The sequence below is a fragment of the Cellulomonas xiejunii genome (genome assembly GCF_024508315.1).
GTDB lineage: Bacteria > Actinomycetota > Actinomycetes > Actinomycetales > Cellulomonadaceae > Cellulomonas > Cellulomonas xiejunii.
This window is the reverse complement of sequence record NZ_CP101987.1, coordinates 3,600,014-3,656,891: the sequence shown is the minus strand read 5'-3', so window position 1 is coordinate 3,656,891 and position 56,878 is coordinate 3,600,014. Positions and strand designations below refer to the sequence as shown.

Genomic DNA, 56,878 nt, shown 5'->3' with positions numbered 1-56,878 from the left:
AGTGCACCGCACCCGCGACGTCCGACGGTGTCCCGGCACGACCGAGCAGCGTCTGGGCGACCAGCGCGTCGTGGCGCCGCGACCGGCCCTCGGTGCTGAAGAACTCCGTGTCCTGGACATACCCGGGGGAGACGGTGTTGACGGTGATGCCGTCCGGTCCGCCGCGGGCGGCGAGCTCCGCGCCCCACGCGACGAGGCCGGCCTTGGCCGCGCCGTACGCGCCGCCGCCGCCGCGCTGCGCAGCGATCGAGCTGATCGTGACCACGCGCCCGCCGGGCCGCGCGAGGGACGGCCACAGCGCCTCGGTGAGCAGCATCGCCGAGAGCAGGTTCTGGTCGACGGTCCGTCGGTAGCTCTCCAGCAGGCCGTGCAGGCCGGGTTCCGGGGCGCTGCCGACACCGCCGGCGTTGTTGACGAGCACGTCGACCGGGCGGCCGTCGAGGGCGTCGACGACGCGCAGCACCGCGTCGGGGTCCGTGAGGTCCGCCGGCACGACCTGGACCTCGGATGCCGGGTGGTCGTCGCGCAGCCGGTCGAGCGGCTCGGCACGCCGCCCGAGGGCGACGACCGTCGCACCGGCGGCGAGGAAGCGTTCGGCGACGGCGCGGCCCATGCCCGTCCCGGCGCCGGAGACGACGACGGTGCGGGGGGTCCGGGGAGCCTCGATGGGGGCGTGGTCGGGCAGGGTCACGGGGCACGTCCGATCGGCTGGGAGTGTGGACACGTGGCCGCGCCGGTGAGGGCGGAGTCCGAGCGCGCCATGATGCCGCGTGGGGCGCCGGTGCGCACGTGCATACCGGGTGGCCGTGTCAGTGGCCGGGGGGACGATGGCGGTACCGCCGTCGGCGCCGGTCCGACGGCACGATGGCAGGGGGTCGGCGATGGATTTCAGGCTGGAGCTGGTGATCCTCCCGGTGAGCGACGTGGACCGGGCGAAGGCGTTCTACGCGGAGCAGCTCGGGTTCGTGGTCGACCACGACCAGCGCGTCAGCGAGGACCTGCGGTTCGTGCAGCTCACGGCCCCGGGGTCGGCCTGCTCGATCGCGGTCGGTCAGGGCCTCACGGATGCCGCGCCCGGGTCGGTCCAGGGGCTGCAGGTCGTCGTCGACGACGCGGACGCCGCGCACGCGTTCCTCGTGGCGCACGGGGTCGACGCGCCCGCCGTGCAGGACCTGCCGTGGGGACGGTTCACGGGGTTCGCCGACCCTGACGGCAACCGGTGGGCGGTGCAGCAGCTGCCGCCGCGGGACTCCTGACGCGCCCGCGGCGTCAGAACAGCGTGAGGTCGGCCTCGGCCTCGTCCTCGCCGTCCACCGCGGCAGCGGTCACCGCGACGGGCGCCCGTGCGGGTTCCGGTGCCCGCGCGACGACCGCGCCGGGTGCGTCGGCGGCCGCGTCCTGCGTGGCGCCGGCCAGCACGCGCGCCGCCAGCCACTGCAGGGAGTGGAACTCGACCCGGGCCAGCGCCTCGTGCAGCGCCTGCGCGTCCAGCGGCAGCACCCCGGGTCCCGTGCCTGCGGCGAGGTCCATCTCGAGGTCGAGGTCCGTGCGCATCGTCATGAGCTCGACGTTCTCCCAGAACGCCGCCCGCCCGTCGGGGTCCGCGAGCTTCTTCACGCAGGCCTTGCCCAGCACCTCGGCGACGCGCGCGCCGCCGTTGGTGTCGACGTCCGCGAACGCGGCCTCCACGGACCCGAAGGCGTTGAGCAGGGCGACCCCCGTCTTCTCACCGATGCCGCGGATGCCTGTCAGGTTGTCCGACGCGTCCCCGCGCATGGCCGCGTACTGGCGGTACTGCCCGGGGTCGATGCCGAGCAGGATGCGCAGCCGTTCCGGCGTCAGCACGGGGGAGGCCTCGACGCCCCCGTTGATGATCCGCAGCACCGACGTCGTCTCGTCCACCAGGGCGAACGCGTCCCGGTCGGACGTGCAGACCACGGTGTGCCAGCCGGCCGCCGTCGCGGCGGAGGCGGCCGAGGCCAGGACGTCGTCGGCCTCCAGCCCGTCCGGGATGACGACGTGCAGGCCCGCGGACCAGAACACGTCCACCGCGAGCGAGAGCTGGGTGACCAGGTCGGCGGGCTTCTCGGTGCGGTGCGCCTTGTAGTGCGGGTGCGCGACCTTGCGGACGTTCCCGGCGGCGTCGTCGAACCCGATGACGACGGCGTCGGCGGCGACCCGGTCGACCGCCCCGAGGATCTGGGAGAGCGCACCCTTGACCGCCCACGTGGCCTGCCCGTCGCGGGTGCGCAGCTGCGAGCCGGCCAGCGCGTGGAACGAGCGGTGGAGCAGGGAGTTGCCGTCGACGGCCAGCAGGGTCTTCGTCATGGGGGGTCGGGCGGCCGGTGCCGCCCGGGTCCTTTCTCGGGTGCGCCCCAGGTTAGGCCGTCGACGGAGTGCTCCGCGTCCACGACCCGGGACACCCGCGCCGCGAGACCGGGCTCAGGTGGCGCACGGGTGCCCGTGCGCGACCCGAGCCCGGTCTCGCGACGGACGCATCTCGTCAGGTGGACGCCAGCAGCCTGCGGACGCCCAGCCGCGCCAGCAGCAGCACGAGGATCAGGGCGGCCCGGCGTGCGGTGGTGCGTGCCCGCTCATCGACCGGCGGTAGCGCGACAGGGCGCCGCGGACGTGTGCGCGTGCGCGAGGATGTGCCGGTGAGCCTCCGCCCCCGCCTCCGCGCCCGTCGCTCCGCATGAGGACCCCCACCTGGCTGCGGTGGCTCGACCCGCTCACAGCGATGATCCTCGGTGTCCTCGTCCTGGCGCTGCTCGTGCCCGTCCCCGACGGGGTCGGCGCGGGTCTGGACACCGTGCGGACGGGCGCGATCGTCCTGCTGTTCTTCCTGTACGGCGCGCGGATGCCGACCGGTGAGGTGCTCGACGGCCTCAAGCGGTTCCGCCTGCAGGGGTCGATGCTGGCGGCGACGTACGTGCTGTTCCCGCTGCTCGGCCTCGCGGTGCAGCTGCTGCCGGACGCGGTGCTCGACCCGGACCTGCGCCGCGGGCTCCTCTACCTGTCGGTGCTGCCGTCGACCGTCCAGTCGTCCGTGGTGATGACGTCGATCGCCCGCGGCAACATCGCGGGGGCCATCACCGGCGCGACGATCTCCAACGTCCTGGGCGTCCTGCTCACCCCGCTGCTGGTGGCGGTGCTGCTCGGCGCAACCGGTGCGGGGCTCGACGGCGGTGCGGTGAGCGGGATCCTGCTGCAGCTGCTGCTGCCGTTCGTCGTGGGGCAGCTGGTGCAGCCGTGGATCGGGGCGTGGCTGCGCCGGCACGGGGGCCTGCTGAAGGTGACGGACCGCGCGACGATCCTGCTGGTGGTGTTCACGTCCGTCAGCGAGGCGCAGACCGCCGGCGCGTGGGACGACCTGACGGTGACGGCGCTGCTGGTGCTGCTGGTGGTGTGCGCGGTCGTGCTGGCCGTGATGCTCGCGGCCACCTGGTTCGGTGGCGCGGCGCTCGGCCTGGACCGTGGCGACCGCATCGCGCTGCTCATGTGCGGGTCGAAGAAGTCGGCAGCGACCGGGCTGCCGATGGCGGCCGTGCTGTTCGCGCCCGCGGTGGCGGCGAGCGTCGCGCTGCCGGTGATCGCGTTCCACCAGCTGCAGATCGTCGTGACGGCGGTGCTGGCGCGGCGGCTGGCGAAGGCGGCGCCCGAGCCCGTCTGACGCCCTGGGGGCCAGAAGCCACGTCCCGGCGTCAGGGAGTCGTCAGAGCCCGGCGGCAGGCCGTATGGGTTCCGTGAGGACGGGCGCCCGGCGCCCGACGCGGGTGTTGCATCGTCGCCGGCGCCCCTGACGGGTGCCCGGCGCCCGCCACGACGGGGGCCGTCCTCCGGACCGTGGAGACCCGCGTGCTCGACATCGTCTACCTGCTCGTCGCGGCCGCCGTGCTCGGGCTGACCGCCTGCCTCGGCAAGGCGGTCGAGCGGCTGTGATCGTCCTCGAGCTGCTCGCCGCGGGGCTCGGCGTCGCCGCGGTCGTCTACCTGCTCGTCGCGCTCCTCCGACCGGAGCGCTTCTGATGACCGGGCTGCTGGCCGTCCTCACCCTCGGCGCGGTCCTGCTGCTCCTCGCGGCCGCGTACCGCCCGCTCGGTGACTACATGGCGCACGTCTACACCACCGGCACGGACTGGCGCGTCGAGCGTGCCGTCTACCGCGTGCTGGGCGTCGACCCGCGCTCGCAGCAGACGTGGCCCGTCTACCTGCGCAGCGTGCTGGCCGTCTCGTTCGTCGGCCTGGTCCTCGTCTACGCGCTGCAGCGCACGCAGCAGTGGCTGCCGCTGTCGCTGGGCCTCGGGGCGCCGTCGGAGCACCTGGCGTTCAACACCGCCGCGTCCTTCGTCGGCAACACCAACTGGCAGTCGTACTCCCCGGAGCTCACGCTCGGGCACACCGTGCAGGCCGCCGGTCTGGTGGTGCAGAACTTCGTGTCCGCAGCCGTCGGCATGGCCGTCGCCGTCGCACTCGTGCGCGGGTTCGCGGCGCGCCGCTCGGCGACGATCGGCAACTTCTGGGTCGACCTGCTGCGCGGCTGCCTGCGCATCCTGCTGCCCGCCGCGCTGCTCGCGGCCGTGCTGCTGGTGATCGGCGGGGTCGTGCAGAACCTCGCCGGCTTCACCGACGTGACCACGCTGGCCGGCGGGACGCAGCCGGTCCCCGGCGGGCCCGTCGCCTCGCAGGAGGCGATCAAGCTGCTCGGCACCAACGGCGGCGGGTTCTACAACGCCAACTCGGCGCACCCCTTCGAGAACCCCACGCAGTGGACCAACCTGCTCGAGATCGTCCTCATGCTCGTCATCCCGTTCAGCCTGCCGCGCACCTTCGGCCGCATGGTCGGCGACCACCGGCAGGGGTACGCGATCACCGGGGTCATGGCGGGGCTGTTCTCGGCGTCGTTCCTCGCGCTCGTCGCGCTGGAGTCCGCCGCCGGCGGTGCCGCCCCGGCGCTCGCGGGCGCCGCGACCGAGGGCAAGGAGGCGCGCTTCGGGATCGTCTGGTCGGCGCTGTTCGCGACGACGAGCATGGGCACCTCGACGGGCGCGGTGAACTCGATGCACGACTCGTACACGGCGCTCGGCGGCATGCTGCCGATGCTCAACATGATGCTCGGCGAGGTCGCGCCCGGCGGTGTCGGGTCCGGCCTGTACGGGATGCTCGTGCTGGCCGTCGTGGCGGTCTTCGTCGCCGGCCTGCTGGTGGGCCGCACTCCGGAGTACCTGGGCAAGAAGATCGGCCCGCGCGAGATCAAGCTCGCGAGCCTGTACATCCTCGTGACGCCGACCCTCGTGCTCGCGGGCACGGCCCTGAGCTTCGGGGTGCCGGCGCTGCGGGACAGCGTCGAGGGGACGTCCATCTGGAACCCCGGCGTGCACGGCCTGTCCGAGGTGCTGTACGCGTTCACGTCGGCCGCGAACAACAACGGCTCGGCGTTCGCCGGCCTCACCGCGAACACGCCGTGGCTCAACACGGCCCTCGGCGTGGCGATCCTGCTCGGCCGCTTCGTGCCCATGGTCCTGGTCCTGGCGCTGGCCGGGTCCCTGGCCGCGCAGGGCGCGGTCCCCTCGACCGTCGGCACCCTGCCCACCCACCGCCCGCAGTTCGTCGGGCTGCTCGCCGGCGTGGTCGTCGTCCTCACCGCACTCACGTACTTCCCCGTTCTCGCGCTGGGTCCCCTGGCGGAAGGGCTGATCTGATGTCCACCACGCTCGAACGCACCGACGCCCCTCCCGCGCCCGCCCCGGCGCCCACCCCCGCCGGCGCCTTCACGTGGGCGCAGGTCCGCGACGCGCTGCCCGGTGCGGTCCGCAAGCTCGACCCGCGGCACATGTGGCGCAACCCCGTGATGTTCGTGGTCTGGGTCGGTGCGGCGCTCACCACCGTGCTGGCCGTCGCGGAGCCCTTCCTCGGCGGGCCCGCCGAGTCGGGCGGCACCACCGTGCCCGCGTCGTTCACCGGCGTCATCGCGGCGGTCCTGTGGGTCACGGCCCTGTTCGCGAACCTCGCGGAGTCCGTCGCCGAGGGGCGCGGCAAGGCGCAGGCGGACTCCCTGCGACGCACCCGCACGGCGACGGCGGCCCACAAGGTCGCGGCCTACGACGAGGCCGGCGACCCGGGCGCGACCCGTGCTCCGCTGGTCGAGGTGTCGTCGGCGGACCTGCGGCTCGGTGACGTCGTCGTCATCAGCGCGGGGGAGCTCGTGCCCGGGGACGGAGAGATCGTCCACGGCATCGCGTCGGTCGACGAGTCGGCGATCACCGGGGAGTCCGCGCCGGTCATCCGCGAGTCCGGGGGTGACCGCTCGGCCGTCACGGGCGGGACGCGCGTGCTGTCCGACCGGGTCGTCGTGCGCATCACCTCGAAGCCGGGGGAGACGTTCGTCGACCGGATGATCGCGCTGGTGGAGGGGGCGAGCCGGCAGAAGACCCCCAACGAGATCGCGCTGTCGATCCTGCTGGCGGCGCTGTCGGTCGTGTTCGTCGTCGTCGCGCTCACGCTGAACCCGATCGCGTCGTACGCGGCGGAGCCCGTGAGCGTCGCCGTCCTCGTCGCGCTGCTGGTCTGCCTGATCCCGACGACGATCGGCGCGCTGCTGTCCGCCATCGGCATCGCCGGCATGGACCGGCTGGTGCAGCACAACGTGCTCGCCATGTCCGGGCGGGCCGTCGAGGCCGCGGGCGACGTGACGACGCTGCTGCTCGACAAGACCGGCACGATCACCTACGGCAACCGGCAGGCGGTGTCGTTCGTCGCGCTGGGCGACGTCCCGCAGGCGGAGCTCGTGCGGGCCGCGGCGCTCGCGTCGCTGGCCGACCCGACGCCCGAGGGCACGTCGGTCGTCGACCTGGCGCGCCGCAGCGGCGCCGACGTGGGCACGGTCGTGCCCGGGGAGGTCGTGCCGTTCACCGCGCAGACCCGCATGTCCGGGCTCGACGAGCCCGACGGCACGCGGATCCGCAAGGGGGCCGGTTCGGCGGTCGTCGCGTGGCTCGAGACGGAGGGGACGCCCGTGGCGCCCGACGTCCGGGCCGAGCTGGACGCCGCCGTCGAGCACGTCGCACGGTCCGGCGGCACGCCGCTGGTCGTCGCGGTCGCGGGACCCGGCCGCGCGGGCCGCGTGCTCGGCGTCGTGCACCTCAAGGACGTCGTCAAGGAAGGGCTCGCCCAGCGGTTCGCCGAGCTGCGCGCCATGGGCATCCGCACGGTCATGGTCACGGGCGACAACCCCGTGACCGCCCACGCCATCGCGGCCGAGGCGGGCGTCGACGACGTCCTGGCCGAGGCGACGCCGGAGGACAAGCTCGCGCTGATCCGTCGCGAGCAGGCCGGGGGCCACCTCGTCGCAATGACGGGCGACGGCACCAACGACGCCCCGGCGCTCGCGCAGGCCGACGTCGGGATGGCGATGAACACCGGCACGTCGGCCGCGAAGGAGGCCGGCAACATGGTCGACCTCGACTCGGACCCGACCAAGCTCATCGACGTCGTGCGGATCGGCAAGCAGCTGCTCATCACGCGCGGCGCGCTGACGACGTTCTCGATCGCCAACGACGTCGCCAAGTACTTCGCGATCATCCCCGCGATGTTCATGGGCGTGTTCCCGGGGCTCGCGGTGCTGAACGTCATGGGCCTGCACTCGCCGTCGTCCGCGGTGCTGTCCGCGGTCGTGTTCAACGCGCTCGTCATCGTCGCGCTCATCCCGCTCGCGCTGCGCGGCGTGCGGTACCGGCCTCTCGACGCCTCCGCCGTCCTCGGGCGCAACCTCCTGGTCTACGGGCTCGGCGGCGTCGTCGTGCCGTTCGTCGGCATCTGGCTCATCGACCTCGTCGTCCGCCTCCTGCCCGGCTACTGACGCCCCCGTCCCGTCCCGCACGAGGAGAACCCGCATGCCCCTCGCCACCCGCACCGCCGCCCGCACCCTGGGCGTCGCCGTCCGCGCCATGGTCGTCCTCACCCTGCTGCTCGGCGTCGGCTACACCGCCGTCGTCACGGGCGTCGCGCAGCTGGTCGCCCCCGCGCAGGCGCGCGGCTCGCTCCTCACCGGCCCCGACGGCACCGTCGTCGGGTCCGCGCTGATCGGGCAGTCGTTCACCGACGCGGACGGCGAGCCGCTGGCCCGGTACTTCCAGTCCCGGCCCTCGGCCGCGGGCGACGGGTACGACGCGGGGGCGTCGTCCGGCTCCAACCTGGGGCCGGAGAACCCGGACCTGGTCGCCGCGATCGAGGACCGGCGCGCGCAGGTCGCGGCCCTGGAGGGGGTCGATCCGGCCGACGTGCCCGCCGACGCCGTCACCGCGTCCGCGTCCGGCCTGGACCCGCACGTCAGCCCCGCGTACGCGGCGCTGCAGGTGCCGCGCGTCGCCGCCGCACGCGGGATGTCGGAGCGGGACGTCGCCGACCTCGTGGCGCGGCACACTGGGGGACGCGGCCTGGGGTTCGTGGGCGAGCCGACCGTGAACGTGCTGCGGCTCAACCTCGCCCTCGACGACCGGGAGGGCTGAGCATGGCGCGTGGGCGGCTCCGCGTCCTCCTCGGTGCGGCACCGGGCGTGGGCAAGACCTACGCGATGCTCGAGGAGGGCCGCCGCCTGCGTGACGAGGGGCGTGACGTCGTGGTCGCGGTCGTGGAGACCCACGGCCGCGCCCACACGGCCGCGATGGTCGAGGGCCTGGAGGTGGTGCCGCGCCGCACGGTCCGGCACCGGGAGGTCGAGCTCACCGAGCTCGACGTCGACGCCGTGCTGGCCCGCCGCCCGGACGTCGCACTGGTCGACGAGCTCGCGCACACCAACGCCCCCGGCCTGGCACGCACCAAGCGCTGGCAGGACGTCGACGCGCTGCTCGACGCCGGGATCGACGTGCTCTCGACGGTGAACATCCAGCACATCGAGTCCCTCAACGACGTCGTGGAGAAGATCACCGGCGTCGTCCAGCGCGAGACGGTCCCCGACGCCGTGCTGCGGGCCGCCGACCAGGTCGAGGTGGTCGACCTCGCGCCGCAGGCGCTGCGCGACCGGCTCGCCGGCGGGTACGTGTACCCGGCCGAGCGCGTCGACGCCGCCCTGTCGAACTACTTCCGCCTCGGCAACCTCACGGCGCTGCGCGAGCTCGCGCTGCTGTGGCTGGCCGACGAGGTCGACGCCGCGCTGCGCCTGTACCGCACCGAGCACGGCATCGACAGCCCGTGGGAGGCGCGCGAGCGGGTCGTCGTCACGCTCACGGGCGGCCCGGAGGGGGAGACGCTGATCCGGCGCGGTGCGCGCATCGCCGCGCGCTCGGCGGGCGGGCAGCTGCTGGCCGTGCACGTGACGCGCCAGGACGGCCTGCGCGGTGCGGCGCCCGGCGCGCTCGCGCACCAGCGGGCGCTCGTCGAGCAGCTGGGCGGCACGTACCACCAGGTCGTCGGCGACGACGTGCCGCGCGCGCTCGTCGAGTTCGCCACCGCGGTGGACGCGACGCAGCTCGTCATCGGCGTGTCCCGCCGCGGCTGGCTCGCCACCGCGCTCAGCGGCCCGGGCATCGGCGCCACCGTGACCCGCGAGGCGGGCAAGATCGACGTGCACGTCGTCAACCACGCCGCCGCCGGCGCGCGGCCGACGCTGCCGCGCATCGGCGGTGCGCTGACGCTACGGCGCCGCGTGGCCGGGTTCGCGCTCGCGGTCGTCGGCGGGCCGCTGCTGACCTGGCTGCTCGTCGCGACGCGCGGCGAGGGCACCGCGAGCACCGACGTGCTGGCCTACCAGCTGCTCGTCGTGCTGGTCGCGCTCGTCGGCGGTGCGTGGCCCGCGGTGTACGCCGCGGTGCTGTCGGGCCTGACCATCGACTTCTTCTTCGTCGAGCCGTACCGGACCGTCACCGTGGCGGACCCGGTGCAGCTGATGACGCTCGTCCTGTACGTCGTCATCGCCGTGCTCGTCAGCGTCGTGGTGGACCGCGCCGCCCGGACCACGCAGGCCGCGCACCGCGCCGCCGCAGAGTCCGAGCTGCTGGCCACGGTCGCCGGCAGCGTGCTGCGCGGGCAGGACGCCGTCGCGGCACTCGTCGGCCGTGCCCGCGAGGCGTTCGGCATGACGGCGGCGCGCCTCGTCGTGGGCGCCGGCCCGGCCGGCACGGTGCTCGCGTCGGACGGCGAGGTCCCGTCGGGCGACCCGTCCACGACCGTGACCGTCGACGAGCGCGCGGCGCTCGAGCTGTACGGCCCGCCGCTGGCGGCCTCCGAGCGGCGGCTGCTCAACGTCATCGCGGTGCAGCTGCGCGCGGCGCTCGAGCACAGCGACCTCGCGTCGGCGGCCAGCGAGGTCGACCACCTCACCGAGTCCGACCGCGTGCGCAGCGCGCTGCTCTCGGCCCTCAGCCACGACCTGCGCCGCCCGCTGAGCGCCGCGACGGCGGCGGTCGGCGGTCTGCGCACGGGCGGCGCACGGCTCAGCGCCGCCGACCACGCCGAGCTGCTCGACACCGCCGACGAGAGCCTGCGCGCCCTGGCGACCCTCATGACGGACCTCCTCGACGTCAGCCGGCTCGACGCGGGCGTGCTCGCGTTCGCGCGGGCGCACGTCGACACCGCCGACGTCGTCCTGGTGGCGCTCGACGAGCTGGGCCTCGGCCCGGACGAGGTCGGGCTCGACCTCGACCTCGACGTGCCGCCCGTCGTCGGGGACCCCGTGCTGCTGCAACGCGTCGTGGTGAACCTGCTCGCCAACGCGACGCGCCACGCGCCACCCGGCACGCGGGTGCACGTCGCGACCAGCGCGTTCGCCGGCACCGTGCAGATCCGCGTCGTCGACCACGGTCCCGGCATCCCGCGCGAGCGGCGCGACGACGTGTTCGTGCCGTTCCAGCGGCTCGGGGACACCGACAACTCGACCGGCCTGGGGCTTGGGCTCGCGCTGTCCAAGGGGTTCGTCACCGGCATGGGCGGCACGCTCACCCCCGAGGACACGCCGGGTGGCGGCCTGACGATGGTGGTGGCGCTGCCCGCGGTCGCGGCGGACGGCACGGACGGGACGGACGGCACGGACGGCACGGACGGCACGGAGGGGGCGGCATGAGGATCCTCGTCGCGGACGACGACCCGCAGATCCTGCGGGCGCTGCGGATCACGCTCGCGGTGCAGGGGTACGACGTCGTGACCGCCACGTCGGGCCCGCAGGCCATCACGGCGGCGATCGACCACCGGCCCGACGTCCTCATGCTCGACCTCGGCATGCCCGGCCTCGACGGCGTCGACGTCATCCACGCCGTGCGGGGCTGGTCCGAGGCGCCGATCCTCGTCGTGTCGGGACGCACGGGCGCGGCGGACAAGGTCGAGGCGCTCGACGCCGGCGCCGACGACTACGTGACCAAGCCGTTCTCGATCGAGGAGGTCCTGGCACGCATCCGCGCGCTCACCCGGCGGGCGACGCACGAGGACAGCACCGCCGCGCCCGTCGTGCGGTTCGGTGACGTGACCGTCGACCTGTCGGCCCGGACCGTGCTGCGCGACGGTGCGCACGTGCGCCTGACCCCGACCGAGTGGCAGGTGCTCGAGCGGCTGGTGCGCAACCCCGGCCGGCTCGTGACGCGCCAGACCCTGCTGACCGAGATTTGGGGTTCGCAGCACGTCACGGACACCGGCTACCTGCGGCTGTACGTCGCGCAGCTGCGCAAGAAGCTCGAGCCCGTGCCGGCGCACCCCCGCCACCTGCTGACGGAGGCGGGGATGGGCTACCGCTTCGAGCCCGACGGTGCGGTCGGCACGGCGGGGTGACGCGGTGCCTCAGTCGCGCTCGGTGGTCGCGGGTGCGGGTCGCAGGTGCGCGGTCCAGCGCTCCTCGACGCGCCCGAAGCGCCACACCGCGAGCGAGACGGCCCACGTCCCGACGAACAGCCCGACCACGAGGAAGCCCACGTAGCCGAGGTCGAGACCACCGACCCACGCGACGGGACCGGACTCCAGGCCCAGCTTCTCGGTGAGGACGGACATCACCTCGATGCCCCCGATGAGCAGCGCGACGGCGACCGACAGCCCCGTGACGGTGAGGTTGTAGTAGACCTTGCGCACGGGCTGCGAGAACGCCCACCCGTAGGCGAAGTTCATGAAGCAGCCGTCGATCGAGTCGAGCAGGGTCATCCCCGCGGCGAACAGCACGGGCAGTGTGAGGATCGCGTACCAGGGCAGCTCGAACGCCGCGGCGCCGCCCGCGAGCACGAGCAGCGAGACCTCGGTGGCGGTGTCGAACCCCAGGCCGAAGAGCAGGCCCACGGGGTACATGTGCCACGGCTTGCGGACGGCCTTGGTCGCGCCGGACAGGATGCGGTTCATCAGGCCGCGGTTGGCCAGGTGCTGCTCGAGCGTCGCCTCGTCGTACGCGCCGCCGCGCATGTCGCGGAACACCCGCAGGATCTGGCGGAGCACGACGAGGTTGACGACGCCGATGACGAGCAGGAACACCGCGGACACCGAGATGCCGATCATCCCGGTGGTCTGCTGCAGCGTCGACGACTCGTCCTCGACCTGCCCGGCCAGCGCGCGCACGCCGAACGCCAGCAGGATGCACAGCAGGAACACGATGCTCGAGTGCCCGAGCGAGAACCAGAACCCGACGGACACGGGCCGCTGCCCGTCGGCCATGAGCTTGCGCGTGGTGTTGTCGATCGCGGCGATGTGGTCGGCGTCGAAGGCGTGCCGCATGCCGAGGGTGTAGGCGGTCAGCCCCAGCCCGACGCCGAAGACCGTCGTCGAGTCGACCTGGTAGTGCGCGGGCGCGACGACCAGGACGAGCACGCCCCAGCCGACGACCGTGAGCGCGAGCACGACCGCCCCCATCACGGAGATCGACGCCCACTCGCCCCTGGTCAGGCGGCCCCGGCCGCGGACGGTCCCTGTGCGCGTGCCCGACGTCGCTGTCATGGCGCTCCCCCCGGATGCGTGGCGCCCGACGGCATCGCGTGCGTGCGCCGTCTGCCACGCTACTGCGACACGGTCGTGACTGCACCAGAACGGGTGACACCGGGCAGACCGCCCGTCCTAGAGTGGACCACCGTGAACCGGACGGGCGGGCGTCCGTCGTCGGGAGGGGCGGGGGCGATGACGAGCGAGGTCGTCCGGCGGCCGGCAGGGGACGGGGTCGCAGGCGCGGTGGCCGTGGACCCGGCGACCACGATCGAGCGCGTCGGGGCGCTCCTGCGGGCGCGCGGCGAGCGCATGACGCGCGCGCGGCGCGCGGTGCTGACGGTCCTGGCGTGCCACGGCGAGCACCTCGGCGCGGAGGAGATCGTCGGCCGGGTGGCGGCCCTCGACGCGGGGGTGCACCGCGCCACGGTCTACCGGACGCTCGACGCGCTCGCGGACCTCGGGGTCGTCCAGCACGTGCACGTGCGGCGCACCGGCACGGCGTACCACCTGGCGCACGGGGGGCGCGAGCACCTGCACGCCGAGTGCCGCCGGTGCGGTGCGGTCCAGGACCTGCCGGGCGACCTCCTCGACGACGTCGCCCGCACGGTGCTGGAGCGCGACGGGTTCACGGTCGAGCCGACGCACGTCGCGCTGTCGGGGCTGTGCGCGGCGTGCACGACGGTCGACCCGCCGGGCGGTCACGCGCGCTGAGCGGCGGGCCGTCCGGCGGCTGCCGGGTGCGTCAGGCGGTCACCGTCTCCAGCGTGACGGGCACGTTCCCGCGCGTCGCGTTCGAGTACGGGCACACCTGGTGCGCGGCCTCGACGAGGCGCTCGGCCGTCGCCTGGTCGACGCCGCCGAGCTCGACGCGCAGCGTGATCTCGAGCCCGAAGCCACCGCCGTCCGTGGGGCCGATGTCGACCTCGGCGGTGACCGCGGAGTCGGTGAAGGTCACCGTGTCGCGCCGGGCCACGGACTTCAGCGCGCTGTGGAAGCAGGCGGCGTACCCGGCGGCGAACAGCTGCTCGGGGTTGGTGGCGCCGCCGGGGCCGCCCATCTCGCGCGGGACGGCGAGGTCGACGTCGACGAGCCCGTCGGAGCTGCGGGTGTGGCCCTCGCGGCCCTCGCCCGTGGCGGTGGCGACGGCGGTGTACAGAGCGGGCATGGGATAGCCTCCTAGACAGAACGTTCGTTCTCTTTACCGCTCCACCTCACCTCCGGGAGGCCGGGATGTCAACCGCAGACGGTCGGGGCACCGGTGCGACGCCGGACCCCGTCGGGGCGCGCGGGCCGTCCGCCGCCCGCGCGCGGCTGCTGCGCACCGCGTCCGAGCTCTTCTACGCCGACGGCGTCCGGGCCGTCGGCGTCGACCGCGTCATCGCCGAGGCCGGCGTCACGCGCGCGACCTTCTACCGGCACTTCCCCGGCAAGGAGGCGCTGGTCGTCGCGTACCTCGACGCGACCGACCGTGCCGTGCGCGAGGCCGTCGGCGACGTGCCGCAGGACCCCGCCGCGGCGGCGCGGTGGCTCACGGGCATGACGCTGCGCGTCGCCGACGAGCTGTGCCGGCCCGGCTTCCGCGGCTGCCCGTTCATCAACGCCGCCGCGGAGTTCCCCGACCCCGGCAGCCCTGTGCGGCGCGTCGTGCGCGCGCACCGGGACTGGCTCCAGGACGCGGCCACGCGCGCCCTGCGCGTCGGCGGCCACCCCGACCCGCAGGAGGGCGGGCGCCGCTGGACGGCGCTGCGCGACGGGGCCATGGTCGCGGGCTACCTCGACGACGCCGACGCCGCCCGGGCGACGCTGCGCGACGCCGTGGAGGACCTGGTCCGCAGCCGCTGAGGGCCGCGCATCATGGGTCCATGCCACCCGACCCGCACCCGGTGACGTCGACGCTCTCCGTCGCCCCGATGCGCCCCGCGCACGCGTCCGCGGTCCTGGACGTCCTCGCCGCGGGCATCGCCACCGGCCTCGCGACGTTCGAGCCGCAGCCGCCGACCTGGGACGAGTTCGACGCCGGGCACCTGCCCGAGCACCGCTTCGTCGCGCTGGACGACGGCGACGTCGTCGGATGGGTCGCCGTCTCGCCGGTGTCGCGCCGCCGCGTCTACGCGGGGGTCGTGGAGCACTCCGTCTACGTCGCGCCCGCCGCCCGCGGCCGTGGTGTCGGGCGCGCCTTGCTCGAGCGGTTGCTCGCCTCCGCACGCGACGGCGGCATCTGGACGGTGCAGGGCGGCGTCTTCCCGCAGAACGCCGCGAGCCTGGCGCTGCACGCGGCCGCCGGCTTCCGGGTCGTCGGCACGCGCGAGCGGCTGGGGCTCATGGCGCACGGCCCGCTCGCCGGCACGTGGCTCGACGTCCTCCTGCTGGAGAAGCGGCTGTGACGAAGCGGCACTGACGCGGGCCCGGCGCGGGTCCGGCGCGGGCGTCAGCGGGCGAGCAGGTCCGCCGTGGTCGTGCCCGGCACCGAGACCGTGACCTGGGTGTCCCACGGGTCGCGCAGCGTGATCGCGCGGCCGTCGTCGGCGAAGGCCAGGCCGCGCGTACGCAGGCGGGCCGCGAGCGCGTCGAGGTCCTCGCGTCCCGGGACCGTCACCGCGACGTCCCCGAGGCCGAGCGTCGAGGCGCGCGGGCCCGCGCCCTTGCTGTTCCACGTGTTCATCGCGACGTGGTGGTGGTAGCCGCCCGCCGACGCGAACAGCGCACCGGGGTAGCCGCGCACGGTGGCCTCGAAGCCCAGGGCGTCGAGGTAGAACGACTCCGCCGCCGCGATGTCACCGACCTGCAGGTGCACGTGGCCGACCCGCCCGGCGAGCGCGGGCCCGGCGTCGACGGCCTCCTGCGACAGGTGCTCGCGCAGGTACGCGTTCGGGTCGAGGTGCTCGGTGGCCATGACGACGTTGCCGTCGCGATGCAGCCACAGGTCGCGGTCCCGGTCGGTGTACAGCTCGATGCCGTTGCCCTCGGGGTCGGTGAAGTAGAACGCCTCGGAGACGAGGTGGTCGCTCGACCCGACGAACCGGCTGCGCGGGTCCTGCGCGGCGCGGTAGACGGTCGCGGACAGGCTCGCGGCGTCGTCGAAGAGGAACGCGGTGTGGAACAGGCCGGCCTGACGGGGGTCGACCGCCGGCAGGTCGGGGGTGTGGACGAGGCGCAGCATGGGCGTGGTGCCGCGGCCGAGCACGCGGTGGACCTGACGGCCGCGTGCGCGCTCCTCGAGCGGCTCGAGCGCGATGGCGTTCGCGTAGTAGGTCGACATCCCCTCGAGGTCGCCGACGTGCAGCGTGACGGCGTCCATCGAGGTGGTGGGGGCGAGGACGGCCTCGTCGGTGGGGCGTGCGGTCGGCGTGGTCATCGTCGTCTCCGGACCTGTAGTTGTCGTGACAACCACAGGCTACGGGGAATTACTTGCACCGTCAACCAACGCGCCGCGGGCGCGGGTCACCACTCCGGCTGCTCCCCGGGCAGGTGCTCGGGGCCGGCCTCGGGCGGACGCGGCTCGTCCTGCGGGAAGGCACGCACGGCCAGCATCGCCACGTCGTCGTCGTGCGACGGCGCGAGCTCGGCCACCACCGCGTCGCAGAACTCCTCCAGCGGCAGGTTCGCCAGGCGCTCGCAGCACGTGCGCAGCCGCTCCAGGCTGACGTGGAGGCGCTCGCCACGACGCTCGACGAGGCCGTCCGTGTACAGCAGGATCGTCGCGCCGGGCTCGACGACCACGGTGTGGTCGTGCCGCTCGGTGTGCTTGCGCAGGCCCAGCAGCAGGTCGCTCGGGCGGCGCAGCAGCTCCGCGCGGCCGTCGGGCTGCACCAGCAGCGGCGGCAGGTGGCCCGCGTTCGACCACCGCAGGACGCGGCTGCCCTGCGCGACCAGCTCCGGGGGCTGCTCGAGTCGCGCGAGGACCGCCGTGCTGAACCCCCCGATCGCCAGGTCCTGCGCCGCCCAGTCGAAGGCCGACAGGATCGCCGCGGGCGGCTGCACGACGGCGTGCGCACCACCGCGCAGGACGTTGCGGATCTGCGCCATCTTCACCGCGGCCTGCAGGTCGTGGCCCGTGACGTCCCCGATCACCAGGCACGTGCAGCCGTCACGCAGCAGGAACGCGTCGTACCAGTCACCGCCGATCTGCGTGCCGGTCGACGCGGGCACGTAGCGCGCCACGAGCTGGAGGTGGTCCGGCTCCGGCAGCTCGGTGAGCAGGCTGCGCTGCAGCTCCTCGGCGAGGTCGCGCCGGGCGGTGTGCAGGTGGGCGTTGTCGAGCGCGAGACCCATCTGGGCCGTCACGTCGCGCAGCGCGGTCACGTCGTCGTCCGTGAAGCCCTCGCGGTCGGCGCCGCGTGCCAGCGTGACGACGCCGCGGGTGTGCCCCCGCCCGCGCAGCGGCAGGACCATGAGCGTCTCGGGTGCCAGCCGGCCCAGCAGGTCGCGCACCGGGCCGGGGTGCACGATGTCCTCCAGCGACGGCGCGCCATAGCGCATCGCGGGGTGCGACGTCGTGAGCACCTCGGCGACCAGGGACGTGCGGGACAGCGCCGGCACGCGCAGGGCCCGGTACTCGTCCAGCACCGGCTGCTGGTCCGGGTCCGCGTGCCGGGCGGCCACGTCGTGCAGGCGGCTGCGCCACGGACCCGGCCCCTCCTCCAGGAGACTCGCGATGGCGAAGTCGGCGACCTCCGGGACCAGGTGCGGCAGGACGGCGTCCAGTGCCTGGACCGGCTCGACGGCGTCGGCCAGCACACCGGCGACCCGCGCGAGGAGGTCCGAGCGCGCGCGTCCCCGCTCCGCATGCTCGAGAGCCCGGTGCCGCTCGGTGACGTCGGTGAAGTACACGGCGACGCCGCCGCGTTCGGGGTCGGCCCGGACCTCGTACCAGGCGTCGAGCGGGGCGGGGTAGTAGGCGTCGAACACCCGCGGCTCCCCGGTGCGCGCGGCACCGCGGTAGTGCTCCTCGAACGGGGTGCCGACCGCGGCGGGGAACAGGTCCCAGATCACACCGCCCAGCAGGTCCGCGCGGGTGCTCGCCAGGATGAGCTCGGCCTCCGCGTTGACGTACCCGAACCGCCAGTCCGCGTCGAGCCAGAAGTAGCCGGTCGACATGTCCTCGAGGATCTGCTGGACCTGCAGGTCCCGCTCCCGCAGCACCGTGGTGTCGGTCGTGACGCCGATGAGGTGGGCCGCCTGCCCGGACGGCCCCGCCAGCGCCCGCCCGCGCGCCGCGAGCCAGCGCACCGTGCCGTCGGGCTGCAGCACGCGGAACTCGGCCTGGTACACGCCGCACGCGGAGATGGCGGACTCGAGCGCGGCGGACACCGACGCGACGTCCCCGGGGTGCAGCCGGGCGTCGAAGGCCCCGATCGTGCCGCTGAACGACTCCTCGTCGTAGCCGAAGGCCTCCAGCAGGGTCGCGTCCCACTGCAGGGAGCCCGTGGCCAGGTCCCACCGGAAGGTGCCGAGCCCGGCCGCCTGCGCCGCCGAGTCGAGCAGGGACAGGCGTGCTGCGTGCGTGTCGAGGGGCCCCTGCTCGTCGATCGTGTCGTCCGTCGGTCCGTGCACGTGCTCTCCTCACGCCGGGGCGTCCGTCCAGGAGCGTGCCACGCACCAGGGCGGGCGGCGAGGCGAGGCGGCGCGCAGGAGCCGGGTGCGCAGCCGGTCAGGAACGAGGAAGCCGGGCGTCGGAGGCCGGTCCTACGCTGGGCAGCGCCCGCTCCCGCCCTGGAGGACTGATGAGCCCGACGCCCGACGTCCCCGCCGACAGCCACGACCTCCTCCGCGTCCACGGAGCGCGGGAGAACAACCTGCGCGACATCAGCATCGACCTGCCGAAACGGCGGCTCACGGTGTTCACGGGCGTGTCCGGGTCCGGCAAGAGCTCGCTGGTGTTCGGCACCATCGCGGCGGAGTCGCAGCGGCTCATCAACGAGACCTACAGCGCGTTCGTCCAGGGCTTCATGCCGACGCTCGCGCGCCCCGACGTGGACGTGCTCGAGGGCCTGACGACCGCGATCATCGTCGACCAGGAGCGCATGGGCGCCAACTCGCGCTCGACGGTCGGCACCGTGACGGACGCCAACGCGATGCTGCGGATCCTGTTCAGCCGGCTGGGGGACCCGCACATCGGCTCACCGCAGGCGTACTCGTTCAACGTGCCGACCGTCCGCGCCAGCGGGGCGATCTCGGTCGACCGCGGGCACAAGCGCGCCGAGAAGGTGTCGTTCGAGCAGATCGGGGGCATGTGCCCGCGCTGCGAGGGCATGGGCAAGGTCAACGACTTCGACCTCACCGCCCTGTACGACGACTCCCGGTCGCTCGAGGAGGGCGCGCTGACCGTGCCCGGCTACACGATGGACGGCTGGTACGGGCGCATCTTCCGCGGCTCGGGATTCTTCGACGCGAGCAAGCCGATCCGTGAGTTCACGGAGAAGGAGCTGCACGCGCTGCTCTACAGGGAGCCCACGAGGATCAAGGTCGACGGCATCAACGTCACCTACGAAGGGCTGATCCCGAAGATCCAGAAGTCCTTCCTCGCCAAGGACGTCGACGCGATGCAGCCGCACATCCGCGCCTTCGTCGAGCGCGCCATCACGTTCCAGACGTGCCCGGAGTGCGGCGGCACGCGCCTGAACGAGGGGGCGCGCGCCTCGCGCATCGGCGGGCTGAACATCGCGGACGTCTGCGCGATGCAGATCACGGACCTCGCGGACTGGGTGCGGGGGCTCCGCGAGCCGTCCGTCGCACCGCTGCTGACGGTGCTGCGCGAGACGCTCGACTCGTTCGTCGAGATCGGTCTGGGGTACCTGTCGCTCGACCGGCCGTCCGGCACGCTGTCCGGCGGCGAGGCGCAGCGGACCAAGATGATCCGGCACCTCGGGTCGTCCCTCACGGACATCACGTACGTCTTCGACGAGCCGACCGTCGGTCTGCACCCGCACGACATCGCGCGCATGAACGACCTCCTGCTGCGGCTGCGGGACAAGGGCAACACCGTGCTCGTCGTCGAGCACAAGCCCGAGGCCATCGCCATCGCCGACCACGTGGTCGACCTGGGCCCGGGGGCGGGGACCGCCGGTGGCGAGGTCGTGTACGAGGGGACCGTCGACGGGCTGCGGGCCAGCGGCACCCTGACCGGCCGTCACCTCGACGACCGCGCCTCGCTCAAGCCCGAGGTCCGCACCCCGACGGGTGCGATCGAGATCCGCGGCGCCACCACGCACAACCTGCAGGACGTCGACGTCGACGTGCCCCTCGGCGTGCTGGTGGTCGTCACGGGCGTGGCCGGGTCGGGCAAGAGCTCGCTGATCCACGGCTCGCTGGCCCCGCGCGACGGGGTCGTGACCATCGACCAGGGCGCCATCAAGGGGTCGCGGCGGTCCAACCCGGCGACGTACACGGGTCTGCTCGAGCCGATCCGCAAGGCGTTCGCCAAGGCCAACGGCGTGAAGCCCGCGCTGTTCAGCGCCAACTCCGAGGGCGCGTGCCCCGTCTGCAACGGCGCGGGCGTCGTCTACACCGACCTCGGGATGATGGCCGGGGTCTCGACGACCTGCGAGGTCTGCGAGGGTCGCCGCTTCATGGCCGAGGTGCTGGAGTACCGCCTGGGCGGGCGGGACATCAGCGAGGTGCTCGCGATGCCCGCGACCGTGGCCGAGGAGTTCTTCTCCGCCGGGGAGTCGCGCATCCCCGCGGCGCACGCGATCCTGCAGCGCCTCGTCGACGTCGGGCTGGGGTACGTCACGCTCGGCCAGCCGCTCACGACGCTGTCCGGCGGCGAGCGCCAGCGTCTGAAGCTGGCCACGCACCTGGGCGACAAGGGCGGCGTCTACGTGCTGGACGAGCCGACCACGGGCCTGCACCTGGCGGACGTCGAGAACCTCCTCGGGCTGCTCGACCGACTCGTCGACGCGGGCAAGTCCGTCGTCGTGATCGAGCACCACCAGGCCGTCATGGCGCACGCCGACTGGATCATCGACCTCGGGCCCGGCGCCGGGCACGACGGCGGGCGCGTGGTCTTCGAGGGCACGCCTGGCGCCCTGGTCGCGGACCGCTCCACGCTCACGGGGCAGCACCTGGCGAAGTACGTCGGCACCTGACGCCGCCCCGGCGGACGGGCTCGATCAGGTCACTCGTCCAGGTGAGTCTGTGGCCGAATCGCCGTCAGGGGGTGCGCTCCGGTGGGCGAGATGTCTAGTTTGCGCAGATGGCGACCATCGTCGATCGCCGCGGACAGGGTCGTCCCCGGCGTGCGACCGCGCACCACGCGCGTGACCCCGAGTGGGTGCGCCCACCGCAGCACACCCGCTCGGGCGGCGCCGCGTCCGCGGCACGGCACGGCACGGTCCGCCGCGGGCACGTCGTCCGGGACATGGCGCTCGCGCTCCTGACGACGTCCGCCGCCGCCGGTGTCGTCGCCGGACTGCTGCACGTGGACCCGGCCGCGCAGGCGGCGGTGGTGGAGCTGCTGCACGGTGCCGAGCAGGCCGCGCGGACCTGGTTCGCCGACCTGCCGCGGCCGGGCACCTGACCGGGCCGGTCAGGGTCACGACCGCAGCTCGAGCCCGATCTGCACGGCGTCGAGCTCCGCCAGCGCACGTCGCAGCGCCGCCGACGGGTACGTGCCGAGCTCGCGCTGGTGCAGCAGCTCGGCCCGCTGCGCCTGCAGGACGAGCCCTTGCAGCCGCAGGTCGGTGGCCCGGTCCCGCGCGGCCAGCTCGGCGTCCTCCTCGGCCGCGGCGTCGAGGGCGATCATGCGATCGCGGACCTGCTCGATCGCGGACGGCGGGTAGGGCGTGCCGTCGGCCTGCCGCAGGCGCGGGTCGTCGAGGCGTTCGACGGCGGCCCGGCGCAGCTCGGCGTGCAGCGCGGCGAGTGCCTCGCGGTCGTCCTCCTCGCGGCCCGTCAGGTCCAGGCGCCGCACGACCCACGGCAGCGTGGCGCCTTGGACGAGCAGCGTGCCGGCCGCGACGACGAACGCCACCAGGACCAGCAGCGACCTCTGCGGTGTGTCGGACGGCAGGGACTGTGCCGCCGCCAGCGTCACGACGCCACGCATGCCTGCCCAGACCAGGACGACCCCCTCACGCGGCCCGAACCGCTCGGCCGTCAGGTAGTCGATGTCGGCGATGCGCCGGCGCACGCGCCTGCGGGCCTCGGCGCCCTGCGCGGGGGTGCGGCCGCGGCGGCCGCGCACCCTGCCGGGCGGCGGTGCGACCGGCTCGCCCGCGTCGAGGCGCGCCTGGGCGTGCGTCAGCCAGTCCCGCACCTGCGGGTTGCGGTCGGCCCGACGCGACAGCTCCCACACGGACCACGCGACGAACACGGACCGCAGCGCGACGACGAGCGTCGCGGTGACCGCGCCGAGCCCGAGGGCCGTCCACACGCTGCCGTGCACCTGCTCCACGTCCTCCACCAGGGCGAACACCTCGAGGCCCATGACGAGGAACACCGCACCCTCGAGCAGCAGCTCGATCGTGCGCCACACCGCGTGCTCGGTGACACGGTCCCGGGCCCGCAGCGCCCGCGGCGCGGCACGCCCGGTGACCAGTCCCGCGGTGACCGCCGCGACGAGCCCCGAGGCGCCCAGGTGCTCCGCAGGCAGGAACGCCACGAACGGCACGACGAACGACAGCGCGACGTTCGACGTCGTCTGGCTCAGGTGACCGCGGGCCCAGACGTGCAGGCGTCCCACGACGTACCCGACGACGACCGCCACGACCGCGGCGTACACGAAGTCCGCGGCGACGCCCCACAGCGACACGGTCCCGGCCGTCGCGACGATGGCGGAGCGCAGCAGCACCAGCGCGGACGCGTCGTTGAGCAGCGACTCGCCCTCCAGGACGGTGACGATGCGCGGTGAGACGCCGGCCTTGCGGACGACCGACGTCGCGACCGCGTCGGTGGGGCTGACGACGGCGCCGACCGCGATGCCGGTGGCCAGACCCATCCCCGGCACGAGCCGGTCCAGGACGAACCCGACGACGACTGCGGAGACCACCACCAGCACGACGGAGAACGCGGAGATCGTCCGGAAGTCCCGCCGGAAGTCCATGGTCGGAATGTTGGTGGCCGACGAGTACAGCAGGGGCGGCAGCACGACGGCGAGGATCAGCTCGGGCTCGACCTCGATCGCCGGCACGAACGGCAGCAGGCTCACACCCATCCCGATGAGTACGAGCAGCAGCGGCGCGGCGACCCCGACGCGGGGGGCGAACGACGTCACGGCCACGATCACCAGGACGGCGAGGACGGCGAGCGCGACCGGGTCGTCCATGCGTCACCTCACGGCAGGGCCCTGCTCAGGGCGTGTCGGTCGTGGCGGAGGCGTCGACCGCCTCCGCCTGCCGGGCGGGCCTGACGAACAGCCGGTTGACGACGTACAGCACGACGCCGATGCCGAGCAGCAGCCCGGCGCGCGCGTACACGTCGATCGAGCGTCCCGTCAGCGGGGACGCGAGGACGAGCGAGACGATCGCCCCCAGGACGGGCGCCCACGTGGGGGCCCGGAAGCCGCGCGGCCCGTCGCCGTCGATCCGGGCGTCGCGGTCCTCGGGTCGTCGCCGCAGCACGAGCACCGAGACGTTGACCACGGCGAAGACGAGCAGCAGGAGCAGCACGGTGGTGTCCGCCAGGCCCGACAGGTCGCCCGTGCTGACGAGGGTGAGCGAGATGACGGTCGTGAAGGCGATCGCGACCCACGGTGTCCGGCGGCGCCGGTCCACACGGCCCAGCCACCCCGGCACGATGCCCTCGCGTGACATCCCGTAGACCACGCGGGACGCCATGATCATGTTGATGAGCGCGGTGTTCGACACCGCGACGAGCGCGATGATCGCGAACAGCCACGGTGGGAACACCAGGCCCGCGACCCGCACCACCTCCAGCAGCGGCCCGGTGGACTCGGCGAGCGTCGCGGTGTCGACGAGCATCGACGTCGTGAACGCGACCGCGAGGTAGACCACGCCGGCGACGAGGATCCCGCCGAACAGCGCGCGCGGGAAGTCGCTGCGCGGGTGCTGGCACTCCTCCGCCAGGTTGACGGAGTCCTCGAAGCCGAGCAGCGCGTAGAAGGCCAGGGCGGTGCCGCCCAGCACGGCCATCCACACCGGCCCGTCGCTGCTGAGCGTCATGGCCCGGCCCGGGTCGCCCTCGCCGGACAGGAACGCGCGGGCGCCGATGACGAGGATCACCGCGAGCCCCGTGACCTCGATCGCGGTGAGGACGAGGTTCACGCGGACGGACTCCGAGACGCCGACGGCGTTGACGACCGCGATGACCAGCACGAACACCCATGCGGCGACGAGCGTCGGGACGGTGACGAGCTCGGCCAGGTAGTCGCCGCCGAAGGCCCGCGCCGCCGCGCTGGCGCTCGTGATGCCACTCATGAGCACGGCGAACGCCACGAGGAACGTCACGAACGGCCGCCCGAACGCGCGCTGCGCGTACACCGCGGCCCCGGCCGCGCGAGGGTAGCGGCCGACGAGCTCGGCGTACGCGGTGGCTGTCAGGGCCGCGAGCCCGAACGCGAGCACGAACGGGATCCAGATGGCCCCGCCGACCTGTCCGGCGACCTTGCCGGTGAGGGCGTAGATACCGGCGCCGAGGATGTCGCCGATGACGAAGACCAGCAGCATCCGGCGGCCGACCGAGCGCTTGAGCGCCGGGGTCCGGGCGGGCGAGGTGGCGACCATGGCAGCCTCCGGGTCAGCCGGCCGGACGGCCGGTCTGCTCGTCAGTCTCGCGCCGCCGCGCGGAAGCCGCGCGTCGAGCCCGGCGGCGTCGACGACCACGGCGCTCACCGCGCGGGCGGGCCGCCGCGGCCCTACGCTCGGTGCCTCCGGCGACGTGGCCCGGTGGGCGACGACTCGTCGCCCACCGGTCCGCCCGCCCGCCCTCGTACGACCACACGACCACCGGTCCGCAGCGGCCGGTGCGAAGGAGGACACCCATGAAGGGCAAGCTCACGTTCGTGCTCGGCGCCGGGGTCGGCTACCTGATGGGTACCCGTGCCGGCCGTCAGCAGTTCGAGAAGATCAAGACCTGGGCGTCGGACACGTGGAACGACCCCCGCCTCCAGGGCTACGTCCACGACGCCGAGCACGCGGCGACAGAGTTCGCCAAGACGCAGGGCGGCGCACTGAAGGACAAGGCGGTGTCGACCGCGAAGTCGAGGTTCTCCGGCTCGTCGGACGAGTCGGACGGCGAGCGGTCGTTCGACACGTCGTCGTGGGAGCCGACCGACGGCCCGCTGGTCGACGCCGACGACGCCAACCCCGAGACGCGGCACGCCTGAGGCACCCGCCGACCGGGACCCGGCGCCTACGCGCCCGGGCCCGGTCGGCTCGGGGTGCGGGCTCGGCCCGGGGTGCGGGCGTGGCAGGGTAGGCGCGTGGACGTCGAGCACGTGGTGGTCATGGGTGTGTCCGGTACCGGCAAGTCGACCGTGGGTCAGGCGGTGGCCGAGCAGCTCGCCCGCCCGTTCCTCGAGGGTGACGACCTGCACCCGGACGTCAACGTGGCCAAGATGACCGCCGGGACCCCGCTGGACGACGACGACCGGTGGCCCTGGCTGCAGACCGTGCGCGACGCCATGAGCGCCCACGCGGCGGCCGGCACCTCCACGGTGGTCGCGTGCTCCGCGCTTCGTCGCGCCTACCGCGACGTGCTGAGCCAGGCGCACGGCCGCGTGCGCTTCGTGCTGCTCGACGTGCCCGCCGACGCCCTGCGCGAGCGGGTTGCGCTCCGCAGCGGTCACTGGATGCCCCCGAGCCTGCTGGAGTCGCAGCTCGCGACGCTCGAGCCCCTCGGTCCGGACGAGGACGGCGTGGTCGTCCACGTGGCAGGGCCGGCCGACCGTGTCGTCGCGGACGCGGTGACCGCGCTCGGCTGACGGCCCCGACCGGCTGACGGCCCCGACCGGCCCCGGTCTGGAGACTGTTCCCGCCTCAGGGCGGTTGCCTGGAGCAACGTAGGGTGCTGCGGTGCGTTCGCTGCTCGTCGACCTGACCCCGGTGCGGGTCAGCCCCGCGTTCCGCCGCCTGTGGCTGGGCCTGTCGGTCGCGAACCTGGGGTCGCAGCTGACCGTCGTCGCGGTGGGGCTGCAGGTCTACGCGCTGACCGCGTCCACGCTGGCCGTCGGCGTGCTCGGCATCTGCGCGCTCGTCCCGCTGATCGTGTTCGGCCTGTACGGCGGCGCGCTCGTCGACCACTACGACCGTCGGACGGTCGCCGTCGTCGCGTCCGTCGTGTCCTGGGTGGCCGTGCTGGCGCTCGTCGCGCAGGCCGCGGTCGGCAACGAGCACGTCGGCGTGCTGTACGGGCTGGTCGCCGTGCAGTCGGCGGCGGGCGCCGTGAACTCGCCCGCGCGGTCGGCGATCATCCCGCGGCTGCTCGAGCCACGTCTCATGCCCGCGGCCAACGCGCTGCAGACGATGGGCTGGAACGTCGCGCTGACGGTGGGCCCGCTGACCGGGGCCGCCCTCGTCGCGGGCATCGGGTACGTGTGGGCGTACGCCGTGGACGCCGTGCTGTTCACGTTCGCGCTCGCGGCGCTGCTGCAGCTCCCGCCCGTCCCTCCCGAGCGGTCCGACGACCGCCGCCGACGCCTCGGCGTGGGGTCCGTCGTCGACGGCCTGCGCTACCTCGGCACGCAGCCCAACGTGCGGATGACGTTCCTCGTGGACGTCGTCGCGATGGTGACCGCCATGCCGCGCGTCCTGTTCCCCGCCGTGGGCGTGCTCTACCTCGGCGGGGGCGAGACGACCACGGGCGTGCTGACCGCGGCGATCGCCGCCGGCGGCATCCTCGCGGGCCTGTTCTCCGGCGGTCTGGCGCGCGTGCGCTGGCAGGGACGCGTCATCGCCGGCGCCATCACCGCGTGGGGCCTGTCGATCGTCGCCTTCGGAACCGTCCTCGTCACGGCCGGGCGCACGACGCCCGACGGCGTGCTGCCCGTCGCGCTGGCGCTCGCGGTGGTGACGCTCGCCCTGGCCGGCGCGTCGGACGCGGTGTCCTCGGTGTTCCGGCAGACCATCCTGCAGACCGCGACCCCCGACCACATGCGCGGGCGCCTGCAGGGCGTGTTCGTCGTCGTCGTCGCGGGCGGACCGCGCCTGGGCGAGCTGGTGCTCGGTGCGCTGTCGACGCGCGTGGGCGAGGGCGGGGCCGCGGTGATCGGCGGCGTGACGTGCGTCGTCCTGCTGTGGGTGCTCGTCCGCGCGCAGCGCACGTTCTGGGACTACGACGCGCGGGACCCGACGCCCTGAGGTGCCACGTCGTTCCGCGGCGTCAGCCGGAGCTCTCGCCGCGGGAGCCGGTGGTGCGGTCGGTCGCGAGCTCGCACGCCGCGACGGCGGCGCCCGCGGTGGCGCTGGGCGGCTCGTCCTCGAGCGAGCGGGCGTCACGGGCCGCGGCCTGCGACGTGGCGGGCGCGTCAGCCCGTCGAGTCGCGTGGCTGCGCAGCGCGGGCAGCGCGGCGAGCGTCGCGACCATCGCGGCGGCACCGGACACGACCACGACGAGGAACCCCGCGTGCGACCCGGCGGCGTCGATGCGGCTGCCCGCGACGGACGACCCGGCGGCGACGCCGATGCTCAGGCCGGTCCCGACCCAGGTGAGGCCCTCGGTGAGCCGGCCGGGCGGCACGACCTCGGCGACGAGCGCGTTGCCGTTGATGATGGACGGCGCGATCGCGAACCCGACGACGAACATCGCCGCGGCAAGCACCCACAGGGACTGCGCGAGGAAGAAGACGCAGACCCCCAGGGCGAGCGCGACGACGCCGATCGCGAACCGGCGGTGCAGCGGCGAGACCCAGTGCCGCGCGCCGTAGAGCAGCCCGGAGATGAGCGACCCGAGCGCGAAGACCGCGAGGATCACCCCGGCGAGCTCCTTGCGTCCCGACTCCTCGGCGAACGCGACGGTCGCGACGTCGGTGGCCCCGAAGATCGCCCCGATGGCGACGAAGACCAGGACGATGGCGACCATCGCGGGCCGGCGCAGGACGCTGCCCCGCGGGCGCGGCTCGTCCGCGGGCGCCGTGGGCGGCTCGGTGTCGCGCAGGGAGAGGAACGCGAGCCCTCCGACGACCATCGCGACGACCGGCACGATCAGCCCGGCGACGGGTGACACGCTCGTGGCCAGCACCGTCGCGGCGACGGGACCGACGACGAACACGAGCTCGTCGGCCGCGGACTCCAACGAGTACGCGGTGTGCACGCGTCGGGGGTCGTCGCCGAGCGCGTGGTTCCACCGCGCGCGCACGAGCGACCCGAACGAGCCGATGGTCGCCCCGACGAGCATCGCGGTGATGTAGAGCCAGACGGTCGGGCCCCGCAGCGACGCGGCGACGACGAGGGCGACCAGGCTCACGGCGGACACGACGATCGCGGGACGCATCACCCGCGCCTGGCCGTGCCGGTCGACGAGCCGCGCGAGCTGGGGCGCGCCGACGGCCTGGGCGATCACGACGGCCGCGGACACGCGCCCGGCCAGTCCGTACGAGTCGTACAGCGCCGAGACCATGAGGACGATGCCGATGCCGACCATCGACATGGGCAACCGGGCGACCAGGCCGGTGGCCGAGAAAGCGAGTGCGCCAGGGCGTGCGAGGACGTCCCGGTAGGGCTGGAGCATGGCTCCACTGTCGCATCCGCGACGGACATCGTCCGCCCCCGGTGCGCACCCGGCACCGCCCCCACCCACCCCCCCGGGGTCGTGAGAGTGCAATCCAGTCCGCACCCCACCTCCCCGGGGTCGTGAGAGTGCAATCCAGTCCGCACCCCACCCCCCGGGGTCGTGAGAGTGCAATCCAGTCACCTACTCCGTGGCCGTGATAGTGACTGGATTGCACTCTCACCGCTGGGGGTGGCTGGATTGCGCTCTCACCACTGGGGTGGGTGGCTGGATTGCGCTCTCACGAGGGGATGGGTCAGGGCTGGAGGGCCTGGGAGACGACGTCCTTGGCCGCCTCCTGGACCTGGGCCAGGTGCTCGGGGGAGATGAAGGACTCGGCGTAGATCTTGTAGACGTCCTCGGTGCCTGACGGGCGCGCCGCGAACCACGCGTTCTCGGTGGTCACCTTGAGCCCGCCGATCGACGCGTCGTTGCCGGGCGCGCGCGTCAGCTTGGCGGTGATGGGCTCCCCGGCCAGCTCGGTCGCCGTGACCTGCTCCGGCGACAGCGCCGCGAGGGTCGCCTTCTGCTCGCGCGTGGCGGCCGCGTCGACGCGGGCGTAGAACGACTCACCGAACCGGTCGACGAGCTCCGCGTGGTGCTGCGACGGGCTCTTCCCGGTGGTCGCCAGGATCTCGGAGGCGAGCAGCGCGGGCAGGATCCCGTCCTTGTCGGTGGTCCACACCGTGCCGTCGGTGCGCAGGAACGACGCCCCGGCGGACTCCTCGCCGCCGAACCCGACGGATCCGTCGATGAGCCCGGGCACGAACCACTTGAAGCCGACCGGCACCTCCAGCAGCCGGCGGTCCAGGGCCGCCGCGACCCGGTCGATCAGCGATGACGACACGAGCGTCTTGCCGATCGCCGTGCCCGCGGGCCAGCCCGGGCGCGCCCCGCCGTACAGGTACGCGATCGCCACCGCGAGGTAGTGGTTGGGGTTCATCAGCCCTGCGTCGGGGGTGACGATGCCGTGGCGGTCCGCGTCGGCGTCGTTGCCCGTCGCGATGTCGAACGGTGCGCGCCCGTCCGGGCCGGGCTGCATGCGCTCCAGGAGCGACGCCATCGCGTACGGCGAGGAGCAGTCCATGCGGATCTTGCCGTCCCAGTCGAGCGTCATGAACGCCCAGCGCGGGTCGACGTGCGGGTTCACGACCGTCAGGTCGAGCCCGTAGCGCTCGCCGATCGCACCCCAGTACTCGACCGACGCACCACCGAGCGGGTCCGCGCCGATGCGCACGCCCGCCGAGCGGATCGCGTCGAGGTCCACGACGTTCGCCAGGTCGTCGACGTACGACGTCAGGTAGTCGTGCCGGCGGGTCGTGTCCGCCGCGAGGGCCTGCTGGATGCTCACCCGCGGCACGTTGCGCCACCCGGTCCGCAGGATCTCGTTGGCGCGGTCGGCGATCCAGCCCGTCGCGTCCGATCCCGCGGGGCCGCCGTGCGGCGGGTTGTACTTGAAGCCGCCGTCCCGCGGCGGGTTGTGCGACGGGGTCACGACGATCCCGTCGGCCAGGCCGGGGCCCTGCGTCCGGACGCCCGCACCCGTCGCCGCGCCGTTGTGCGTGAGGATCGCGAGCGACACCGCGGGCGTCGGCGTCCAGGAGTCGCGGGCGTCGACGTGCACCTCGACCCCGGCGGCCGCCAGGACCTCCAGCGCCGTGGTGAAGGACGGCTCGGACAGCGCGTGCGTGTCGCGGCCGATGAACAGCGGGCCGTCCGTCCCCTGCCCCCGCCGGTACTCCACGATCGCGGCGGTGATCGCGACGATGTGCGCCTCGTTGAAGGCGCCGTCGAGCGAGGAGCCGCGGTGGCCCGACGTGCCGAACACGACCCGCTGCCCAGGGTCGTCGAGGTCGGGCTCCCGGTCGTGGTACGCGGAGAGCAGGGCGTCGAGGTCGACGAGGTCGGAAGGCTGGGCGAGGGTGCCGGCGCGCGGATCCATACGGGTGATCCTCCCGCAGTCGACCCCCGCGGCGCACGTGCTCGGCCGGACGTCTCGCGGGTCGGTAGGGTGCACGCATGGCCAAGAACACGCCCGACTTCGTGCTGCGCCCGTTCGAGGGGCTCCCCGGTGAGCCCGACTGGGTCGCGCTGCGCGAGCTGGTGCCCGCGGCGACCGCGACCGCCCGCACCACCGCCGAGCACGGCGCACGCGACGTCGTCGTCACCACCGTGCTGCCGAACAGCTGGGCGGCGCTGCACCGCACCGACGGCGTCGTGCTCGTCGCGCTGCAGACCGGCACCAGCTCCGGCGACGCGAGCCGCGACGTCGCCACCGCGCTGCTGCTCGCGCTGGACGCCGAGCCGGGCACCGCGATCGAGACCATCGGCCTGCCCACGCCGGGTCCGCGCCTGCAGGACGTCCTCGACCTGGCCGTGCCGTTCGACGTGACGGTCCAGGAGAGCTTCGCCTACTGGCTCGACCCGAGCACCGACGTCACCCCCGACCTGCAGGCCGCACTCGAGGAGGCCGACGCCGGCATCATCGACACGCGTCGCCTGGCCGCGGCCGAGGCCGCGTACTGGTGCCGCATGGGTGCCCGTGAGTACCTGCGCTGGGCGCAGCCGGCCGACGAGCAGGTCGTCCTCGACGGCCTGGCGCGCCTGCACGCGAAGCGCGAGTCCGGCTTCGACGACGCCAAGTTCATCGGCTACTTCCGTGCCGCGGGCATCGTCGTGCCCGTGTGGGAGCTGGCGCGCGGCACCGAGGCCGACGACATCGAGAAGGCCCTCGCCGACTTCGTCCCGCGCTTCGAGGCCGCGATGGCCGACGAGACGCCCCTCGACGCGAACGCCCGGCGCGCCCGCGCCGGTCTCGTGGCGCGGCAGGTCACGCTGCGCTAGTCGCCGGACCCCCCGACCGTCGGTGCGCCCAGCGCCCCGACGGGACGTGTGACATCCGTCTCACTGCGGCCCGTGCGGCCGGCGTCCTCCACCACGTTCGACAGCGTGGCCCACGCGAGCGCGCCGATGACGAACGCCGCGACGACCAGCGCCAGGCTCGCCAACCGCAGCAGCAAGGCACCGGCACGAAGGTCTCTGCCGCCTGGTGCTCGTGATGATGTCGCGCTCCGGTCCTTCGCAGCGACTGCGGGGGAAACGTACCGAAGGCGCGTACCTGGATGCGGCGGTTTGAGCAGGGACTTCTCCCGGTGCTGCCCGTCGGCGGACGCGCCGCGCGGCGTGCGGTCGTGAAGCGATCCGCCCCGGACGGTCGGTAGGGTGGGCACTGTGACACGCACGGGGAGCGAGGCCGTCGAGCAGGTGGCGGACGCCACCCTGGACGCAGGCACCTCGAGCGCGTCGGTCGCGACGGACGACCGTGCCGAGCGCGCGGCCCGTAGCCACAAGCAGCGTCAGCGCGTCGCGGTGATCATCCCGGCCAAGGACGAGTCCCGCCGGATCGCCGCCACCGTGCGCTCGGCGCGCGCCATCCCGCACGTGGACCTCGTGCTCGTCGTCGACGACGGGTCGGAGGACAGCACGCAGCACGTCGCACGCGAGGCGGGCGCCGTCGTCGTCCGGCACTCGCACAACCGTGGCAAGGCCGCGGCGATGGAGACGGGTGCCGCCGTCGTCGCGATGCGCGACGCACCGGACCGGCCGCCGCGCCACCTGCTGTTCATCGACGGCGACCTGGCCGACACGGCCGTCAACACCGCGCCGCTCGTGCCGCCCGTCATGGACGGCATCGCGGACCTGACGATCGCCCTGCTGCCGCCCCAGCCGGGCGCCGGTGGGCGGGGCATCGTCGTCGGTGCCGCGCGTCGCGCGATCGCGTCGTTGACGGGGTGGACGCCCACGCAGCCGCTGTCCGGCATGCGCTGCCTCACGCGGGAGGCGTTCGAGGCCGCGACGCCCCTGGCCCGCGGCTGGGGCGTCGAGGCGGGCATGACGATCGACCTGCTGCGTCTGGGGTTCCGGGTCCTGGAGGTGCCGTGCGAGCTGCGGCACCGGCCGTCGGGCACGGACCTCAAGGGCCAGCTGCACCGGGCCGCGCAGTACCGCGACGTGCAGCTCGCGGTGAACGCGCGTCGCGCGCGTGCCGCAGCCTCGAGCGTCAGGCAGACGATGACGTCGACGGAGCAGCGCCCCGGTCGCTGACGTCCGTGCCGGGGCCGCCCTCGGGGGGACCGTCGGCGTCGGGCGCGCCCCCACCCGCGTCGTCGGCGCGCGCGCCCAGCCGCCACTGCGCGGACGCGGCGACCAGGCACGGCACGGCGAGTGCGATGCCGGTGGCCGGGACGACGATCCCCGAGTCGTTCATGAGGAAGCCGACCGCGAGCGCGGCGCCCGTCGCAGCGACGGCGGGCCGCAGCAGCGGGACCTCGCGCTGCAGGCCGGCGAGCGGTGAACCCGCACCGAGCAGCCCGCCGCGGTGCGCGCGCGGCCCCGCGAGCACGAGCCACGTCAACGCGACGCCGCCGATCGCGAGGACCAGGTAGCGCCACGACGTCAGCACGCGCAGGTTCACCGAGAGCTTGCGCCACACGACGTCCCACAGGCCGCCGTCGAGGACGGTGTCGAGGAAACGGCCGAGGTGCGTGCGGTCCGCGGCGGGACGCATCCAGTCGAGCAGGGCGAACCCCAGGACGACGGCCACGCCGACGGCTCCGACGACGAGCACGAGCCGCCACGACACCCGCCGTCCGCTGACGGCGACCGCGAGCATGGCGAACGCCAGGATGATCGCGGGCGGACCGCCGAAGTCCGCACCCCACGCGGGCGCCCCGTCGACCACGACGAGCGCGACGCCGATGGCGACGACCGACGCGACGGCGAGCCGACGCCGTCCCGCGCGCAGCAACGTGTCGGCGACCACGACGGCGAGCAGCACGCCCCCGGCCGTGATCAGCGCGAACGCCTGGTTGCTCATGCCGTAGAACCGGGCGGCGAGGATCCGGTGGGCACCCATGGGGGAGTCGATGACGAGGGTCGAGCCGGTCACGGCGTCGAGGGCCAGGGTGAGGACCGTGACGCCCGCGACGACGCCTGCCGGCCCGAGCACGTGGCGGCGCCACGGACCCGCGATCGCCGCGCCGGTGATGACGGCGATCCAGGCGAGGAGCACGGCCCAGAACGCGGCGACCTGGCGGTCCGCGCGCCACCACGGCACGAGGCCGGTGAGGAACGACGCCACGGGCGCGGACGCCAGCGCGAGCGCCGAGATCTTCAGGACGCGCAGCGCGGGACGCAGGGGGGCGCGGTCGGCGCGGCCGCGCGCGACCAGGATGATGGCCGCGGCGACGAACAGCGCGGCCTGCGCGAGGACGAGCCGTGCCGAGAACGAGCCGAAGACCAGCCCGATCGCGCTCGCCTCCCGCTGCACGTCGCGCAGCAGGGCGACGCGCGCGCCGCCCGTCGCAGGCCCGGGGACCGGCACGATCTGCGCGCCGGGCAGCGCGGGTGCCTCGTCCTCGAGCAGCAGCAGCGACAGCAGCGTCGGGGTGACGTCGGTGACCTGGACGACGCCCGGCTGCCGCGTCGACCCGGAGGTCAGCAGGCTCTCGGCGAACTGCGGTCCGAGCGGTCGCGGGCCGGTGGCGACCGCGACCTGCAGGGCGGAGCGGCCGGAGTCGGCCAGCGAGACGACGAGGACCGTGGCGTCGCGACGTGCCAGGCCTTCCAGCACCGCGTCGATGCGGGCGTCGACGTTGACCGCCTGCTGCGCGCGGGTCGGCTCGACGATGGCCGCGGAGCCGGGCAGGTCGTCGTCGGCCCCTCCCAGGCCGGGGGGTGCGTCGTCGGGGTCGGGGACGTTGGTCGGCGTCGTGGACGGCAGGCGGGGGACGGTCGCGTGACCGGGGTCGCGGATCACGCCGGCGTCCACCACGAGGAGCTCGGAGCTCTCGGCGGCGGCACGCACGGCCTGCGCGAGCCCGCGCTGCTCGGAGGGGACGCGCAGGTGCTCGCCGACGGGTACGCCGTCGGACCCCGCGAGCGCGACGGCGGCGCCCGGTCCGATGCCGGTCACGGTGGTGCCGGTGCGCGCCAGCAGGTCGCCCAGCATGCCGGGCCGTGCGCCGTACGACTCGGACCGCGCCGCCGCGAGGTAGTCGTCCCAGCCGGGGACCTCGCCCGACTCGCCCGGGTCGCGCAGCAGGCGGCACTTGTTGTCGTCCGCGAGGAGGTCGGCGGCACGGTTGCCGGCGGAGACGGCGAGCCACCCGTCGGCGGGGCAGTTCCGCGCGCGCACGGAGCGGGTGGCGACGGCGCCCACCGAGCCCTCGCGCGACAGCCCCCACAGCGCGGGCGTCGTGAGCGAGCCGACGTCGTCCCACCGCAGGCCCGTGACGCCGATGAGCACCACGGGTCCGGGGACGGGCTCGGGGACGGCGGGGTCGAGTGCCTGCGCCGGCGTCCCCAGCAGGACCGCGAGAGCGGCGAGCAGGGCAGCGGCGAGCGCGCGCAGGGACCGGGGCACCCACCCAGGGTAGAGGGCGCCGACTAGGCTCGGCGGAGCCGCGCGCGCGGTCGCACCGCGTCCCTGGACCTGTCCGGGTGCCGCGCGGGGCAGGAGACGACGGGCCGTCGCGCCCGCGGGTGGGAGGGTCGATCGCCGTGCTGCGCTACGCGTACCTGGGGCCTGCGGGCACGTTCACGGAGGCGGCGCTGCGTCAGGTCGCGGCGCCCGACGAGGCCGTGTACCTGCCGCAGACGGACGTGGGTTCCGCGATCGCGGCCGTCCGGGCGGGCGCGGCCGACCGTGCGGTCGTCGCGATCGAGTCGACCGTCGAGGGCGGGGTGACCGCGACGCTCGACTCGCTGGCGGCGGGGTCACCGCTGGTCATCGTCGGCGAGGTCCTCGTGCCGGTGCAGTTCACGCTCGTCGCCCCTGCCGGTGTGGGCCTCGCGGACGTCCGGCGGATCGCGGCGCACCCGCACGCGTGGGTGCAGTGCCGCCGCTGGCTCGCGGCGCACCTGCCGGACGTCGTGCACGTCCCGGCGACGAGCAACACCGCACCTGCCGCTCTGCTCGCGGAGGCGTCGGGCGACCCGGCGGCGGTGCGGGCGCTCGCGTTCGACGCCGCGCTCGTCCCGCCCGCGGCCGTGGCGACCTACGGGCTCGAGCCGCTGGCCGAGCGGGTCGCGGACAACCCGTCGGCGCTGACGCGGTTCGTCGTCGTCGGCCCGCCGGGGCCGGTGCCCGCCGCGACGGGCGCCGACAAGACGACGCTCGTCGTGCACCTGCCGGACAACGAGGCCGGGGCGCTGCTCGCGATGCTCGAGCAGTTCGCGGTGCGGGGCGTGAACCTCTCCCGCATCGAGTCGCGTCCCATCGGCGACGCGCTGGGCCGCTACTCGTTCTCCATCGACGCCGAGGGGCACGTCACCGACGAGCGCGTGGGTGAGGTGCTCATGGGCTTGCACCGCCGGTGCCCGTACGTGCGGTTCCTCGGGTCGTACCCGCGGGCCGACGCGGTCGCGCCGCTGGTCCACGTGGGGACGTCGGACCAGGACTTCGTCGAGGCGCGGGCGTGGCTCGACCGGCTGCGCGGCGGCGACCCGGCCTGACGCGGGCCGAGGACCCGGGGCGCAGCCCAGGACGGGCAGGTCCGGGGCGCCGGGTCAGCGCGCGACGCGCACGACCAGCGCGCCGGGGTCCACGCGGGCCGTGATCACGCTCGCGCGACCCACGATGTCGCCGTCGACCTGCACGTGCTCGCCGCCGGCCACCTCGATGCGTGCCGAGCGGGCGCGCGTGTGGTCGATGCGTCCGATCTTGCCGGGGGCCTCGTTGCGGACGCCGACGCCCTGCAGCACGACCTCGCCGAACAGCTGCGCCCAGCCCGCGATCCCGCCGCGCGTGTCGATCGAGGCGATGTCGAGCACGCCGTCGTCGAGGACGGCGTCGGGCAGCAGCGTGATGCCGCCGGGCAGCTTGCCGCAGTTGCCGACGAGCAGGCTGCGGGCACGCAGCTGCTGGACGGGCTTGTCGTCCAGCGTCAGGCGGACCCGCAGGCGTCGGCCGTGCAGGTGACGCACGCCGGCCATGAAGTACGCGATCCAGCCCACCTTGGCCTTGAGGCCGTCGTCCGTGTCGGCCACCATCGCGGCGTCGAACCCGAGGCCGGCGATGACGAGGAAGATGTGGTCGCGCGGCTTGTCGGTGTCGTCCGGCAGGTCGTCGGCGGCCTCGGCGATGTCGTCGTCCATCTGCGACTCCCACCGCTCGACGCGCAGCCAGCCGACGTCGATGGGCTTGTCGGTGCCGTCGAGCGCGAGCTGGAGCGCCGCGAGCGGGTCGCTGATCGGCACGTCGAGGTTGCGGGCCAGGAGGTTGCCCGTCCCCAGCGGCATGAGGCCCATCGGCACGCCCGTCCCGGCGAGCGCCTCGGCGACCGCGCGCACGGTGCCGTCACCGCCGACGGCGACCACCAGGTCGGCCCCGGACTCCACGGCCGACCGCGCCTGGCCGACACCCGGGTCCTCGACGGTCGTCTCGAGCCACATCGGCTCCGGCAGGTACTGCTCGGAGGCGGCCTTGCGGACGGCCGCGCGCAGCTCGACGACGTCGGGCTTGGACGGGTTGGCGACGAAGGCCACGAGCTGGCCGGCGGGTCGGCCCGTGTCCGCCGGCGGCGCGGGTGCGGGCCCCGCGAGGCGTGCGCCGAGCCTGCGCTGCTGACGCCAGACCCACAGGCCCAGCCCGACGGCGACGAGCGCCAGCGCACCGGCGACCACCGCGACCCACTCGACCCATGACATGCGGCGCAATCTACGGGGGAGCAGCCCCTCGCGCAGGTCGGGCGGGGCACTCGGTGCTCGGCGGTGGCCACGGCGACGTCGGGGGAATGCGCTGGGCCGGGTCGGTAGGCTCGGGGGGGTGATCGATCTGCAGCTCCTGCGCCAGGAACCCGACGTCGTCCGTGCCAGCCAGGTGGCGCGCGGCGAGGACCCCCACCTCGTCGACGAGGTGCTCGACGCCGACGCGCTGCGGCGCTCCGCGCTGACGGAGTACGAGACGCTGCGCGCCGAGCAGAAGGCCCTCGGCAAGCAGGTCGCTCAGGCGTCCGGGGACGAGAAGCAGGCGCTGCTGGCGCACACCAAGGAGCTCGCCGCACGCGTCAAGGCCCTGCAGGGCGACGCCGAGCAGGCCGAGGCCCGTGCCACCGAGCTGTCGCGCCGCATCGGCAACGTCATCGAGGACGGCGTCCCCAGCGGCGGCGAGGACGACTACGTGGTGCTCGAGCACGTCGGCACCCCCCGCGACCTCGCGGCCGAGTACGGGTCGGACTTCGTCGTCAAGGACCACCTGGAGCTGGGCGAGGGCCTGCGCGCGATCGACACCCCGCGCGGCGCCAAGGTCTCCGGCGCACGGTTCTACTTCCTCACGGGCATCGGCGCGCGCCTCGAGCTCGCGCTCCTCAACGCCGCGATGGACCTCGCGCTGCGCAACGGCTTCACGCCGACGATCACCCCGACGCTCGTGAAGCCGGAGATCATGGCAGGCACCGGGTTCCTGGGCGCGCACGCCGACGAGATCTACCGGCTCGAGGCGGACGACCTGTACCTCGTCGGGACCAGCGAGGTCGCGCTCGCCGGGTACCACTCGGGGGAGATCCTCGACCTGTCGGACGGCCCGCTGCGGTACGCGGGCTGGAGCGCCTGCTACCGGCGCGAGGCGGGGTCGTACGGCAAGGACACCCGCGGCATCATCCGCGTCCACCAGTTCCACAAGGTCGAGGCCTTCGTCTGGACGCGGCCCGAGGACGCGTACGACGAGCACCGGCGGATCCTGGCGTGGGAGAAGGAGATGCTCGCGCTGGCCGAGCTGCCGTACCGCGTCATCGACACCGCTGCGGGTGACCTGGGGTCGAGCGCCGCGCGCAAGTTCGACTGCGAGGCGTGGCTGCCCAGCCAGGAGCGCTGGCTGGAGCTCACGTCGACCTCCAACTGCACGACGTTCCAGGCCCGTCGCCTCGGGGTGCGTGAGCGCACCGCCGACGGGATGCGGACCGTCGCCACCCTCAACGGCACGCTCGCCACGACGCGCTGGATCGTCGCGCTGCTGGAGAACCACCAGCAGGCCGACGGCTCCGTGCGCGTCCCGGAGGGCCTGCGGCCCTACCTGGGCGGGCTCGAGGTGCTGGAGCCGGTCCGGTGAGCCGCACGCGGCTCGTCGCCCTGGACGTCGACGGCACGCTGATGTCGTACGACGGCGTCATCAGCACCGACGTGCGCACCGCGGTGACGGCACTCGTCGACGCGGGTGTCCACGTCGTGCTGGCCACCGGTCGGTCGGTGCACTCGGCCGTCGTCGTGGCGCACGACCTGGGCCTGACGCACGGCTGGGCCGTGTGCTCCAACGGTGCGGTGACGGCGCGGCTGGACCCCGAGGTCGAGGGCGGGTGGGCCGTCGCGCGGTCCGTGACGTTCGACGCCGGTCCTGCGCTGCGGGCGATCGCCATGGAGATCCCGGACGCGCTGTTCGCGGTCGAGGACCTGGGCGTGGGCTTCCTCGTGTCGGCGCACTTCCCGCCGGGGGAGATGTCCGGCCGGGTGACGGTCGTCCCGTTCGACGAGCTCACGTCCGCACCGGCGACCCGTGTCGTGATCCGGGCGCCGCAGAGCACGCCCGAGGAGTTCCACGAGATCGTCGAGCGCGTCGGGCTGCACGAGGTCTCGTACGCCGTCGGCTGGAGCGCGTGGCTGGACCTGACCCCCGGCGGCGTCTCCAAGGCGTCCGCGCTGGAGGAGGTGCGCCGCGACGTGGGCGTCGAGCCGTACGAGACGCTCGCGGTGGGCGACGGGGAGAACGACGTCGAGATGCTCCGCTGGGCGGCCTGCGGGGTGGCGATGGGGCACGCCACGGACGTCGTGCGTGCGGCCGCCGACGAGGTCACGGGCGCGATCGAGGACGACGGCGTGGTCGAGGTGCTGCGCCGCGTGCTGCGGTAGGGCGCGGCAAACGTCCCGCCCGCCCGACGTTGGGCGCGTGACCGAATCGTGACCGGATCGTCCGGTGATTGGGCTTGCAACGCCGTCCGGGACGGCGTTGGGTCAGGTTTGCCGGTATCCGAGACGAAGACGTTGGGGGATCGATGAGGCACATGCGCAAGAGCGCTGGCGTGCTGGCGGCCGGGGCCGTGGCAGCGCTCGCGCTGACGGCCTGCACCACGGGCGACGGCGAGACACCGGGAGGCACCGCGGACGCCACGGTCGACGAGGTCGAGGTCGACTGCGCCGACTTCGAGCAGTACGGCGACCTCGAGGGCAAGACGATCACCATCTACGCGGGGATCGTGGCGCCGGAGGACACGCCGTACATGACCTCGTTCGAGCCCTTCGAGGAGTGCACGGGCGCCACGGTCGACTACCAGGCCGACAAGCAGTTCGAGCAGCAGATCCTCGTGCGCGCGCAGGCCGGCAACACGCCGGACATCGCCATCGTCCCGCAGCCGGGCCTGCTGGCCCAGCTCGTGGCGACGGGCACGGTCCAGCCCGCCCCCGAGGGCGTGGCGGCGAACGTCGACGAGTTCTTCGGCGACGCGTGGAAGGACCTGGGGACGGTCGACGGCACGTTCTACGCCGCGCCGTCGGGTGCGAGCGTCAAGTCGCTGGTCTGGTACTCGCCGGCGCAGTTCGAGGAGAACGGGTACGAGGTCCCCGAGACGCTGGACGACCTCATGGCCCTCACCGAGCAGATCGCGGCCGACGGCAACAACAAGCCGTGGTGCGCGGGCATCGCGTCGGGCGAGGCGACCGGCTGGCCGCTGACCGACTGGGTCGAGGACTTCGTGCTCCGCGTGGGCGGGCCCGAGGTGTACGACCAGTGGGTGGCGCACGAGATCCCGTTCAACTCCGAGGTCCCGACCCAGGCGCTCGACGCCGTGGGCGAGTACCTGAAGAACCCGGACTTCGTGAACGGCGGCATCGGGGACGTGTCGACCATCGCGACGACCGCGTTCCAGGACGCCGGCCTGCCGATCGTCAACGGGCAGTGCTCGCTGCACCGCATGGCCTCGTTCTACGCCGCGAACTTCCCCGAGGGCACCGACGTGGCGGAGGACGGTGACGTCTTCGCCTTCTACCTGCCGTCGGAGGACACCTCGACCAAGCCGGTGCTCGGCGCCGGTGAGTTCGTCGTCTCCTTCGCGGACCGTCCCGAGGTGCAGGCGCTGCTCGAGTTCTGGTCGACGGACACGTGGGCCAACCTCAAGGCGGCGGCGTCGTCCGAGGAGACCGGCGGTGGCTGGATCACCGCGAACAGCGGCCTGGACACCGACAACCTGGTGAACCCGATCGACCTGCTCTCGGCCGAGATCCTGCTGGACCCGGCGTCCGAGTTCCGGTTCGACGGCTCCGACCAGATGCCCGCCGCCGTCGGCACGGGCGCGTTCTGGCGCGAGTCGACCGCGTGGATCACGGGCCAGTCCACGGAGGAGACGCTCAGCAAGATCGAGGCCGCCTGGCCGTGACAGCCGCCTGACCGGATCGCCGTGCCGCACCCGCCACGGGCGCGGCACGGCGATCCGGTCGGTGCTGCTCCCGTTCTGCCCGTCCTGACCCGCGTAGGTGCCCGGGAGGTGCGATGAACGTCGCGGACAAGCTCGTCGCGATGGTGCTGGCGCTGGCGGCGTTCGCCGTCGTGATCGGTCTGATCCTGTTCGTCGTCTCGTTGCTCGAGCGGCGCGGTGCCCGCCGCGTCGCCTGGTTCTTCGTCGGCCCGACGGTGCTGCTGCTCATCGTCGGTCTGCTCTACCCCGCGGGCCGCACCGTCGTGCGCTCGCTGTTCGACGCAGCCGGCTCGTCGTTCATCGGCATCGCGAACTACACGGCCATCTTCAGCTCACCCGACCAGCTGGTCGTCCTGCGCAACACCGTGCTGTGGGTGCTGGTCACGCCGTTCGTCGCGACGATCGTCGGGCTGCTGTACGCGATCTGGGTGAACGGTGCCCGCGGCGAGGCGGTCGCCAAGGCGCTGATCTTCCTGCCGATGGCGATCTCGTTCGTCGGCGCGTCGATCATCTGGAAGTTCGTCTACGAGTACCGGTTCTACGACCCGGACGTCCGGGTGAACCCCGAGCAGATCGGGCTGCTGAACCAGCTCCTGGTGTGGCTGGGGCTGCAACCCCAGCAGTTCCTGCTCAACCAGCCGTGGAACAACCTGTTCCTCATCGTCGTGATGATCTGGATCCAGGCCGGCTTCGCGATGACGATCCTGTCCGCGGCCATCAAGGCCATCCCGATGGAGATCACGGAGGCTGCGACGCTCGACGGCGTGTCGTCCACCCAGCTGTTCCGGTACGTCACCGTCCCGGCCATCCGCCCGACGCTCGTCGTCGTGCTCACGACGATCGCGATCGGCTGCCTCAAGGTGTTCGACATCGTGCGCACCATGACCGGCGGGCTGTACGGGACCAGCGTCGTGGCCAACGAGTTCTACACGCAGAGCTTCACGGCGGGGAACCAGGGGCTGGGTGCCGCGCTCGCGGTCCTGCTGTTCGTCCTGGTGATCCCGATCATCGTCTACAACGTCCGGCAGCTGCGACAGGCGGAGGCACGATGACCACGACACCGCCCCCCATCCAGGTCGTCCTGCCGCCCGCGAACGGCACGGGCGACGTCACCTCGACGCTGCGCGCGACGAAGCGGCGCCTGACGTCCCCGTGGGCCACGGTCGCGGCGATCGTGCTCGCGACGGTGTGGACGATCCCCACCTTCGGCCTGCTGGTCACGTCGTTCCGGCCCGCGGCCGACATCAACTCCACCGGCTGGTGGACGGTCCTGACCAACCCGAACTTCACGCTCGAGAACTACGAGGTGGTGCTGGCCACCGACTCCTCGCAGTCGCTGCTGCCGTTCATCATCAACTCGGTCGTCATCACGATCCCGTCGGTCGTGCTGCCGATCTTCCTGGCGACGCTCGCGGCGTACTCGTTCGCGTGGATGCAGTTCCGGGGCCGTGACGCGCTGTTCGTCGCGGTGTTCGCGCTGCAGGTCGTGCCCATCCAGGTCACGCTCATCCCGTTGCTGACGATCTACGCCGACATCGGGGTGGCCGGCACGTTCTGGGCGGTGTGGATCTCGCACACCATGTTCGGGCTGCCGCTGGCCGTCTTCCTGCTGCACAACTTCATGCGCGAGATCCCGGGCGAGCTCGTCGAGGCGGCGCGCGTCGACGGGGCCGCGCACGTGACCGTCTTCTTCCGCCTCATGCTGCCGCTGCTCAAGCCCGCCCTCGCCGCGTTCGGCATCTACCAGTTCCTGTGGGTGTGGAACGACCTGCTGGTCGCCCTGACGTTCGCCGGGTCGTCCAACCAGGTCGCACCCATGACGGTCGCGCTGTTCAACCTGACCGGCACGCGCGGGTCGCAGTGGTTCCTGCTGTCGGCGGGCGCGTTCGTCTCGATCATCGTGCCCGCGGCGGTGTTCCTGGCGCTGCAGCGCTACTTCGTCCGCGGTCTGCTCGCGGGGTCCGTCAAGGGCTGACCCACACCTCCGCGCGCGAGGTCGATCCGGTCCGTCCGGATCGGCCTCTCGCGCGTCGGGGGGGTGCGCTGGGGGTGCGCTGTGCGGTGCCGGATCGACCTGTCACGACAGGGTGGGACGGGCGTGGTCGTAGCCTGACGCGGTGCCCGCTCCGCTGCTCTTCGTCCTGTCGGGCCTGACGCAGTACGTCGGGGCGGCGCTCGCGGTCGGGCTGTTCGCGGTCCTGCCGGCGGGGACGGTCGCGTGGCTGCGTGTCGCGGTGGCGGCGGTGCTCCTGCTCGCCTGGCGCAGGCCGTGGCGGGTGCGCGACCTGTGGGAGCCGCGGCGGCTGCGCGTCACCGTGCTGTTCGGTGTCGTGCTCGCGACCATGAACGTCACCTTCTACATCGCGATCGAGCACCTGCCACTGGGGACCGCGGTGGCGCTGGAGTTCCTGGGCCCCGTCGTGGTCGCCGCCGTCACCGGGTCCGGGTGGCGCGACCGCGTCGCGATCGGGATCGCGGCCCTGGGCGTCGTGCTCCTCGCCGGTGTCAGCCTCGACACCGGCCCCGACGCCGTCACGGGGCTCGTCGCGATCGGGGCGGCCGCAGCGTGCTGGGGCGCGTACATCGTGCTGGGCCGGCGGGTCGCGCGCTCCGGCGCGCCGGCGGCCTCGGGCCTGGCCGTCGCGATGGCCGCGGGAGCCGTGGTCCTGGCTCCGCTGCTCGTGGGTGGCGCGGGCCCGGTGCTGCACGACGCGCGGCTCGCGCTCGTCGTCGTGGCGATCGCGGTGTGCTCGTCGCTGGTCCCGTACGTGATGGAGCAGGTCGTGATGCGGCGCGTCAGCACCGCGACGTTCGCGATCCTGCTCGCGCTGCTGCCCGCCACCGCGGCCGTCGTCGGTGCCGTGCTCCTGCGGCAGTGGCCGCACGGCCTCGAGCTCGTCGGGATCGTGCTGGTGTCCGGGGCGATCGCCCTGACGGCGCGCGGCGACGAGGGCGACGCCCCGGCCCCGCCGCCGGCGTCGAGCTAGAGGTGTCGAGCTAGAGGTACTGCCCCGTCGACGGGCGCAGGTCGTCCGGCCCGTGGTCCGCGGCCACCGGCACGCCCACGCGGCCGGGACCGGCCACGTGCCCCGGCGGCAGCGCGCGGCGCATCTGCGTGAGCTGGGCCTGCGCAGCCATCTGCTGCGCGACGAGCGCGGTCTGGATGCCGTGGAACAGCCCTTCGAGCCAGCCCACCAGCTGTGCCTGCGCGATCCGCAGCTCGGCGTCCGACGGCGCCTGGTCCTCGGTGAACGGCAGGGTGATGCGGTGCAGCTCGGCCAGCAGCTCGGGGGACAGGCCCTCCTCGAGCTCGTGCAGGGACCGCTCGTGGATCTCCGCGAGGCGCGCGCGGGCGGCGTCGTCGAGGGGCGCCGAACGGACCTCGTCGAGCAGCTGCTTGATCATCGTGCCGATCCGCATGACCTTGGCCGGCTGCTCGACCATGCCGGCCAGGTTCTCGTCGCGGTCGGGCTGCGCGTCACCGGACTGCGCGTCACCGCCCGGCAGGTCGGGTGGGACGACGACGACGCGCGGCCCCCGCGCCGCGTCGCCGGGAGCGGCGCCCGCCGGGGCGCCGTGCGTCGTGTGCTCGTCGCGCTGCTCGTCGTGGTCCACCTGGCCATCATCGTCCAGACCGCCCCGACGCGCAGCGCTCGCGGTGCCACCGCTGGCTAGGGTGGCCCGATGGCGTGGCTCAGCACCCCGGCGCACGGTCGCTGGCTCGAGGCGGAGACGGACCGGCTGTGGGAGTTCGGGCGCGCGTCCCGGCTCGCGAGCGGGGGGTTCGCCCGGCTCGACGACGCGGGGCGTCCGCTGCCCGGCCCCGTCGAGCTGTGGATCACGTGCCGCATGACGCACGTGTACGCGCTCGCGCACCTCGCGGGCAGGCCGGGCTCGGCCGCGCTCGTCGACCACGGGCTCGCCGCGCTCACCGGCCTGCTCCACGACGACGAGCACGGCGGCTGGTTCGCCGAGGTCGAGGTCGACGGGACGCCACGCGACACCACCAAGGCGGCGTACCCGCACGCGTTCGTCGTGCTGGCGGCGGCGAGCGCGACGGCGGCCGGGCGTGCCGGGGCCCGCACGCTGCTCGACGAGGCGCTCGCGGCCCAGGAGCGCTGGTTCTGGGACGAGCGCGCGGGCATGGTCGTCGAGGAGTGGGACCGCACCTTCACGCACCTCGACCCCTACCGCGGCGTCAACGCCGCCATGCACACGGTCGAGGCCTACCTCGCGGCGGCCGACGTCACCGGGGACCGCCGGTGGCTCGACCGCGCCCTGCGGATGGTCGGGCGGGTGGTGCACGACCTCGCGCGCGGCAGCTCCTGGCGCATCCCCGAGCACTTCGACGCGTCCTGGCGGGCTGACCTCGAGTACAACGCGGACACCCCGGCGCACCCCTTCCGGCCGTACGGCGCCACCGTGGGCCACGGGTTCGAGTGGGCTCGCCTCACGCTGCACACGCGTGCCGCCCTCCTGGCCCGCGGCGACGTGACGCCCGTGTGGCTCCTCGACGACGCCGTCGCGCTGTTCGACGGCTCGGCACGTGACGGCTGGGCCGTCGACGGGGCCCCCGGGTTCGTCTACACGGTCGACTGGCAGGGGCGTCCGGTCGTCCGCGAACGCATGCACTGGGTCGCCGCCGAGGCGGTCGCCGCGGCCGCCGTGCTGCACGCCGTGACGGGCGACGCGCGCTACGACGACCTCTACGCGACGTGGTGGGACTACGTCGCCGAGCATGTCCTGGACCGGGTCGGCGGGTCGTGGTGGCACGAGCTCGGTCCCGACAACCGCGTCTCGCGGACCGTGTGGGCCGGCAAGGCGGACATCTACCACGCGGTGCAGGCCACGCTCGTCCCGCGGCTCCCGCCCACCCCTGCCCTGGCACCGGCGCTCGCGGCCGGCCTGCTCGGCTGACGGCGGCGCCCGCGGGGTCAGGGCAGCAGCAGGACCTTGCCGAACACCTCGCCGGACTCGAGCATCTCGTGCGCGCGCGGTGCCTGCGCCAGCGGGACGCGCGCGTGGACGACCGGACGCACCCGGCCGTCGAGCACCAGCGGCCACACGTGGGCCCGCACGTCGGCCATGATCGCCGCCTTCTGCTCGGCCGGACGGTCCCGCAGGGTCGTCGCGATCACCGAGCCACGACGGGCCATGAGCGCCGGCAGGTCGAGCTCGCCGCGCCGCCCCTGCTGCAGCCCGATGACGACGAGCCGACCGCCCTCGGCCAGCAGCCGCACGTTGGCGCCCAGCGCGCGCCCGCCCAGCACGTCCAGGACGACGTCGACGCCACGCCCCTCGGTCGCGTCGAGCACGGCCGCGGTCACGTCCTGCGCCCGGTGGTCGACGACGACGTCCGCCCCGAGCTCCCGCACGCGCGCGCAGCGCTCCGCACCGCCGGCGGTGGCGAGGACGCGGTGGCCGAGCGCGTGCGCGAGCTGCACCGCGACCGACCCGACGCCGCCCGACCCGCCGTGCACCAGGAGCGTCTGGCCGGGCCCGAGGGCTGCCGCGCGCAGGTTCGACCAGACGGTCGCGAGGGCCTCGGGGAGTGCCGCGGCGTCCTGGATGTCACCCTCTGGGGGGATCGGGAGCGTCAGCGAGGCCTCCGCGATCACTCGTTCGGCGTAACCTCCGCCCGTCAGCAGCGCTGCGACGCGGTCGCCGACGCGCAGCACCGGCGTGCCCTGCAGCGCGGGATCGCCCCCGCCCTGTGCGGCCGCTGACGGGCCCACAGCCAGGACGACCCCGGAGGCCTCCAGGCCGGGCCACGCGGGCGCGCCGGGCGGCGGCGGGTAGTGGCCGGCACGTTGCAGCAGGTCAGCGCGGTTCACACCGGCGGCGGCCACGTCGACGAGCACCTGGCCGGGGCCGGGGGTCGGGTCGGGCACGTCCTCGACCCGGAGCGCACCGGGACCGCCGGGCGAGGTGACGACGACGGCACGCACGGGGTGCACGCTAGGCGCGCCCGCGGGGTGAAGGCACGCAGGCGCGCCGAGCCGCCCGGCCGGTCGGCTGCCGATCTGCGCCCTATGTGGCGTATCGGGACGGGTGAGGTCCATGGCAAACTCGGGCGGCGGGCTAATGGTCCGGTGTCCAGGTACCGATGAAGCGCAGACGGCAGTCACCTGCGGTGGCTGCACGACGGACGCACGCGGTATCGCGCGAGCGTCCGACGTCGGGCGAAGGGAAAGGATCGACATGCTGCGACGGCTCGGCATCCGTGCCAAAGTCCTGGCGGTCCTCGCCGTGCCCATGATCGTCCTGCTCGTGGCTGGTACGTACATCTCGTACGGCGCGATCCAGGACCTTCGGTACGCGAGGGCCACCCAGACCGTGGTGCGCACGCTCGACGCGCTGAGCCCGCTCACGGCGGCGTTCCAACAGGAGCGGATCCTGTCCCTGACGGGGGCGTCGGAGGAGCAGGTCAAGGCCGCCCGCCAGGTGACGGACAGCGCGCTGGCGGACGCGCGGAAGGTCACCGGCGAGATCGACCTCGCGGAGTTCCCCGAGGGTGTGGTCCGGGACTTCCGGCAGCAGCAGAACGCGTACGGCACCGCGCTGCCCCAGCTGCGAGAGCGTGTCGACGCCAGCGGCCAGCGCGTCGTCCTGCGCAACGGGTTCCAGGACATCCTCAGCGGGCAGATCCGTGTGATGGAGGGTGTGGCCAACTCGCTGCGCGACCGCGACCTCGCCGAGTACGTCACCGCGAACCGTGAGCTCGCCCGGCTGAGCGACGCGCTCGTCAACGAGTACATCACCGGCATCGAGCTCAAGGGCGTCACCGCCGACAGCAACGCGTTGGCCCGCAGCTTCCAGAACCGGGTGACGGAGACCGAGCTCGCGCGCGAGCGTGCCCGCCTCACGGTGGCGGCGCTCGGCGTCGATGGCCTCATCGTCAGCACGGGTGACCCGACGCCGCCGCTGCTGTCGATGCGTGCCCAGTTCACCCAGGGCTCCCTGGAGGCGATCTCCTCGGTCGACCTGGCCGCGTGGACCGAGCAGACGACCAATCAGATGACGATGCTCGGCACGGTGAACTCCGGCGTGCTCGAAGGGGCCGACGAGGTCGCCGCGAACGGTGTGAGCCAGGCGCGTGACCGTGCGCTCCTCACGGTCGCCCTCGCGCTCCTCGCCCTGATCGTCTCCTTCTCCTTCGCGCTCGCCGTCTCCCGCTCGATCGTCGTCCCGCTGCGTCGCCTCACCAGCGCCGCCGGCGACGTCCGTGAGCAGCTGCCCCGCCTCGTCGAGCAGGTCTCGACGCCCGGCGAGGGCCCGGAGATCACGCTCGCTCCGATCCCCGTGCGCTCCCAGGACGAGATCGGGCGCCTGGCGCAGGCGTTCAACGCGGTCAACGCCACGACCGTGCAGGTCGCCCAGGAGCAGGCCGCGCTGCGCGGCTCGATCGCGGAGATGTTCGTCAACGTCGCCCGACGCGACCAGGTCCTGCTCAACCGGCAGCTGTCCTTCATCGACTCCCTCGAACGTGCCGAGGAGGACCCGGGGACCCTGGCCAACCTCTTCCGCCTCGACCACCTCGCGACCCGGATGCGCCGCAACGCCGAGTCGCTCCTCGTGCTCGCCGGCATCGACTCCGGCCGTCGCCTGCGTGACGCGATGCCGCTGTCGGACGTCATCCGCACCGCCTCGTCCGAGATCGAGCAGTACGACCGCGTCCAGCTGGACCTGCAGGTCGACCCGCACATGCTCGGGTTCAACGCCCTGTCGGCCGCTCACCTGATCGCCGAGATCCTCGAGAACGCGACGGTCTTCTCCGAGCCGGAGACGCCGGTCATCGTGAGCACGGGCGTGTCCGGCGCCTCGGTGGTCGTCCGCGTCGCCGACCAGGGCCTGGGCATGACGGACGCGGAGATCGCGGCCGCCAACTACAAGATCGCGTCGGTCTCCGCCGGTGACGCGCTGGGCGCCCAGCGCCTCGGCCTCTTCGTGGTCGGCCGCCTCGCCCAGCGCCTCGGCGCCGAGGTGACTCTCCGCAAGCGCGTCGGTGGCACGGGGACCGAGGTGTTCGTGCAGTTCCCCAGCACGCTGTTCTCGGCCAACGAGGTCAACTCCTACGGCTCCCTGCCGCCCGGCGCGCCGGCCCAGAGCCAGTCCGCCCGCCTCCCGGAGATCGAGATCCCCGAGGTGCGCGCCGTCGACCTCGCCGAGCTCACCGACGGCGAGACGTCCCTCGGCCTGCCGAGGCGTCGCCGTGGCGACGACACCGGTGCGGCACCCGCGGCGGCGGCCGGCTCGGCCACCGAGGACGACTCGATCCCCGTGCCGATGCTCAGCGCCCCCTCGGGTCTGCCGACGCGGTCCCGCAAGACGTTCGACGAGGACAACATCGTCCTGCCGGTCGCACCGGACACCCGGCTGTCGCCCGAGCTGTCGGTCGACACGGGCGAGTGGGCTCCTGCGGTCGCAGCCACGCCGCTGGTGGCGGGCCTGCCGACCAGGTCCCGCGCGGCGACGTCGGCCTGGGCCAGCGACCCGCAGCAGGACGAGGTCACCCCGGTCGCTCCCCCCGCCGACCCGGCGGCCCGTGCCGGTCTGTTCTCCGGTTTCCGCAGCGGCAAGGACGTGCCCGACCCGGCGCCGAGCCAGAACGGGTTCGTCGTGCCCTCGCTCGCACCGGAGAGCACGGACGCGTCCGCGGCCTCCGGCGGCTACTCGCAGGTCCCGTCGTGGCAGGACCTGAGCAGCGGGCTCCCGAGCCGCGGCGCCGCGCCGGCCCCGTCCGACGACGCGGCCGAGAACCCCGTCGAGCAGTGGAGCGCCCCGGACACGGACTCCTGGACGGCTCCGCGCACGGACGGCGAGCCGTGGGCGCCGATCCAGTCCGAGGACGCCTGGCGGGCACCTGCCGCCGACGCCGCACCGTGGACGCAGGACGCGCCCGTCGAGGACGCACAGCAGGAGACCCCGGCCGCGCCGTGGCAGGAGCAGGAGACCCCGGCCGCGTCGTGGGAGGAGCAGCAGGCTCCGGTGGCGTCGTGGGAGGAGCAGCAGGCTCCGGTGGCGTCGTGGGAGGAGCAGCAGGCTCCGGTGGCGTCGTGGGAGGAGCAGGAGACCCCGGCCGCGTCGTGGGAGGAGCAGCAGGCTCCGGTGGCGTCGTGGGAGGAGCAGCGGGTCCCGGTCACGTCGTGGGAGCAGCCGCAGTCGCCGTGGGCGCTGCCCGAGGTCGCGGCGGAGGTCGCCGCACCCGGCGACGACACGCAGGTCTGGAGCCACGAGGAGCCCGCAGCCTGGCAGGCCGCCCCCGAGCAGCCCGTCGAGGAGCAGCCGGCGCCGGCGCCCGAGCCCGAGCCGACGTTCACGTCGTACAGCGGCTACTCCGGCTGGGCCGGCAGCAGCGACAGCCCGGCGTTGCAGTACACGGCCCCGTACGTCCCCTTCGAGCGCTCGCTCGACGAGGCGCGCGCCTGGCACACCGGCGCGCTCCCCGTGGTGCCGGAGCCGTCGCGTGACTCGGCGCCCGCATGGTCCGCCCCGGCCGAGGCGCAGCCCGCGGTCGAGGTCTACCGCCTGGAGGAGGTCGAGGAGGAGCCCGAGCCCGAGGAGGAGGTCGCTGCTCCCTGGGCGCCCGTCGCGGCCACGCAGCAGCCCGCCGTCGACACCGCGCCCGCGCCGAGCAGGTGGCAGGCGCCGACGTGGCAGGACCAGCAGGCGCCCGTGGCCGAGCCGGCTCCCACGCCCGAGCAGTGGCGCCCGTCCACCCCCACGTGGGTGCGGTCCGCCGCCGCCGACCAGCCGACGGAGATGTTCGCGCCCGTCGACGCCGTGCCGGCCGAGCCCGCACCCGCTGCGCAGGCCCCGGCCTGGCAGGCCGCACCGGCGCCCGCGGCGCCCGCGCCCGTCGCGCAGGCCCCGGCCTGGCAGCCGGCCGTGGCGCCGACGCCGTCCGCGGGTCCCGCCTTCGGGGATCTCGTCGCGTCGTCGCAGGACGACAAGCCGAAGCGTCGCTGGGGGAGCTTCTTCAGCCGCAAGAAGGACGACGACGTGGTGGAGGTGGCACCCGCGCCCTTCGTGGCACCGGCGCCCGTCCGCTCGTCCGCATGGGGTCCCGACAGGGCCGAGCCGGTGGCGCACGCTCCGCAGGCCGCTCCCGCGCCGCAGCAGGCGGCGCCTGCCGGTGGCTGGGAGGCGCCCACGTGGTCGGCCCCCGCGTCGCCGCAGTCGGCCGCGACCCCCATCGTCCGCGAAGAGCGTCCCGCGCCCTCGTGGTCGCCGCCGGAGTGGGCGGGGCGTCAGCCCGCGCCGGCCTCGACGGTTCCCCACCCCGCCGTCCCCCCGTCCGCCGCCCCGCGCGTCGGCACGCTCGACGACGAGGTGGCTGCCATGCTCGCTCTCCGCTCGGACATCCAGGAGCAGGCTCTCTCGGAGCTCAGCCAGCTGTCCGCGTACCGGCCCAGCGCCGTCGGAGCGAGCGGTTCGGAGCGACTCGCCAAGCGTGTGCCGAGCGCGGTTCCCGCCGCACCGGCTCCCGTGGAGGAGCGCCCCGTCCAGCGAGACGCCGATCAGCTGCGTTCCCGCTTGTCCAGCTTCCAGACCGGTACGTCGCGCGGTCGTCGCGCGGCGCACGGCCCCCAGGACGGTGACCACTCGTGATCCTACGAACCCGAGACCTCGGTGGCCCGTGTGTCACCGTGGACACCCCGCCCGCAGTCGGCCCAGACTGCACCATGAAGGAGGAAGTGTGACCGCGCTCAGCACCGAGGCAGCCAACTTCGGCTGGCTCCTGGACAACTTCGTCCGGACCGTGCCCGGCACTCGCCACACACTCGTGGTGTCGGCCGACGGCCTGCTCATGGCAATGTCCGAGCAGCTGGACCGCACCAGCGGCGACCAGCTCGCGGCCATCGTCTCGGGCATGTCGAGCCTCACCCGTGGCGCGTCGCGCCAGCTCCGTGCGGGGGAGGTGCGTCAGGCGATCATCGAGATGGACCATCTGTTCCTCTTCCTGATGAGCGTCTCGAACGGCTCCGTCCTCGCGGTCGTGGCCGAGGCGACGTGCGACGTCGGCCTCATCGGCTACGAGATGGCGATGCTCGTGTCCCGCACCGAGGCCACGCTGACCCCGCAGCTCATCTCCGAGATGCGCGGCCAGCTGCCCGTCGACGGTGCTACCCGGGCACCCGTCGCCTGAGGACCGCTGCGATGAGCGAACACGTCGAGTACGAGGCCCGAACGGTCCGGCCGTATGCCGTGACCGGTGGTCGCGTGCGTTCGGCACGCTCCGACCTGCCTCTCGAGGCACTGGTCGAGGTCATGCCGGGCGCCGTGGCGACCACGGGCCTGACGCCTGAGAAGCGCGCGATCATCCAGCACGCGTCGGCCGGGTACATCTCGGTCGCCGAGCTGTCGGCGCTCCTCCATCTGCCGCTCGGTGTGATCCGGATCCTTGTGTCCGATCTCACCGACGCCAACTCTGTGCGCGTGCACACCTCGCAACCGGTCGAGGTCAACACCGGTGAGTCCCCCGCCCTGTCCCTGAGCGTGCTGGAGAGTGTTCTCAATGGCATTTCCGCCCTCTGACGCCGCCGTCGCCGCTCCGGCCGGGACCGCGGGCGCAGTCGCACCCACCGTCGTCAAGATCGTCGTCGCAGGCGGCTTCGCCGTCGGCAAGACGACCTTCATCGGCTCGATCTCCGACATCGAGCCGCTCAACACCGAAGCAGCCATGACCGAGCACTCCGTGGGCGTCGACGACGCCGGCGGCGTGTCCGACCGCAAGACGACCACGACGGTCGCGATGGACTTCGGTCGCATCGCGCTGCCGGGCTCGCTGTGGCTGTACCTGTTCGGCACCCCGGGCCAGGACCGCTTCCTCTTCATGTGGGACGACCTGGTCCGCGGAGCCATCGGTGCCGTCGTGCTCGTCGACACCGACCGCCTGGACCAGTGCTTCCCGGCCGTCGACTACTTCGAGTCGCGCGGCATCCCGTTCGTCGTCGGCGTCAACTGCTTCGACGGGATCGCCAAGCACCAGCTCGACGACGTCCGCGAGGCTCTCGCGATCCCCGCCCACGTGCCGGTGCTCTACACCGACGCGCGGTCGCGGGCGGCGACGAAGCAGGCGCTCATCGCGCTCGTGCAGCTCGCCATGGAGCGCCTGCGTCAGCGGTGAGCACCGCACCACGTGTGAGCGGCCGGACCCCGCTGGGGTCCGGCCGCTCGCGCGTCCACGACCGGGTGCCCCGTGCGCGTCAGGACGGTGTCGTGCCCGCGCCGCGCAGGGTTCCCCGTCCCGAGGTCCTGCTGGCTCGCGACCCCGCGGCGGACGTCTACGTCGACGGCTCGGCCCTGAGCCGCTACCTGCCCGCCGCGCCTGAGGCCCGCCCGTGGGCCGCGTGGGTGGCCGAGCACGAGCCGGCCGTCGTCATCTCGCGCGTCTCGGTGCTCGAGGCGCGCGTCACTGCCGGGCTGCTCGGGACCGACGCGAGCCTCGTCGTCCTCGACGCCCTGACACGGCTTCCCGTGATGCGCCTGTCGGACCAGGCGCTGCGCCGCGCCGTCCTGCTGCCGCCCGGTCTGGGACCGTTCGCCGCCCTGCACGTCGGTGCGGCACTCGCGCACGTGGACGTGGTGGCGATCGCGACGTACGACGCACCGACCGCCCGCGCCGCGGAGGACGCCGGGCTCGCCGTGGTCAGCCCGGGGCGGCCCGCGACGTGGTGGCGCTGACCGCATGACCGCGACGCCCGACCTGCACGCGCCGCGGTGGCACGTCCGCGCCCCGCGGGGCTGGCTGAACGACCCCAACGGCATCGGCCGGTGGGGCGGGCGCTGGCACGTGATGTACCAGTGGAACCCCGACGACACGGTGTGGGGCTCGATCCACTGGGGGCACGCGAGCTCGGTGGACCTGCTGCGCTGGGAGCACGAGCCGGTCGCGCTGGTGCCGCGACCGGGCACGCTGGACGGTGGCGGCGCGTGGAGCGGGGTGGCCGTGCCGGACGGGGGTGAGGTGGCCCTGGTCTACAGCGCGGTGCGCGACGCCTCCGACACGGGTACGGCGGGCGTCGCCGTCGCCCGCCGCGCCGCCGACGGTCGCTGGGAGCAGCCCGACCGGCTCGCGGCCCCGCACCCGGACCTGCCCGGGGTCGTCGACGTGCGCGACCCGTTCCTGCTCACCCTCGCCGGGCGTCGCGTGGCCGTCCAGGGCGCCGGGACGCCCGCGGGCGGTGCGGTCGTGGTGTACGACGCCGACGACCTCGACGAATGGCGGCTGCTGGGCACGGTGCTGCGGGCGCGGGACGTCCCCGCGGGCCTGGCAGCGCCCGGCCACGTGTGGGAGTGCCCACAGCTGGTGCAGGTCGGCGACCGGTGGGTGCTGCTCGTGTCGTGGTTCGAGCGCGGCGACGGGCCGGAGCGGCTCGGCGTGACGGCGTACACGGGTCGCCTCGACCTCACGGGCGCCGCGCCGCGGTTCGTCCCCGAGGTGGCAGGCGCGTTCGACCACGGCCCGGACCTGTACGCGCCGCAGGCGTACGTCTGCGACGACGGCCGGGTGCTGCTGTGGGGGTGGTCCTGGGAGTCCCGCGACGGCACCCGCCCGGCGGACGAGGTCGCGGCCGCGGGATGGGCGGGACTGCTGACGTGCCCGCGGGAGCTTGTGCTGACGGCGGACGGCCGGGCGGTGATGCGTCCGGCACGTGAGCTGGCCGGGCTGCGCGGCCCGGCGCTGGACGTCGAGCAGGGACTGCTGGTGACGGACGAGCCCGCGTGGCGCGTCGCCGCGTCCGGTGGGCTGGCGGTGTCGCTGGTCGACGACGCCGGCGCGGTCGTGGACGTGTGGTCGACGGGCGGGCCCGCGGAGGTGCTGGTGGACGGCTCGCTGCTGGAGGCGTTCGAGCAGGACCGCGGCAGCACGACGCGTCGGGTGTACCGGCGGCCTGGTCAGCGCTGGCGGGTGGAGGTGGCCGGGGACGCCGCGGCGCACGTGCTGCGGGTGCCGCCGGACTGAGCCCGGCGGGCAGGCTCACCCGGCCGGGCGCGTGGCACGGCCGAGCACGTGCGGGGACGCCGGCTGCGTGCGGCCCGGTGGGAACATGAACCGCTCGACGTCGTCGACGACGAACCCCGCGGACGTGATCGCCCCCACCGTGTCCCTCCCGGTGTGGCAGCCGCCGCTGAGGAACGGCCACAGGGTCGCGTCGACGACGCGCTGGACGCGCCGCAGGGTCGGGGTGTGTGCCGCCACGTGCTCGTAGAACCGCAGCTCGCCACCCGGCCGCAGCACCCGGAAGGCCTCGCCGAGCGCCGCGGGGACGTCGCGCACCGAGCACAGCACGAGCGAGGCGACCACGACGTCCACCGACGAGTCCGCGAGGGGGAGCCGCTCGGCGACGGCATCGACGACCCGCACGGGGACGGCGGCGTCCGCGGCCCGGCGCGTGGCCCGTCCCCGCAGGTAGGGCTCCGGCTCGACCGCCAGCACCGACGTGACGCCGGCGGGGTAGTGCGGGAAGTTCGCGCCGTCCCCGGCCCCCACCTCGACGACCGTGCCCTGCAGCCGCGCGAGGATGCGCCGCCGGTGCGCGGCGACGCCCTGGGCGTCGAGCGTCCGCGACGCGCGGGCGTAGACCCGCGCGAAGACCGGGTGGCGACAGGTGGCCGGCACCCGCCCAAGGTCGACCGTCGGGCTGTCGGTGTCAAGGGTCGTGGGCGTCGCGGCGGCCGTCGTCCGTCGTCCGGCGTGCGTCCGCGGGCGCCTGGGCGGCTTCCGGCCCGGCGCGCCCTCGCGTACGGTCGGTCGTGCGGTCGGCCCACCACATCCTGCCGGGAGGCGCGATGACCATGCTCGTCACCGGCGGCACCGGGAACCTCGGCGGCCACGTGCTGCCGCTGCTGCACGCCGCCGGGGTGCGTCCGCGGGTCCTCAGCCGACGTGCCCGGACGGACACCGCGCAGGCCGCGTACGTCGTGGGGGACACGGTCACGGGCGACGGCCTCGACACCGCGACGGCCGGGGTCACGACCGTGCTCCACATGGCCGGCGGCCGCGGCGACGACCGGGCGGCGGCGCAGGTGGCCACCGCGGCGCGGAGAGCAGGCGTGGAGCACCTCGTCCTCGTGTCGGTCACGGGCGCCGACCGGCTGCCCGTCGGCTACTACCGCGCCAAGGCTGCCGCCGAGCGCGCCGTGCAGCGGTCGGGCGTCCCGTTCACCGTGGTGCGCCCGGCGCAGTTCCACGACTTCGTGCTCCGCACGCTGGGGCGGTTCGCGGCCTGGCCCGTCGTGCCCGCGCCCCGGGCCATGTGGGCGGAGCCGGTCGAGGTCGCGGCGGTGGCGCGCCGGCTCGTCGAGGTCGCGCTCGCGCCGCCGCAGGGGCGGGTCCCGGACGTCGTCGGGCCGCAGGTGCTCTCCGCCGAGCAGCTCCTGCGCACCCTGCTGCAGGCCCGCGGCCGGGACGTGCCGGTCGTCCGGGTCCCGGTGCCCGGGCCCGTCGGGCGGGCGTGCCGGGAGCGCGTCAACCTCGCCGGTCCCGGCGCCCTGCGCACCGGCGGGACATGGGAGCAGTTCGTCGCGGGGGCGTGAGGGGGACGGAGCGATCGTCCCCGGCCACGCCCGTGTGGGAGACTCGACGCCGCCGCCGGCTCGTCCGTCGGCACGGGAGGGCTGGCTGAGCGGCCGAAAGCGACGGTCTTGAAAACCGTTGGTGCGGTGACCCCGTACTCAAGGGTTCGAATCCCTTGCCCTCCGCCATGCGGGCCCGGTCACCGGACTCCGGTGACCGGGGGCTCGTCGCAGAACGCGGGAGCCTGGTGGACGACCTGTCCCGCGCGCACGACGAGGTCGACGTCGGCCAGGTCGCCTGCGGCCAGGTCGGGGACGGTGTGCGTCAGCACCGTGAGGTCGCCCCGCGCA

50 protein-coding genes and 1 tRNA gene (2 of these 51 cut by a window edge) are annotated in these 56,878 nt (G+C 74.1%); 34 read left to right on the top strand and 17 right to left on the bottom strand.

Annotation, left to right across the window (positions count from 1 at the left end):
• On the bottom strand, positions 1 to 691 hold the 5' portion of the coding sequence (locus NP048_RS16810; protein ID WP_227575284.1) for an SDR family NAD(P)-dependent oxidoreductase. It extends 77 nt beyond the left edge of the window; only the first 691 of its 768 coding nucleotides appear in the window; the start codon lies at positions 689 to 691; its stop codon lies beyond the left edge, outside the window.
• A 190-nt stretch (positions 692 to 881) separates the two neighbouring features.
• Here NP048_RS16810 and NP048_RS16805 point away from each other — a divergent pair, with 190 nt between their 5' ends.
• Positions 882 to 1,256, top strand: a complete 375-nt coding sequence (locus NP048_RS16805) for a glyoxalase superfamily protein (RefSeq protein WP_227575285.1) — start codon at positions 882 to 884, stop codon at positions 1,254 to 1,256.
• Positions 1,257 to 1,269: 13 nt separating this feature from the next.
• On the opposite strand, the gene NP048_RS16800 is transcribed toward NP048_RS16805, so the two are convergent.
• The gene (locus NP048_RS16800) at positions 1,270 to 2,328 is read right to left on the bottom strand and encodes a 5'-3' exonuclease (protein ID WP_227575286.1); all 1,059 of its coding nucleotides are present in this window, start codon (positions 2,326 to 2,328) and stop codon (positions 1,270 to 1,272) included.
• Between the two features lie 367 nt (positions 2,329 to 2,695).
• On the opposite strand from NP048_RS16800, the gene NP048_RS16795 reads away from it, so the two are divergent.
• The 7 genes from NP048_RS16795 (at position 2,696) to NP048_RS16765 (ending at position 11,753) form a co-directional block, all read left to right on the top strand.
• Positions 2,696 to 3,673 (top strand): bile acid:sodium symporter family protein, encoded by a 978-nt coding sequence (locus NP048_RS16795; protein WP_227575287.1) that lies wholly within the window; start codon positions 2,696 to 2,698, stop codon positions 3,671 to 3,673.
• A gap of 265 nt (positions 3,674 to 3,938) precedes the next feature.
• Positions 3,939 to 4,028 carry a potassium-transporting ATPase subunit F gene (locus NP048_RS16790; RefSeq protein WP_227575288.1) on the top strand — a complete coding sequence of 30 codons (90 nt, stop codon included), beginning with the start codon at positions 3,939 to 3,941 and terminating at the stop codon, positions 4,026 to 4,028.
• Positions 4,028 to 5,701, top strand: coding sequence for a potassium-transporting ATPase subunit KdpA (gene kdpA, locus NP048_RS16785; RefSeq protein ID WP_227575289.1), 1,674 nt, complete (start codon positions 4,028 to 4,030; stop codon positions 5,699 to 5,701). The genes NP048_RS16790 and kdpA overlap by 1 nt, the downstream gene beginning before the upstream one ends.
• The gene (kdpB, locus tag NP048_RS16780; protein WP_227575290.1) at positions 5,701 to 7,857 is read left to right on the top strand and encodes a potassium-transporting ATPase subunit KdpB; all 2,157 of its coding nucleotides are present in this window, start codon (positions 5,701 to 5,703) and stop codon (positions 7,855 to 7,857) included. Before kdpA ends, kdpB begins: the two co-directional genes overlap by 1 nt.
• 34 nt (positions 7,858 to 7,891) lie before the next feature.
• Positions 7,892 to 8,506, top strand: coding sequence for a K(+)-transporting ATPase subunit C (gene kdpC, locus NP048_RS16775; RefSeq protein WP_227575291.1), 615 nt, complete (start codon positions 7,892 to 7,894; stop codon positions 8,504 to 8,506).
• 2 nt (positions 8,507 to 8,508) lie between these two features.
• Positions 8,509 to 11,055 (top strand): sensor histidine kinase, encoded by a 2,547-nt coding sequence (locus NP048_RS16770; protein WP_227575292.1) that lies wholly within the window; start codon positions 8,509 to 8,511, stop codon positions 11,053 to 11,055.
• Complete coding sequence (locus NP048_RS16765; RefSeq protein ID WP_227575293.1) at positions 11,052 to 11,753, top strand: response regulator; 702 nt, start codon at positions 11,052 to 11,054, stop codon at positions 11,751 to 11,753. Before NP048_RS16770 ends, NP048_RS16765 begins: the two co-directional genes overlap by 4 nt.
• 9 nt (positions 11,754 to 11,762) lie before the next feature.
• Here NP048_RS16765 and nicT read toward each other — a convergent pair whose 3' ends face one another.
• The gene (gene nicT / locus NP048_RS16760) at positions 11,763 to 12,896 is read right to left on the bottom strand and encodes a Nickel transporter NicT (RefSeq protein WP_227575294.1); all 1,134 of its coding nucleotides are present in this window, start codon (positions 12,894 to 12,896) and stop codon (positions 11,763 to 11,765) included.
• 177 nt (positions 12,897 to 13,073) lie between these two features.
• Here nicT and NP048_RS16755 point away from each other — a divergent pair, with 177 nt between their 5' ends.
• On the top strand, positions 13,074 to 13,592 hold the full coding sequence (locus NP048_RS16755) for a Fur family transcriptional regulator (protein ID WP_227575295.1): 519 nt from the start codon (positions 13,074 to 13,076) through the stop codon (positions 13,590 to 13,592).
• A 31-nt stretch (positions 13,593 to 13,623) separates the two neighbouring features.
• On the opposite strand, the gene NP048_RS16750 is transcribed toward NP048_RS16755, so the two are convergent.
• On the bottom strand, positions 13,624 to 14,046 hold the full coding sequence (locus NP048_RS16750; protein ID WP_227575296.1) for an organic hydroperoxide resistance protein: 423 nt from the start codon (positions 14,044 to 14,046) through the stop codon (positions 13,624 to 13,626).
• Between the two features lie 65 nt (positions 14,047 to 14,111).
• On the opposite strand from NP048_RS16750, the gene NP048_RS16745 reads away from it, so the two are divergent.
• Together NP048_RS16745 and NP048_RS16740 are read left to right on the top strand one after the other, a co-directional pair.
• Positions 14,112 to 14,723, top strand: coding sequence for a TetR/AcrR family transcriptional regulator (locus NP048_RS16745; protein ID WP_227575297.1), 612 nt, complete (start codon positions 14,112 to 14,114; stop codon positions 14,721 to 14,723).
• Positions 14,724 to 14,743: 20 nt separating this feature from the next.
• A complete protein-coding gene (locus NP048_RS16740; protein ID WP_227575298.1) occupies positions 14,744 to 15,265 on the top strand; it encodes a GNAT family N-acetyltransferase in 522 nt (173 codons plus the stop codon).
• A gap of 44 nt (positions 15,266 to 15,309) precedes the next feature.
• Here the strand turns inward: NP048_RS16740 and NP048_RS16735 are convergent, their stop codons facing one another.
• Positions 15,310 to 16,236 carry a VOC family protein gene (locus tag NP048_RS16735; RefSeq protein WP_227575299.1) on the bottom strand — a complete coding sequence of 309 codons (927 nt, stop codon included), beginning with the start codon at positions 16,234 to 16,236 and terminating at the stop codon, positions 15,310 to 15,312.
• Positions 16,237 to 16,322: 86 nt separating this feature from the next.
• Positions 16,323 to 18,434, bottom strand: coding sequence for a SpoIIE family protein phosphatase (locus tag NP048_RS16730; protein ID WP_227575300.1), 2,112 nt, complete (start codon positions 18,432 to 18,434; stop codon positions 16,323 to 16,325).
• 170 nt (positions 18,435 to 18,604) lie between these two features.
• Between NP048_RS16730 and NP048_RS16725 the strand changes: the two genes are divergently transcribed.
• Both NP048_RS16725 and NP048_RS16720 read left to right on the top strand, forming a co-directional pair.
• Positions 18,605 to 20,968 (top strand): ATP-binding cassette domain-containing protein, encoded by a 2,364-nt coding sequence (locus NP048_RS16725; protein WP_227575301.1) that lies wholly within the window; start codon positions 18,605 to 18,607, stop codon positions 20,966 to 20,968.
• A 107-nt stretch (positions 20,969 to 21,075) separates the two neighbouring features.
• Complete coding sequence (locus tag NP048_RS16720; RefSeq protein ID WP_227575302.1) at positions 21,076 to 21,399, top strand: hypothetical protein; 324 nt, start codon at positions 21,076 to 21,078, stop codon at positions 21,397 to 21,399.
• 15 nt (positions 21,400 to 21,414) lie between these two features.
• Here NP048_RS16720 and NP048_RS16715 read toward each other — a convergent pair whose 3' ends face one another.
• On the bottom strand, positions 21,415 to 23,145 hold the full coding sequence (locus NP048_RS16715; RefSeq protein ID WP_227575303.1) for a cation:proton antiporter: 1,731 nt from the start codon (positions 23,143 to 23,145) through the stop codon (positions 21,415 to 21,417).
• Between the two features lie 25 nt (positions 23,146 to 23,170).
• Positions 23,171 to 24,562, bottom strand: a complete 1,392-nt coding sequence (locus NP048_RS16710; RefSeq protein ID WP_227575304.1) for an APC family permease — start codon at positions 24,560 to 24,562, stop codon at positions 23,171 to 23,173.
• Between the two features lie 257 nt (positions 24,563 to 24,819).
• Between NP048_RS16710 and NP048_RS16705 the strand changes: the two genes are divergently transcribed.
• From NP048_RS16705 to NP048_RS16695, 3 genes are all read left to right on the top strand, one after another.
• Positions 24,820 to 25,164, top strand: coding sequence for a YtxH domain-containing protein (locus NP048_RS16705; RefSeq protein WP_227575305.1), 345 nt, complete (start codon positions 24,820 to 24,822; stop codon positions 25,162 to 25,164).
• A 96-nt stretch (positions 25,165 to 25,260) separates the two neighbouring features.
• Positions 25,261 to 25,761 (top strand): gluconokinase, encoded by a 501-nt coding sequence (locus tag NP048_RS16700; RefSeq protein ID WP_227575306.1) that lies wholly within the window; start codon positions 25,261 to 25,263, stop codon positions 25,759 to 25,761.
• A 91-nt stretch (positions 25,762 to 25,852) separates the two neighbouring features.
• Positions 25,853 to 27,136 carry an MFS transporter gene (locus tag NP048_RS16695; RefSeq protein WP_227575307.1) on the top strand — a complete coding sequence of 428 codons (1,284 nt, stop codon included), beginning with the start codon at positions 25,853 to 25,855 and terminating at the stop codon, positions 27,134 to 27,136.
• Positions 27,137 to 27,158: 22 nt separating this feature from the next.
• Here NP048_RS16695 and NP048_RS16690 read toward each other — a convergent pair whose 3' ends face one another.
• A complete protein-coding gene (locus tag NP048_RS16690; RefSeq protein ID WP_227575308.1) occupies positions 27,159 to 28,505 on the bottom strand; it encodes an MFS transporter in 1,347 nt (448 codons plus the stop codon).
• Between the two features lie 295 nt (positions 28,506 to 28,800).
• On the bottom strand, positions 28,801 to 30,486 hold the full coding sequence (pgm, locus tag NP048_RS16685; RefSeq protein ID WP_227575309.1) for a phosphoglucomutase (alpha-D-glucose-1,6-bisphosphate-dependent): 1,686 nt from the start codon (positions 30,484 to 30,486) through the stop codon (positions 28,801 to 28,803).
• A 77-nt stretch (positions 30,487 to 30,563) separates the two neighbouring features.
• Between pgm and NP048_RS16680 the strand changes: the two genes are divergently transcribed.
• The gene (locus NP048_RS16680) at positions 30,564 to 31,388 is read left to right on the top strand and encodes a DUF5926 family protein (protein ID WP_227575310.1); all 825 of its coding nucleotides are present in this window, start codon (positions 30,564 to 30,566) and stop codon (positions 31,386 to 31,388) included.
• Here NP048_RS16680 and NP048_RS16675 read toward each other — a convergent pair.
• Entirely contained in the window at positions 31,385 to 31,564 is a 180-nt protein-coding gene (locus NP048_RS16675) for a hypothetical protein (RefSeq protein WP_227575311.1), read from the bottom strand. The genes NP048_RS16680 and NP048_RS16675 overlap by 4 nt on opposite strands.
• 211 nt (positions 31,565 to 31,775) lie before the next feature.
• On the opposite strand from NP048_RS16675, the gene NP048_RS16670 reads away from it, so the two are divergent.
• A complete protein-coding gene (locus tag NP048_RS16670; protein WP_227575312.1) occupies positions 31,776 to 32,648 on the top strand; it encodes a glycosyltransferase family 2 protein in 873 nt (290 codons plus the stop codon).
• On the opposite strand, the gene NP048_RS16665 is transcribed toward NP048_RS16670, so the two are convergent.
• Positions 32,605 to 34,968, bottom strand: a complete 2,364-nt coding sequence (locus NP048_RS16665) for a hypothetical protein (RefSeq protein ID WP_227575313.1) — start codon at positions 34,966 to 34,968, stop codon at positions 32,605 to 32,607. The genes NP048_RS16670 and NP048_RS16665 overlap by 44 nt on opposite strands.
• Before the next feature lie 119 nt (positions 34,969 to 35,087).
• On the opposite strand from NP048_RS16665, the gene pheA reads away from it, so the two are divergent.
• Positions 35,088 to 36,059, top strand: a complete 972-nt coding sequence (gene pheA, locus NP048_RS16660; protein WP_256769330.1) for a prephenate dehydratase — start codon at positions 35,088 to 35,090, stop codon at positions 36,057 to 36,059.
• Between the two features lie 54 nt (positions 36,060 to 36,113).
• Here the strand turns inward: pheA and NP048_RS16655 are convergent, their stop codons facing one another.
• Positions 36,114 to 37,253: a diacylglycerol/lipid kinase family protein gene (locus NP048_RS16655; RefSeq protein WP_227575314.1), complete on the bottom strand. Its 1,140-nt coding sequence runs from the start codon at positions 37,251 to 37,253 to the stop codon at positions 36,114 to 36,116.
• Between the two features lie 118 nt (positions 37,254 to 37,371).
• Here NP048_RS16655 and serS point away from each other — a divergent pair, with 118 nt between their 5' ends.
• The 6 genes from serS to NP048_RS16625 all read left to right on the top strand — a co-directional run bounded on the left by serS (position 37,372) and on the right by NP048_RS16625 (position 43,992).
• Positions 37,372 to 38,652 (top strand): serine--tRNA ligase, encoded by a 1,281-nt coding sequence (gene serS, locus NP048_RS16650; RefSeq protein WP_227575315.1) that lies wholly within the window; start codon positions 37,372 to 37,374, stop codon positions 38,650 to 38,652.
• Positions 38,649 to 39,446 (top strand): HAD family hydrolase, encoded by a 798-nt coding sequence (locus tag NP048_RS16645; RefSeq protein ID WP_227575316.1) that lies wholly within the window; start codon positions 38,649 to 38,651, stop codon positions 39,444 to 39,446. Before serS ends, NP048_RS16645 begins: the two co-directional genes overlap by 4 nt.
• A gap of 152 nt (positions 39,447 to 39,598) precedes the next feature.
• The gene (locus tag NP048_RS16640; RefSeq protein ID WP_308036706.1) at positions 39,599 to 40,966 is read left to right on the top strand and encodes an ABC transporter substrate-binding protein; all 1,368 of its coding nucleotides are present in this window, start codon (positions 39,599 to 39,601) and stop codon (positions 40,964 to 40,966) included.
• 113 nt (positions 40,967 to 41,079) lie between these two features.
• Positions 41,080 to 42,057: a carbohydrate ABC transporter permease gene (locus NP048_RS16635; RefSeq protein WP_227575318.1), complete on the top strand. Its 978-nt coding sequence runs from the start codon at positions 41,080 to 41,082 to the stop codon at positions 42,055 to 42,057.
• Complete coding sequence (locus NP048_RS16630; RefSeq protein WP_227575319.1) at positions 42,054 to 42,980, top strand: carbohydrate ABC transporter permease; 927 nt, start codon at positions 42,054 to 42,056, stop codon at positions 42,978 to 42,980. Before NP048_RS16635 ends, NP048_RS16630 begins: the two co-directional genes overlap by 4 nt.
• 142 nt (positions 42,981 to 43,122) lie before the next feature.
• Positions 43,123 to 43,992 carry an EamA family transporter gene (locus tag NP048_RS16625; RefSeq protein WP_227575320.1) on the top strand — a complete coding sequence of 290 codons (870 nt, stop codon included), beginning with the start codon at positions 43,123 to 43,125 and terminating at the stop codon, positions 43,990 to 43,992.
• Between the two features lie 10 nt (positions 43,993 to 44,002).
• Here the strand turns inward: NP048_RS16625 and NP048_RS16620 are convergent, their stop codons facing one another.
• Entirely contained in the window at positions 44,003 to 44,620 is a 618-nt protein-coding gene (locus NP048_RS16620; RefSeq protein ID WP_372456764.1) for a bacterial proteasome activator family protein, read from the bottom strand.
• Between the two features lie 69 nt (positions 44,621 to 44,689).
• On the opposite strand from NP048_RS16620, the gene NP048_RS16615 reads away from it, so the two are divergent.
• Entirely contained in the window at positions 44,690 to 45,922 is a 1,233-nt protein-coding gene (locus tag NP048_RS16615) for an AGE family epimerase/isomerase (protein WP_227575321.1), read from the top strand.
• 17 nt (positions 45,923 to 45,939) lie between these two features.
• On the opposite strand, the gene NP048_RS16610 is transcribed toward NP048_RS16615, so the two are convergent.
• The gene (locus NP048_RS16610; RefSeq protein WP_227575322.1) at positions 45,940 to 46,953 is read right to left on the bottom strand and encodes an NAD(P)H-quinone oxidoreductase; all 1,014 of its coding nucleotides are present in this window, start codon (positions 46,951 to 46,953) and stop codon (positions 45,940 to 45,942) included.
• Between the two features lie 253 nt (positions 46,954 to 47,206).
• On the opposite strand from NP048_RS16610, the gene NP048_RS16605 reads away from it, so the two are divergent.
• The 6 genes from NP048_RS16605 to NP048_RS16580 all read left to right on the top strand — a co-directional run bounded on the left by NP048_RS16605 (position 47,207) and on the right by NP048_RS16580 (position 54,974).
• Positions 47,207 to 51,616 (top strand): ATP-binding protein, encoded by a 4,410-nt coding sequence (locus tag NP048_RS16605; RefSeq protein ID WP_227575323.1) that lies wholly within the window; start codon positions 47,207 to 47,209, stop codon positions 51,614 to 51,616.
• 88 nt (positions 51,617 to 51,704) lie between these two features.
• Positions 51,705 to 52,154 (top strand): roadblock/LC7 domain-containing protein, encoded by a 450-nt coding sequence (locus NP048_RS16600; RefSeq protein ID WP_013118387.1) that lies wholly within the window; start codon positions 51,705 to 51,707, stop codon positions 52,152 to 52,154.
• A gap of 11 nt (positions 52,155 to 52,165) precedes the next feature.
• Positions 52,166 to 52,543 carry a DUF742 domain-containing protein gene (locus NP048_RS16595; protein WP_227575324.1) on the top strand — a complete coding sequence of 126 codons (378 nt, stop codon included), beginning with the start codon at positions 52,166 to 52,168 and terminating at the stop codon, positions 52,541 to 52,543.
• Positions 52,524 to 53,135, top strand: a complete 612-nt coding sequence (locus NP048_RS16590) for a GTP-binding protein (protein WP_013118385.1) — start codon at positions 52,524 to 52,526, stop codon at positions 53,133 to 53,135. Before NP048_RS16595 ends, NP048_RS16590 begins: the two co-directional genes overlap by 20 nt.
• Positions 53,136 to 53,227: 92 nt before the next feature.
• On the top strand, positions 53,228 to 53,692 hold the full coding sequence (locus NP048_RS16585; protein ID WP_227575325.1) for a PIN domain-containing protein: 465 nt from the start codon (positions 53,228 to 53,230) through the stop codon (positions 53,690 to 53,692).
• Positions 53,693 to 53,696: 4 nt separating this feature from the next.
• The gene (locus tag NP048_RS16580) at positions 53,697 to 54,974 is read left to right on the top strand and encodes a glycoside hydrolase family 32 protein (RefSeq protein WP_227575326.1); all 1,278 of its coding nucleotides are present in this window, start codon (positions 53,697 to 53,699) and stop codon (positions 54,972 to 54,974) included.
• Positions 54,975 to 54,989: 15 nt separating this feature from the next.
• On the opposite strand, the gene NP048_RS16575 is transcribed toward NP048_RS16580, so the two are convergent.
• On the bottom strand, positions 54,990 to 55,631 hold the full coding sequence (locus tag NP048_RS16575) for a class I SAM-dependent methyltransferase (protein ID WP_227575327.1): 642 nt from the start codon (positions 55,629 to 55,631) through the stop codon (positions 54,990 to 54,992).
• Between the two features lie 170 nt (positions 55,632 to 55,801).
• Between NP048_RS16575 and NP048_RS16570 the strand changes: the two genes are divergently transcribed.
• Entirely contained in the window at positions 55,802 to 56,548 is a 747-nt protein-coding gene (locus NP048_RS16570) for an SDR family oxidoreductase (protein WP_227575328.1), read from the top strand.
• Positions 56,549 to 56,623: 75 nt separating this feature from the next.
• A tRNA-Ser gene (locus NP048_RS16565) sits at positions 56,624 to 56,716 on the top strand.
• An 11-nt stretch (positions 56,717 to 56,727) separates the two neighbouring features.
• On the opposite strand, the gene NP048_RS16560 is transcribed toward NP048_RS16565, so the two are convergent.
• Positions 56,728 to 56,878, bottom strand: the 3' end of a protein-coding gene (locus tag NP048_RS16560; RefSeq protein ID WP_227575329.1) for an amidohydrolase family protein. Its footprint extends 1,067 nt past the window's final position; the window shows 151 of its 1,218 coding nt (coding positions 1,068-1,218); the start codon falls outside the window, past its right edge; it ends in the stop codon at positions 56,728 to 56,730.

Excerpts from the sequence above, each read along its gene's own strand:
- NP048_RS16805 (WP_227575285.1), top strand. The coding sequence starts at position 882 with ATGGATTTCAGGCTGGAGCTGGTGATCCTCCCGGTGAGCGACGTGGAC.
- NP048_RS16800 (WP_227575286.1), bottom strand. The coding sequence starts at position 2,328 with ATGACGAAGACCCTGCTGGCCGTCGACGGCAACTCCCTGCTCCACCGC.
- NP048_RS16795 (WP_227575287.1), top strand. The coding sequence starts at position 2,696 with ATGAGGACCCCCACCTGGCTGCGGTGGCTCGACCCGCTCACAGCGATG.
- kdpA (WP_227575289.1), top strand. The coding sequence starts at position 4,028 with ATGACCGGGCTGCTGGCCGTCCTCACCCTCGGCGCGGTCCTGCTGCTC.
- kdpB (WP_227575290.1), top strand. The coding sequence starts at position 5,701 with ATGTCCACCACGCTCGAACGCACCGACGCCCCTCCCGCGCCCGCCCCG.
- kdpC (WP_227575291.1), top strand. The coding sequence starts at position 7,892 with ATGCCCCTCGCCACCCGCACCGCCGCCCGCACCCTGGGCGTCGCCGTC.
- NP048_RS16770 (WP_227575292.1), top strand. The coding sequence starts at position 8,509 with ATGGCGCGTGGGCGGCTCCGCGTCCTCCTCGGTGCGGCACCGGGCGTG.
- NP048_RS16765 (WP_227575293.1), top strand. The coding sequence starts at position 11,052 with ATGAGGATCCTCGTCGCGGACGACGACCCGCAGATCCTGCGGGCGCTG.
- nicT (WP_227575294.1), bottom strand. The coding sequence starts at position 12,896 with ATGACAGCGACGTCGGGCACGCGCACAGGGACCGTCCGCGGCCGGGGC.
- NP048_RS16755 (WP_227575295.1), top strand. The coding sequence starts at position 13,074 with ATGACGAGCGAGGTCGTCCGGCGGCCGGCAGGGGACGGGGTCGCAGGC.
- NP048_RS16750 (WP_227575296.1), bottom strand. The coding sequence starts at position 14,046 with ATGCCCGCTCTGTACACCGCCGTCGCCACCGCCACGGGCGAGGGCCGC.
- NP048_RS16745 (WP_227575297.1), top strand. The coding sequence starts at position 14,112 with ATGTCAACCGCAGACGGTCGGGGCACCGGTGCGACGCCGGACCCCGTC.
- NP048_RS16740 (WP_227575298.1), top strand. The coding sequence starts at position 14,744 with ATGCCACCCGACCCGCACCCGGTGACGTCGACGCTCTCCGTCGCCCCG.
- NP048_RS16735 (WP_227575299.1), bottom strand. The coding sequence starts at position 16,236 with ATGACCACGCCGACCGCACGCCCCACCGACGAGGCCGTCCTCGCCCCC.
- NP048_RS16725 (WP_227575301.1), top strand. The coding sequence starts at position 18,605 with ATGAGCCCGACGCCCGACGTCCCCGCCGACAGCCACGACCTCCTCCGC.
- NP048_RS16720 (WP_227575302.1), top strand. The coding sequence starts at position 21,076 with ATGGCGACCATCGTCGATCGCCGCGGACAGGGTCGTCCCCGGCGTGCG.
- NP048_RS16715 (WP_227575303.1), bottom strand. The coding sequence starts at position 23,145 with ATGGACGACCCGGTCGCGCTCGCCGTCCTCGCCGTCCTGGTGATCGTG.
- NP048_RS16710 (WP_227575304.1), bottom strand. The coding sequence starts at position 24,562 with ATGGTCGCCACCTCGCCCGCCCGGACCCCGGCGCTCAAGCGCTCGGTC.
- NP048_RS16705 (WP_227575305.1), top strand. The coding sequence starts at position 24,820 with ATGAAGGGCAAGCTCACGTTCGTGCTCGGCGCCGGGGTCGGCTACCTG.
- NP048_RS16690 (WP_227575308.1), bottom strand. The coding sequence starts at position 28,505 with ATGCTCCAGCCCTACCGGGACGTCCTCGCACGCCCTGGCGCACTCGCT.
- pgm (WP_227575309.1), bottom strand. The coding sequence starts at position 30,486 with ATGGATCCGCGCGCCGGCACCCTCGCCCAGCCTTCCGACCTCGTCGAC.
- NP048_RS16680 (WP_227575310.1), top strand. The coding sequence starts at position 30,564 with ATGGCCAAGAACACGCCCGACTTCGTGCTGCGCCCGTTCGAGGGGCTC.
- NP048_RS16655 (WP_227575314.1), bottom strand. The coding sequence starts at position 37,253 with ATGTCATGGGTCGAGTGGGTCGCGGTGGTCGCCGGTGCGCTGGCGCTC.
- NP048_RS16640 (WP_308036706.1), top strand. The coding sequence starts at position 39,599 with ATGCGCAAGAGCGCTGGCGTGCTGGCGGCCGGGGCCGTGGCAGCGCTC.
- NP048_RS16635 (WP_227575318.1), top strand. The coding sequence starts at position 41,080 with ATGAACGTCGCGGACAAGCTCGTCGCGATGGTGCTGGCGCTGGCGGCG.
- NP048_RS16630 (WP_227575319.1), top strand. The coding sequence starts at position 42,054 with ATGACCACGACACCGCCCCCCATCCAGGTCGTCCTGCCGCCCGCGAAC.
- NP048_RS16615 (WP_227575321.1), top strand. The coding sequence starts at position 44,690 with ATGGCGTGGCTCAGCACCCCGGCGCACGGTCGCTGGCTCGAGGCGGAG.
- NP048_RS16605 (WP_227575323.1), top strand. The coding sequence starts at position 47,207 with ATGCTGCGACGGCTCGGCATCCGTGCCAAAGTCCTGGCGGTCCTCGCC.
- NP048_RS16595 (WP_227575324.1), top strand. The coding sequence starts at position 52,166 with ATGAGCGAACACGTCGAGTACGAGGCCCGAACGGTCCGGCCGTATGCC.
- NP048_RS16590 (WP_013118385.1), top strand. The coding sequence starts at position 52,524 with ATGGCATTTCCGCCCTCTGACGCCGCCGTCGCCGCTCCGGCCGGGACC.
- NP048_RS16580 (WP_227575326.1), top strand. The coding sequence starts at position 53,697 with ATGACCGCGACGCCCGACCTGCACGCGCCGCGGTGGCACGTCCGCGCC.
- NP048_RS16570 (WP_227575328.1), top strand. The coding sequence starts at position 55,802 with ATGACCATGCTCGTCACCGGCGGCACCGGGAACCTCGGCGGCCACGTG.